The sequence below is a fragment of the Psychromonas sp. genome, from assembly GCF_047632995.1.
Lineage (GTDB): Bacteria > Pseudomonadota > Gammaproteobacteria > Enterobacterales > Psychromonadaceae > Psychromonas.
In genome coordinates this window covers 1-42,426 of record NZ_JBLIEK010000024.1, presented here as the reverse complement: position 1 = coordinate 42,426, position 42,426 = coordinate 1, and the positions used below count along the sequence as shown (strand labels likewise).

Genomic DNA, 42,426 nt, shown 5'->3' with positions numbered 1-42,426 from the left:
TGATGCTTCTGGCAACCCTGTCGTATTTCACGCCTCTACTTTCGACTTTCTTCTCAGCATTGATTTTGAATATTGAACTGACTGCAACGTTTTGGCAGGGTGTGGTGATGGTTACTATTGCCTCCTTACTTTGTTGGTGGTTTACCCGAGAAAAACCATCTCCTGCGATAGATATTGCCCAGTATATCAAGGTTGAATAATACAGTTCCCAGAATCCAGAGCGAATATCAGCTTTTCTGGATTTTTAGTGACGTAAACTCCCATAACCAAGATACTCTTGATTTCGAGTTTCGCAGCTATTGCGCGTTTTTAAGATTTGTTAGTACGGAGCGGAGGAGAATAATTTTCAATTTTACTGCTGGTATCATAGATTTTGTACTAGCTGCACGGTAGTTTATCAGGCTGCTCTTTTAAAAAGATGAACAAGAGTAAAGATAGGAAATTAAAGGGGCAGTTGCACTATTGCTGTCACGCTGAACGTGAACTGGCAACTGTTAATGCCCATACTATTAGTAGTATCTGTAAGTGTTAACTGGAACAGAAGATATAGAACGTGGAGAAGAAGCTTCGTAATTTAAAGATGCTTTAGTGTTACCGTAACCCGCTATTTTTTTGATCATTGAATACATATTGAACCTCATTGATTTAAAATCATTTGTTTTTATTATTAACAACCATGAAGAGGTAGATCCTCATCACATGCAGTACATTTTAATAACATAAAAACGTGATGTCAATCACATCTTTTAATATTATTGGAAATCATATAGATTCCACTGACTGACAAATTCAGATCAAAAATGACTGTATGACGCGGGACATTCATTTAAATCCTGGCATCGCAATATTACACCCCACCAAAAACAGGTAGCTCGTGTTCGAGTGTTATGATAAATACAGCAGCATAACCTTAACGAATCGTTAGGTTTTTATTGCAACCTGTTTGCACGAGTTAACTGAAATTCAAAGCGCACATTTACAACTTAAGTACTACGGATATGGGAAGGGAAAATATAAGACGTAAAGCAGAAGGGGCCGAATTAAGCACCTACACAAGTACGATTCTGGTAACGCTTAAACAAGATATAAAGACTATGCGCAACTATCGCTAAACCAACACCAATGGCCCAAGCACTGGTATAAAACGAAAACAACAACAATGAACCGGCTAAAAACAGAAATGGCTTAAACTCATAAATCTCTTCAGGCAAGATATAACCCCGACGAGAAAAATTTCGTTTTACAGGATGTCTAGAATGAAAACGCATCATCCACACCAAGGCACCCAAAGTATATAGACCCACACCAGCAACAATGCCAAGTGCGCTGTCAACAGATATAACACTCACTCCACCTACACTTAAACAAGCGTAAGGAACAAACTCATAAATTGGTTTAGACAGCATAACTTCCCCTCCAAATCATTTAAAAAAACGTCTTTAACTGATAGCTTATGACACCTCAAGCCATGCCATTGATAGCTGCGGTAATCCTTTAAGTATAGGAAGAATAAAAAACTTTTACCAAAATAATTTGAATTTAAACAGGATATTTTATCTTATGATCCTCTGATTGCGACAAGGCCTTAGCAGAGTTTGTTACATTTCAATACGTTATCTCTGTCACCCGATTGCGGGGTATCTAGCCTTGACTCTATCGTTCGCGTCCGACTTACAAAGGCATTCGTCAAACAAACTGAGTTAAGATAGAGTCCAATTTTCAGGCCAAAAATCTGGGGTTTTCTTGCATATGATAGAGGGTATATCGATAAAAACTGGCTCTTCAATACTGGCAATTACCTTGACCGCGCCAGTTCACTGCTTGCAAATTTCAATGTCAATATTAGCTGGTTTCATTACCTGCTGGAATATTAGTCCGCTTACAATCATAGCCAAGCCAATTAGGGTTGAGGGCGGAATGATTTCTCCAATGATATAGGCAAGCAGTAGCAGTGAAATAAAGGGGGATATGAAAATAAGATTGCTGATTCGCGCCGTATGGTCAGTGGCCTTAAGCGCAGATAACCATAATATAAAGGTTATCCCCATCTCAAATAAGCCAACGTAACTGACCGCTAACCAACCTTGCAAACTTTGCTCCCAGACAGCGCCTTCATAAATAGACAACGCAACAGCAAAGGGTAAGGCAATTAAGAATCCCAGAAGCACTCCGACGGCAGGATCGGCTCTGTTTTTTGTGTTTAAAATCCAATACCCAGCCCAAAGAAGTGTTGAAAGAAGTGCCAGAATAACACCCAGAAGACTGTCAAATTCTAAAGCAAACAGATCTCCTTTTGTTGCTATAACAACTACGCCAGCGTATCCCAGCGTACAGGCGATCCAGTCCTGCTTGCGAATTTTTTGCCCTAAAAACAGTGCCGCCATTAAGGTCAGAGTGATTGCCCAACTGTAGTTGAGAGACTGAGCCTGCGATGCAGGAAGTAAGTCATAAGCTTTAAAGAGGATCAAGTAATAGGCGAATGGGTTTATTAGTCCCAAAATCAGATAATCGAGTGGATTAGAAAAAAAAGTGACGCGCAACTGATGAAGTTTTCCCTGCACGCCGCAGATCACCGTTAACGCAATCGCAGAGACAAAACTCGCTACGGTCAACATTTGAATCGGAGTAAACTCCTGAAGTGTCAGCTTAAATGCTACAGCGACGGTTGACCAGAGCAGCACTGCTGCAAGTCCAAACCCTAATGCACGTTTTTCATTCTTCATTATTTCAGATTGTTCCTAATCAAGCAGATCAGTGCACAGAAGAGCTCAAGCGAACTCTGTAGGAAGAATAAAAGAGTATAAGAATAATAAAGGCTCAGTCAAGGTTGATTTGAACAGCTTGCTTTATCTCATTGCGCTCCGATCACAACAAAACTTATCAGAAGTTGTGCAACTGCCGCTGCTTGTTACCTCACGGGAGCGGGTTGCTAGGCCCATGATTCGATAGATCACCTAAAATCACCAACTCTGTAAACCATGCAGATCCGAGGCAAAAAACAGTTTAATATGGAAAATAGCCTAAAGCTTTTATTCTAGATCTAAAGCAGTTCAAGATGCATCTTAAGCTGGTTTAGATCTGTTTTACTGCCTTAATCCTCCAACGCCATCCCCTTCAGTACAATATTATTGTAACTCACTATGCCAATAATTTTACCATCTTCAATGACAGGAGCACGACTGACGCCAAATCGCTCAAATAAACGCGCACAGTATTTAACTTTCATATCAGGTGCGACAGACAGCGCTGGTTTGGTCATTATTTCATAGATATTAGTACGCTCAATAGAACGGTTCCATGCTAATACCTTTTTGGCAATATCATTCATCAAAACGATACCGTATTCATCGTCATCATGACGCTTACTCACGACTAACGCTTTTACGGCATGTTCCCGTGCCAATCGAATGCCCTCTTTCACGGTTGCAATACCATCGATCATTACATAGGCATCGACCATAACGTCTCTCACTCTGACAACCTTTTTCTGGTTCATAACTCGTCCTCTACAGCCTTAGTTAATGTATCTACCTGATGGGCAACGCCCACTGCATCTTCAATATCTATTTGAATAGCAATACCCTGCCCCGACTGCAGATCAAACTCACCGACCCGGTTAATTGTTTCTAATATTTCCCGCGATAAGTGCTCTTCGACCACAAATAACAAAACATCTTTTTGAACGTCTAACGTCAGGCCAAAAAAGGTGGTTTTTTGAACAACCCCTTCCCCCCGTGCGTTATTAATGACAGTTGCGCCTGTGGCCCCTGCTGAGCGTGCTGCATCTAAAACAGCATCTGTCTTTGTATCTTCTACAAAGGCAATTATTAGTTTAAAGCGCATTATCATTCTCCTTAGAAGATGCTCTTGAATTTAGCCATCGAGTAATTTGGGCATATGCCATTACTGAAATTATAGGAAATAGACTGGCAAATGCGACCAATCCAAAGCCATCAATAACAGGGTTTCTTCCCGGTACTTGGGAAGCTAACCCTAAACCTAATGCAGTGACCAATGGAACAGTCACCGTTGATGTGGTAACGCCACCAGAATCATAGGCTAGCGCTATTATCTGTTTTGGCGCAAAGTGCGTTTGTATAATAACCACAGCATATCCCCCCATAATGTAATAATGAATAGGATCGCCCACCACGATTCGGTAACTCCCTAACGAAATCCCAATCGCGACACCTAACGCCACGGCAATACGCAAACCATTCACGCTAATAGCGCCACCAGAAACCTGATTGGCTTTAATCGCAACGGCAATTAACGAAGGCTCTGCAATGGTAGTGCTAAATCCAATAGCAAAGGCGAACAGATAAACCCAATAATAATCAATCCAGCGCAGGGACTCTGTGATGTCGTCTTTAAAAGAGTAAAGAAACTCTGGTGCGGTTAGCTGCTTCGCCATGCTTTCACCCAATGGAAAAAGTGCTAACTCTAACCCCAATAAAAACAGAGAAAGCCCGACAATTACATAGAAAAAACCCAATATAACCCGATGCAAATTGGCTATCGGCTTTCTTAACACCGCAATTTGAAATCCAAAAATGATGGTAGCAATAGGAATAACGTCAACCACTGTGTCAATAAAGGTATTGATGAATTGCGCTAGGCTTATCATGATAAAACCATCCCATAAAGCATCACAAAGATCATGGGTAGCAGCGAAGCAAATGCAATCAAACCAAATCCATCTATCATAGGATTTCGGCCTTTAATGGATGACGCCAACCCGATGCCCAATGCAGTAACTAGGGGGACAGTAATAGTAGAAGTGGTGACTCCGCCGGAATCGTAAGCGATACCGATAATGGTTTCGGGAGCAAACCAGGTAAGTACGACGACAGCAATATAACCGCCAATAATCATAATATGGATAGGCCAGCCTTTCAGTATACGCACCACACCCACCACAATAGCTAACCCCACTGAAAGCGCCACCGTCACTCGGAGTCCATTGGCATAGCTATCCATTGCTTCAATCGTTTGCGGGATCACGCCACCTTCTGCGGCCACTTTGCCCGCTTCATTAGCCACAGCGGTTAATGCCGGCTCGGCAATAGTTGTTCCGAAACCTAAACAAAACGCAAATAAAATCAGCCAGAAGAGGCTGCCTTTTCTGGCGAAAGATTGCGCCATGCTTTCACCAATGGGAAATAGTCCCATGTTCAAGCCAAAAATGAAAAATGTCAGACCGAGAACGACAAAAAGCAGGCCAAGAAGAATGGATGATATATTTGGCAGGGGTTCTTGTAACACAATAAATTGAAAGAAAGCGATCACAAAGACAATAGGTAAAAGATCACGAAAGCTATCCAACATTGCTTTAAATAACGCAATAAATGCTTTCATGGCCTCCTCCCATTATAATATTTTCCCTACTCTTAGGTTGCTAAAATATTAAAGTCGCGTCCACTCTTATCTCTTTTTTTTTATAAAAATGAGATATTTAGCGCCATTGGTCCAAGGTAGAAGAGCAATACATTTGCTTCTTTTAAACCATTACGTTCAGAAATAAAAACCGAAGGCACTTATTATTTGAATCTAACCCTTGTTAGTGCGGTTAAATTGAAATTATCTTCTAAGCTGAGGTTATCTTTAATAAAAGCACAATATTAATAAAATATCTGTGTTTTGGGAAATTGCTTATGTGCTGGAGTGGCGAGGCATCAGCAACGCTTGCTGTGGCAGGTGTTACTGGAGCAATATACTTTTATAAAAAAGGTGAGCCCAAAGTGCTTTGCAGCGCACTGCTCTATTTTACCCTCATCGAAATATTGCAAGCCTATACCTATACAGTTATAGACCAGTGTCAAAATCCAGAAAACATATGGGCAACAACATTGTCCTATATCCATGTGTCGTTTCAGCCGTTTTTCTTTAATGCAATTGCTCTGCATTTTATCCCTGCTGATAGGCGTGAAAAAATTCAAAAGTATGTCTATGCAATCTGTACGTTGGCGACCATTGCTTTATTAATTCGAGTGCTTCCTCTTGATTGGGAATATTATTGTTATCAGATGAGCTCTTATATCCCCACTTCGTACAAGGTACCATTTTGTGGGCCAGAAACCTGCTCACAAACGGGAAGTTGGCATATAGAGTGGGCAATACGTGCCGGTTATAACTGGTATCTTGATAAGGCCTACTGGGTTTCTATATTTATTTTGCCACTACTTTACGGTTCCTGGAAGGTGACTGTTTACTGCATTATTACCGGGCCTATGATTGCTATTTTAACCTCCAGTAGTGCCAATGAGTTTGTTGCCGTATGGTGTATCTATTCGGCGGGGATCATTCTGTTATTGCTCAATCAGCCCATCAGAAAATATCTTTATGTGGATAGTTTTTATGGCTCAAAGCTGTTTGCCTATGGCAAAGAAAAATAGGCAGCTTAAACCGAACTGCAGTGGAAAGTTGCCTTAGAAAGGTAAACGCCGTAACATTCCGTTTATATAGATTTAGTACAGCAAGAGAGTATAAATATGAGCAACGAAGCAGAGATCATCACAAACCTAGAACAGTTAGAAACCTTTTTAACTGCAGTTGAAAGCGGTGGTTTGGGTTTAACAAATGTAGCGGGTGTGGCAATGGCAACAAGCAATAAAGATGGTCGTCGCTTTGTTGCTGCATTGGATGATAAGCACCAATTATTATTATCACGCTGGGTTACGGAAGAGGTTTTCCAAACAGGCCAAGATTTAGTACGCAATGGCACGAGCCGTACATCTCATTAGCATGAGAGTCAAAAAAGGTTCATACGATAGTCGGACGACTTAAATTGAATCAATTCAACAGATAAACAGCCAAAAACCTAATTCATTTAAAACACCCATTAGGGGTTGTTAACTAAATAAAAATGCACTTAAGGACCCCTTTAAGGGCTATTGACACTCCTATCTATTTGAGATGTTCACTATACTGTGTAATACTCCTTAAAGGGTTTTTATATAACCATTTATGACATTAATCATCTTTTAGGGGGTATTATGAAGTTCGAGTCAATCACTCCTCATGCGATAGCAACTGAATTAGGCGATAGGGTTAGGATTGCGCGGCTTAATGCAGATTTAACACAAAAAGAGTTAGCCAAAAAAGCAGGCATATCCGTTAAAGCAATCACCAATAGCGAAAAGGGAAAATCAACGCTTGAATCCTTCGTTGCGATTTTAGTGGCGCTTGAAATGACCGAACAACTCAACGCATTTATACCCAAACAAGAAATATCCCCCGTTCAGCTCGCTAAACTTCAAGGTAAAAAGCGTCAAAGAGCGACAGGCACTCATATCGCGACGAGTAAAAGCAAGGAGACGCCATCATGGTAACAGAAGTCGTCACAGTTAAATTCAAAGAGCATGAAGTCGGTGCGCTAAGCTATAATGCGCAAACACAAATTGGCTCCTTCGAATATTTCTCTAAATTTATAAAAACGGGCATTGAATTATCGCCAATTAAAATGCCTCTTTCAAAAAAAATATACACCTTTCCGCAGCTCGATCGTGAAACATTCAAAGGACTTCCCGGACTTATAGCGGATTCTCTGCCGGATGATTTTGGTAATGCGGTAATGAATGCATGGATAGCCAGTCAGGGTAAATCGACAAACGATATTACCCCTTTGCAGCGATTGCAATATACAGGGCAAAGAGGAATGGGAGCTCTAACCTATGCGCCCGCTGTTAGAAGGAAAAACCTTAACGCTTCACAGCCGATACAGATAGCCTCCCTCGTTTCTATCGCACAGGAGATATTAAATCTGCGGGCACAGTTTAATCTGAATCTAGGCAATAACGGGCAAGAAGATACAGAGGCGATGATGTCGCTATTGTCGGTGGGAATGAGTGCGGGGGGCGCAAGACCAAAAGCGGTTTTAGCATTCAATAAAGACTTTACCCAAGTCCGCTCCGGTCAAACAGATGCGCCGGATGGCTTTAGCCATTATCTGATGAAGTTTGATGGCGTGAGTGAGCACAATAAAAACCAAGAAACATTTGGCGACCCATTAGGCTATGGTGCAATGGAATATGTATACCATTTGATGGCTAAGGCGTGCGGCATCAATATGATGCCTTGCCATCTACTTAACGAAGGGCAACGCAGACACTTTTTGACTAAGCGATTTGATCGCAGTGGTAATGATAAAATACATGTACAGACGCTCAACGCGCTAGAGCATGTCAGTTACAAAAAGATAGGATCTTACTCTTACGCTGAATTACTGGGCACAGCAAGAAAGCTCAACCTAAGCCCGGATGATGCGATACAGTTATTTAAACGAATGGTCTTTAATGTGGTTGCGCGAAACCATGATGATCACGCTAAAAACTTCGGGTTTATGCTCGATAATGATAACAACTGGCAACTGGCACCGGCTTATGATCTGGCATACAGCTATAAGCCCGATAGCCATTGGGTAAGTAAACATTGGATGACGCTTAACGGTAAGCAGGATAACTTCACTCGGGCTGATTTTTACAGCTTTGAAAAATTAAGCCCCATCTTCAGTAAACGAAAAATAGATAATATTTTAGACAGCACCATTGAGGAAGTATCAAAGTGGCGCAAACTCGCTACAGAGCAAGCGGTCCCAAAATCGCTGATCAATGAAATAGAGAAAAACTTAAGGCTTTCTATTAAATGATCATTAGTTAACGCACTATTGATAAGAGGCTGGCTGCTATTAAATATCCAAGAATAAGGCTTCACTGCTTCGCCACCATTTTTCAAAAAACAGATGTAGTCGCTTTCATTGCATATACTGAGGCTACTTTTCTTATCTCATTTGGGCTTGATAGTTAAGCCTATTACTATTCGGATTTTTCATGCCTAAATTATTTAAAATTCTAGCCCCCGTTATCGTCATGGCCAGCATGCAAGCCTATGCGCTAACATTTGATAATATCTCAGCGCAATATATAACCGATGGTCAACTGTCAGATAAAGTCCAAGTTATTGATTGCCGTTCAAGCAATCAATACAACGGCTGGCCGGATGAAAATGCGACCCGCGGGGGACACTTTGCAGGCGCTGTTAATATTGATAGCCAATGGCTGACGCTACTCGATGATGCGCAAATGCAGCAATTAATCACCAGCAAGCAATTACAAAAAGACAAAGCAACGTTTCTCTATTGCGCGGATAACGACAGAAAATCTCTTAGTATCGCGTTGCAAAAACAAGGGTTTAAAAAACTTGATGCCATTGAACAACCCTTAAGCCAGGCAACGGAAAAGTTAGTTGCCTTGCCCAATTTTAAGCACTTGGTCTCAGCGCAATGGATTAATAATGTGATTAATGGCAAAAAACCATTATATGGGCCGGAAAAAGAGTACAAACTGATTGAAGTACAGTGGGGCCCTGCGCTTAAATATCTTGCCGCTCATATCCCCGGCGCACTTTATTTAAATACCAACGATATTGAAGCAGAGCCATGGTGGAATCGCGTCAGTGATGAAAAGATTGCCGAACTGCTGAAAAATTTAGGTATTCGTTATGATACAACGGTAATTTTATATGGCCGTAATAATATGGCGGCAGCGCGCGCGGCTAATATCATGATGTATGCAGGTGTTGATGACGTGCGTCTGCTTAACGGCGGCTGGCGAGCATGGGTTGATGCGGGATTAGCAACAGAGCCGTTTATGAATAGCAATACTGAGCAGGTTGAATTTGGTAAGAAAATCCCAGCAAATCCACACTATATTATTGATCTTCCGCAGGCGAAAGCACTCTTAGCCAAAGATCCCAATCAACACTCGCTGGTCAGTATTCGTTCATGGGATGAATATACAGGCAAAACCAGTGGTTATGATTATATTAAACCCAAGGGCCGAATTGCGGGTTCTAAATGGGGGCATGCAGGAACAGACTCAAATAATGTCGCCGATTTTTCAAATCCCGATGGCACCATGAAAAGCCCACGTGATATTAAACAGCTGTGGCAGAATTGGAATATAAACCAAGAGCAGGAAGTTGCATTCTATTGCGGCACAGGCTGGCGGGGATCTGAAGTTTTCTTTTATACTTACGTGATGGGCTGGAAAAACATCAGTGTCTTTGATGGCGGCTGGTTTGAATGGAGCGGAGATAAAAACAACCCAACTAAAACCGGTGAGATAACGGATTAAATATTGACGCCCCGTCATTCCCGACGAGTAGCCCCCCTCGTCATTCCCGAACGCCGCCACCGTCATTCCCGAATTGTCCCCCTTATCGTCATTCCCGAGTTGTTTTGTCGGGAATCTCAGGGCTAGAAGCACCCAAACTCATCCTCAACAGAACAATTTGAGGATGACGGTAACAAAACAATTTGAGGATGACGGTAACAAAACAATTTGAGGATGACGGAGTGGGATCATTAAGAATGACGGAGTAAAACCGCCCCCTTCGTCATTCCCGAATTCACGCCCCCCTCGTCATTCCCGAGTTGTCCTATCGGGAATCTCAGAGCCAGTAGCACCAAAAAAACAAACTACACTTATAAATACAATTCTTAATAAGCCAAAGTTATGCCAGAAAAACAACCTGCAATTTATATACTATCTAACAAAAAAGGTGGTGTACTGTACATAGGTGTAACCAGTAACCTAGCTAAACGAGTGTATCAACACCAAACACACCAAGACGATGGATTCAGTAAAAAATATAATTTAAATGATCTAGTCTATTTTGAAATGCATAGCGATATGCTCGATGCAATTTCACGAGAAAAACAGTTAAAACACTGGAATAGAGAATGGAAAATTAGGCTCATTGAAAAAGCAAACCCCGAATGGTTAGATTTGTCTAAAAGCATATTATGAAACGCAACGAGATCCTCAACAAAACACCTTGAGGATGACGGCATGGAGTCTTTGAAGATGAAAGAGTAGAATCCCCACATCCCGTCATTCCCGAGTTGTCCCCCTTACCGTCATTCCCGAATTGTCCTGTCGGGAAGTGACAAATTTGTCAGGAACAAATTTGAACGTTGGAGTTTACGACAACGACCTGAAAGGCGTAGGGCAGGACGCCCGGAGTAATTAACGACAGTTCAGTGTCATGAACGGGCTAAGCTCTGCGTGCCCTTACCCCAGAGCCAGTAGCACCATAAACGCAACGAGATCCTCAACAACACACCTTGAGGATGACGGAGTGGAATCTTTGAGGGCGACGAAATGGAGTCTTTGAGGACGACAAACTAATGCCCCACCGTCATTCCCGAGTTGTTTTGTCGGGAATCCCAGAGCCAGTAGCACCCAAACTCGACGAGATCCTCAACAAAACACTTTGAGGATGACGGAGTGGAACACCTTGAGGATGACGGTAATGGAATCCCGCCCCACCGTCATTCCCGAGTTGTTTTGTCGGGAATCCCAGAGCCAGAAGCACCGTCAGCAACATTGCCAAGACCAATAAACGTACCTAGCCTGAGCGTTGCTTAGTGATCACAGTTTTTTAAGCTGTCTCAACATCCCAGAAAATATGCTTTCTGATATATTTTTTGGAAAATCATCTGACATTTTAGCCCTAACTTCATTAATGACATCTACTGTTACAGCTTTTATATCACGCATAATTTCTTCTATTTGTAATTCATCAAAGCCCACTTTTTTCGCTGTTGCAATAAGGTGTCGTGGATAGATTTTATCAATATGGTACTTTTTACCCTTAGTTGCTTGTAAACCCATCGCTAATTTTACCTGACGAATATTTAATCCCTTTTTATTCACAACCGGGTAAACCGATAAAACATCATAGAAAGGCGTTAGTTGAAATTGTCCATCGGGTAAGATAAAAATTGAAAAATTCTTAGCATGGCCATCTGATGCGCCCATCAACCAAAACAGCACCTGTGCCTTCATAAAGTTGTATCTATCTTGCTGTGCCTTTTTCGAGCCCAACAAATGCGCCATAATCTGTTCAATGCCAGGCCCAGCCTGATTTTCATATTTCAATGCGGATGGCACATTGAGCACTTGGCAATAATCTTCTTGTGGTCTTCTCATTAACCACTGGCCGTCACTTGAATATTGGCGATCAAATCGCTCAACGGATAGCACCTTAATATCGCGCAATTGCAGCATTTCACAGCGAGCAACAGGTAACCCATAAGCGGCTAAAAGTAACATGCATAGATATTCATTCTCAACACTATCAGACATATCTAAGGTGTAAGAATGACTTTGTATTGCGCCAATAGGCAGTTTAATAATATGTGAAGTCGGTGTTGAGTTGAGTGGCAAGCACCAGTGATCATCAATATTTAACAATGCAGTTTTTTCTTGTGCCCCCGCAACAGATATTCGAAAATCTTGCTCATCTTCAATCATACCAAGTGGCATATTCGCTCGGTATCCTGTTACTATTTTATTTAATTGCTCATTGGAGAGGACTTTATAGTTAAGGGTTTTAACTGGGCCTGGCGTTATATCTTGCGGCATAAGCTGTAAGGCACCAACACAATCTCGACCTATTAGAGAAAGCAAATCAAAAGGCATCGAGCTACTTGCTTGATAACGCGCAGTGATGCGTTGCCTGATTTCAGCACTATCTGGCAGCAAGTTGTCAAAATAGTTATAAACAACATCCCCTTGATATTTTTGTTTAGAAAGCGGCATAGACAGGGAAATCGGACGTGCCCCTTTAAGCGCGAGCCACTCATTTTTATAAACAAAGGTATGAGCACCACTCGACTCTTTGGTAAACTCGCCCACCAAATAACCATTTAGATATACATTTAAAAGCGCCATTACCACTCCTCTTTCCAGTCCGAGGCATCATTTACATGCTCTGGATTACGCGGCGTAATTTCAATGTCCAAATCAAGTGCAGAAAGTAGTTTAAAAAATGTTTCCATTTTGGTGGCATCCGGTCTTAGTTCAAAGCTTGATACGGTATCTTGACGAATACCCACCTTCCTCGCCACATCGGTCTGAGATAAACCATCATCTAAACGTAGATCTTTCAGATAAGCACTAAGCTGTTTTGTATTGGTGATTTTCATTTTTACGCCTTACACGCTAAAGCAAGTAAACACAATATTACACCTTATAGCAGGTAAATCAACAATTACACGGTGAAGCAGGTATGGCAATAGGAAAGTATGACCTACTTTCTTATTCCCAAGCTGTCCCCTCATCATCATTCCCGAAACACCCGCCGCCGTCATTCCCGAGTAGAATCCCCCAGCGTCATTCCCGAGTTGTTTTGTCGGGAATCCCAGAGCTAGTAGCACCATAAACGCAACGAGATCCTCAACAACACACCTTGAGGATGACGGAGTGGAATCTTTGAGGACGACAAAATAACCCCCACCGTCATTCCCGAGTTGTCTTATCGGGAATCCCAGAGCCAGTAGCACCATAAATTAAGCGAGATCCTCAACAAACCAATTTAAGGATGACAAGTAGAATCTTCCCCGTCATTCCCGAGTTGTCCTATCGGGAATCCCCTAGCCAGTAGCGCCATAAACTAAGCGAGATCCTCAACAAAACACTTTGAGGATGACGGCGTAGAACAATTTGAGGATGACGGTAACAAAACACTTTGAGGGAGACGGTAACAAAACAATTTGAGGATGCTCTCCTTTTTCAGCTGATTTAAGCCGTCATTACCGCTTCAGCGATATGGTTTGCCCACTTCTCGGTCAGATCGAGCGACTCAGCTTCCACCATTACACGGATTAGCGGCTCAGTGCCCGATTTACGTAACAAAATCCGCCCTTTCGGCGTTTCTGTACTCACTTGCAGCGCTTTTTCGGCATTGTTAACAGCCGTTTTAACCAATTCAGATTCTAACGGCAAAGAGTCACCACTAAAGCGAACATTTACCAGAATTTGCGGCATCATAACCATATCGGCCAGCAACTCATCAAGCGTATTGCCGCTCTGGCGAACAACAGCCAATACTTGCAACGCAGCCACGATTGCATCACCCGTTGTTACCAGATTACGGCAAATCACATGACCTGAGTTTTCACCTCCCAGCCACCAATCTCGTTCCAGCAGTTGCTCCATTACATAGCGATCACCTACATTGGCACGTACAAACGGAATACCCAGTTTAGCCAGAGCAACTTCCAGCCCCATATTGGACATCAATGTACCGACAACGCCGCCTTTCAGCTGGCCATTAATCAATGCCTGCTTGGCCAGCAGATAAAGTATCTGATCACCATCAGCGACATTGCCTTGGCTATCTACCATCATAATTCGGTCGCTGTCGCCATCTAACGCAATACCCAAATCGGCTTTTTCTGCAACGACAGTCTTTTGCAGCAGGGCAGTGGATGTCGCGCCGCACTGGTCATTGATATTAAGACCGTTTGGCTGATTGCCAATGGCAACTACTTCGGCGCCTAATTCACTAAATACCGCAGGCGCAATATGATAGGCCGCGCCATTTGCACAATCGACCACCAATTTCAGACCAGACAATGACAAGGAGGATGGAAACGTGCCCTTACAGAACTCAATATAACGGTCTGCAGCGCCAACCATGCGCGAGGCTTTACCCAGCTGCTCAGAATCGACACAAACCATTGGTTTATCGAGTTCGGCTTCAATTGCCAGCTCAACATCATCGGGTAATTTTTCACCGGATGCAGAGAAAAACTTGATACCGTTATCGTAATAGGGATTATGGGATGCACTGATCACAATCCCCGCTTCCGCACGGAACGTTTTGGTCAAGTAAGCAACAGCGGGTGTCGGAAGCGGCCCCGTCAATACAGCATTGATTCCGGCTGCAGACAAACCCGCTTCCAGGGCAGATTCGAGCATATATCCAGAAATACGGGTATCTTTACCAATAATTACTTTTTTGGTGCCAAGGCGAGATAAAACACGTCCCGCTGCCCAGCCAAGCTTTAATGCAAAATCAGGAGTAATCGGGTACACACCCACCTTTCCGCGCACACCATCCGTGCCGAAGTATTTTCTAGTCATAGTTATTATCCGTTTTTAGTGGGAAATATTAAAAATAGTAGAGAAGGCGAAAAGCGAGTTTTAGGCGAACTGAAGCATAATTTGAGAATAAAAATCAGCAGAACCATAGCTCATCCTCAACAGAACAATTTGAGGATGACGGTAACAAAATACTTTAAGGATGACGGTAGTAGAATCCCCACCGTCATTCCCGAGTTGTCCCCCTTACCGTCATTCCCGAGTTGTTTTGTCGGGAATCCAATGGCCAGTAGCACCATAAACTAAGCGAGATCCTCAACAAAACACCTTGAGGATGACGGAGTAAAACCGCCACCGTCATTCCCGAGTTGTCCTGTCGGGAATCCAATGGCCAGTAGCACCATAAACTAAGCGAGATCCTCAACAAAACACCTTGAGGATGACGAACTAAAACCGCCCCCGTCATTCCCGAGTTGTTTTGTCGGGAATCCAATAGCCAGTAGCACCATAAACTAAGCGAGATCCTCAACAAAACACCTTGAGGATGACGGAGTGGGTCATTGAGAATGACGGAGTAACCCCCCGTCATTCCCGAGTTGTCCCCCTTACCGTCATTCCCGAGTTGTTTTGTCGGGAATCCCCTAGCCAGTAGCACCCAAACGGCACGAGATCCTCAACAAAACACTTTGAGGATGACGGCGTGGAGCCAATGACAGAATAAAGAAACTTTCTAAACTAGATTAACTGATCCATCATTGATGACAGCTGCTTACGCCAATGTACAGTATTCAAACCCGACACTTCTTCCGCACTGGATTTATCAATTACCGAGAAAACAGGCCGTTTAGCGGGTGTTGGATACGCAGTAGCGAGAATAGGAAGCACAGGAATAGTCTTGCTGAGCAAGCCCTTTTCTAGGCCAAGCTCTTGTATCGCAATAGCAAAATCATACCAAGAGGCAACACCGGCATCAGTCCAGTGATAAGTCCCCGTCACTTCAGGTTTGTCTGCAATAATCCACCACCATTGCGCTAACCCTCTCGCCCAGGTTGGCGTGCCAACTTGGTCATCTACATTACTCATCTCGTTAACAATATCTTGTTCGTAACCAAAAAATCTGGCGCAATAAACAAGATCCTTTTTCCTTTTAAATATTTCATCAGTGTCTCTTTTGCGAAATCTACAAAAGTCTACTTATAAAGCCCTTTAGACTTTAGCTCCAAAATAGACTTTTCATATAAATCTTCTTTCACTGATTGTTTAGCAACCCAGTCAGTGAACAGTTTCATACCCGCATCGAAGTCTATTTTGGCCGCAAAGCTGATTTTAGAATTAATGAGTGATAAATCAGCAAAGTTGTGCCTAATATCTCCAACTCTATAATTACCAGAAACAGAAATACTTGAATTAGACTTATAAATACTCTTTAACGTCGCAGCAACAGTCATTACATCAGTTGCGACACCCGAGCCGACATTGAATATTTGATAGTCAGCCTCTTTATTGAATAAAGACAAAACGATAGATTCAACAACATCGTCTATATATACAAAATCCCTACTTTCTAATCCATCTTCGAATATATTGATATCGTTGCCATTCAAAATTCTAGTTGAAAAAATAGACAATATACCTGTATATGGATTAGATAATGACTGGCCGGCACCATAGACATTTTGGAATCGAAGTGAGACGGTAGGAATACCAAGTGATTTACCGGTAATCATAAACATTTGCTCTTGCACTTGCTTGGTCACACCGTAAATTGATGAGGGATGAATTTTACTTTTCTCATCAGTCGCTAGCAGCTTAACATTTGACTGACAAATAGGGCATTTGACTTCAAAGTCCCCCTTTTCCAACATTTCATCATTACGCTCTACAGGGTATACTTCACCGTGCTCAAAACAGTGATACTTTCCTTCTCCATATATAGAGCGTGATGACGCTATGATCATTTTTGATACACCATGGGGATTATTAGCAAGAAAATCTAAAAATATTGAACTTCCACCGACATTAACATCACTGTAACGCTTGATCTGGTACATAGATTGACCAGTCCCCGTCTCAGCTGCTAGATGGATGACAGAATCCACACCCACAAGTGCCTTTTGCCAATCGGATTCATTCTCGACATCACCTTTAACAAAAGTAACCTTGTCTTTAATTGCCATATATAACGGCGAACTTTCTGGATCTGCACCATGAATTTGAGGTGATAAGTTATCTAAGACTGTCACGGAACATCCTAGATCTAATAAACGCAATACCAAGTTTGATCCTATAAAACCAGCACCGCCCGTAATTAAAACATTATTTTTCATTTAGCATAAACCCTCTTAAAATATTACATAAAATTTCCTAAGGAATCTGTTCGTTTCCAAACACCTTTATCAACCACCTTGTTAATGAAAAAGTACAGAACACAGCAGGCTAAAATGAGTTTATCCGCTCGTGACACTGAACTGCAGTAATTACTTCGGGGATAGTACGCCTTGAAGTTATCAATCAGCACCAAACAGATCCCTTGTGTAAACTTTATCTGCAACGTCAGCTAACTCTTGTGCCATACGGTTCGGCACAATCACATCAGAAGTTGCTTTAAATTCATCCAAGTCAGTTAACACTTTAGAATTGGAAAACTCAGTTTCTTTAAGCACAGACTCAAAAACAACCACTTCAATACATATGTCTTTCCGCACCTGTTTTTGCTGATTAAATTTTCGGCAAAAATAGGTGCGGAAAGACAGTTAAATTGATTTTGAGACTACTAACGAGAACACTAATAACTTAATTATTATCTTGCTTTTTTATAAGCAAGTTTAACTAAGCTAGAGGGCAATAAATGAAATAATATTCGAGAATAAATCAGTACAACATTTCTAAGAGAAAATTTTCCAAGAGCAAACATATTACTTGTTCGAATGCGCACTTCACTCAAAGCTTTATCTATTCCTTTCCGGCGTTCAATCGTATTTTCGTTAAGGCGGTAATCGAGAAGAACTTCATTAATATTACCAAATCTATAGCCTTTTTTTAGAAGATTAAACCAAAGCGCCATATCCTCAGTAAATGCAGTATCTGTCGGGTAACGATTACCATCCGTAAAGACCGATGAACGAAACATTACCGATGGATGGATGAATGGACAGCGTGTTACACTAAAGTCCAATAACTCCTCATGAGTTTTTGGTAGATGCTTTTCATCAAGCGCGTATGTTGCACCAAACTCTCTACATGATGTTCCACACACATCTATATCTTGGTTATTTACAAAAAAATCAACTTGTTTTATAAGCCGCTCAGGTCTTGAAATGTCATCACTATCCATTCTTGCAACATAACTAAAAGAACCATCAAGAACAACAGTATCAATAAGTTTATTTAGTGCATTCGCTAATCCCGAATTTTGTTCAGAAATTAAAAGTATGACATTTCCATTCTTAGATCTAATACAAGACAAATACTCATCAATTTCTATTGGCACCGCTCCATCCCGATAGATAAATAGAGTTAACTTATTGAATGTTTGCGTCAATATGCTATTAATAGCATCTTTAAGATATTCGAGTGAATCAGAACGATACACACTCATGATTACAGCGACTTTATACATTTAATCCTCAAAATATTTTTAATGGGTTTATCCCCAAAACTTTGTATGCCTATAGCATGAAAATAAATTTGTTACCGAAAGGCTAATAGAGGTAATAACCCCTGCACCGATACGGCCATATATTGGAACAAAAAATGCATCTAAAAACGCACTTATTATAGCGGAAAATGACGTTATTGTGTAACTCGCGTTGCAACGTCGTCATCTTTCTAATTGCCCATATCCAGCACGCATATTTACTAGCGGCTATTGAATATTATGAAAAATAGCGCCATTTTTCAGCATTATTACCTAAAGGTAATAGTCTTCAAACCACATTATTTTTTGGTAACTATCAGCGACTAGAACGGCACTCTTTTTATACATCACGGCAGGATGGTTTGAAGGTTTTTTCTATTTCACAAAACGATTACTTTCATGATGATTTTCAGGAATTTTCCGATATAAAAGCACATTGTCTTTATCCCATTAAATTCGCTTACCCGAGAGCCGCAAATATCAACATCGCCATTCTCAAAGACTGCCAATTACTTTTCAAATCTTTCTAGACTAGCAATACCATCAGTATCCATTCGAGTTATGAATTCATTAGAACAATGCATTAAACCTAAATTTAACGCATCACCTAAACTCACGCTAACCTTTATGTCAAAGATCTTTGAAATACCAGCTAATTTCATTGCATAAAAATCACACCAAAAAAGCTACTTTAAATTTACATTTTATTATTTATTATTTATTATTTATTCTTTATTCTAAGATATAAAGCCAAATGTTTTTCACACATCGAATGTAAAGAAAAGTATTTCAAATACAAACCATATGATTTTTCCTGATAATAATCAGGATTATGCATAATCTCTTGTATGGCCTTCGATAATTGTTGAATATTATCAGGTTCAAATAATTTGACATCTTCAGGTACAAAGTATTCTTTATAGATCGGGAGATTTGAGCAAACTAAAGGTAGACTTTGGCTTAAAGCTTCAAGCATAGCTAAACCAAACCCCTCCGAATATGAACACATAATAAAAACATCGAAATACTTATAATAATCGATGGAGTTGGTTTTAAATCCGAGAAGTATAAATCGTTCTTCTAAGCTAAAATCACTTATCAACTTTTCTAGCTCCTTCCTTTCCTCACCTTCCCCAATTAGAATTACAGCGTAATCATCATTATCTTTTAAAAAACGAGCTAATTGTGCATATCCCTTCCTTTTAATTAATAAACCACAACTCCCTATTACCTTGTATTTATCTTTTAGATTTAGAAGCACCTCTGATTCAGAAACATTTTGTATTTCTCTTTTTTTTATTCCGTATGGAATAATTTCAAATTTAGCAGAGTGATGAAAAAGGTTTTGGTAATAATTTTTCATATCGAGAGAAGACACGATAAAATTTCTATTACCAACTAAAGAAAAATACCATAATTTAGCATAAATAAATGCCCTTAGTTTTGGATAAAGAAATCTAAGATCTATAGGGAAATAGTTATGCATAGACACAACTAGTTTACCACCCAAACGCTTTCTATTAAAAAAAGCAAATAGATCTGGTTTTAACATAGTTGTATGAACAATATCAAAATGAGAAAAATCGACTTTATCAAAAAAGCCAATCTTCCTTACAGGGGCATCAAAATCAAGAATACCAAGACTTGATTTCGTGTCGTTAAAATAGAATATTTCAACACTATCGACAATATCAATTAAGCCTTCAACTAGATACTTAGTAAATACACCTGGCCCTTTATTTTCTAACGATGGGATAATAAGAGCAATTTTCATCCTTTTCACCTTCTAGTTTTTATTTTATATGTTGCTTAAATCAATAAACGACAAAAAGCACATTTGCTAATAGGGTATTCTAGTCAAAATTATTTCCATCTAATAACAACATCGCAGATTGTAGTCCTCAGATAAATATTTAATTTTTCAATTGACCAATTGTCAAATAGAGCTTTTAAGCCTATATAAACATCGGTTAAATAAATATTGCGCATTATAGGGAGAAATAAAAGCGGACATAAAAGCAAAACAAAACTTAACCAAAAACAGGTCACTTGTAACAGCTTTAGATAGAAAAAACTGGGATAACTTATGTATTTTTTCCATTAGAGGTGAACTTTTCATAGCTATCTCGAAAGATTTATCCGTATAAGTATCATGACCATCTTGTTGTTTTCTTTCTTTATATAATTTTTTCACATAATTAATTGCTTTGGCTTGCTTAAGTCCTTGAGTCGATCTCGTATTTCCCCCTCTAACTCGCACTTTGTAAAGAAATTCAGGGTGATTGCTAAACAAATATCCTTTTGTCATAAGCCTAAGAAGAAAATCATAATCTTCAACCGTATCTGCCCTATAACCATTCAATTCATCATAAACTTCTTTTTTGGCAAGCCAAATATGCAAAACAGGGCTTGTTAATAAAATAGTCTTGCGTATTTTTTCGAAATCAGAGGGCATTGCTGTTCTGCTAAATTCTTTCCCTTCTTCATTAATTCCAATATGTGAAGAACCGACAAGCGAGTATTCAGGATTTGTCTCTAAGAATAAAACCAGTTTTTCAATACGGTCTCGAATGCTAACATCATCACCGTCCATTCTGGCCACATAAAAACCAGTTGCCTTAGTTAAAGCAAAATTTAAGGTTTTAACTATTCGAGAATTTTTCTCGTTCTTAAATAGCTTAATTCGCTGATCGAATAGAGCCCAGGCCTCTAGTTTTTTATATGTTCCATCAATCGAAGCATCATCGACAATAATGATTTCTATATTTTTATACGACTGATTAACAATACTCTCTATTGCTTCATCAATATAGTTCTCAACATTATATGTTGGAATCAACACCGAAACTTTTTTAGTTTCCATCAATTCTACTTTTCCTTTCTATTAGAATTATAACTGCAAAAACAGCATATAAATAAGGGATGGCATGGGGGGCCAAAGACATTCCAGTTAAGATAAATGGAAACATAATAAATGAGGTTTGCTTATAGGATGAAAAAAAACAGTCAATCCAAAAAAGGCTTAGCAAAGTAAAGCCGATCAAACCACTTTCAACGACATGTGTGATTATAAAATTGTGCGCCCCCATTCCAAATAGCAGCTTTGTATTACCGTAGCCGACCCCAAATAACAGGCTAGAGAGATTGCTTTCAGTCAAAAATGTTACAAATAAATCAATCAAATGAAATTTAGATTGAAAACTACCATCAGAAGCTATATACGATAATCCAATAATAAAGGATGCTATTACAACCAAATAAAACAACATTTTTAATACTTTACTTTTCTTATTAAAAATGTAAAAAATAACAATGAAAAGCAAAACACTTAAAATGGCAGCCCTAGATATAGAAAGTAAAATTACAATAAAAAGTAATGAAGATTCCAATTTAAGCTTTTCTTTAAATCGGCGCTTTAAATAAAAGGCCAAAAAAAACAAAACAAGAGCAAAAGTTGCAACGAAGTTTGAATCTTGGTACATCACGCTGTTGAGTTTGAATGGATAAAAAAACTGATCTTCAACACTTCGATAATCGAACCCACTTTCGAGAATATAGATAGGATGGGTTAATCGATAATAAGCTTCAAATAAAAGCAAAGGAATTGAAATTTGCACAAGTCTTTTTAACAATATCACCAATTTCTGATACTGAAAATCATGCGCAAGCAATAACACAAGAATGAAGTACCCGATTGACATCAATACATTGATCACTGAGCTAATATCAGCATCTAAAATGGTTTGAGAGATCAAAAGATAAATAAAATAGACTAGAGGTATTGCTGTAATTCGACCTATGTATAATTCTTTTGTCAGCACTAAATGAGAAGCATATAGAACAAAAGCAATTATCATTGTAAAATAGATAGGGCTTAATGGTAGTTTGGTAATATACAATCCACTTGAAACAACCAAAACATATGTAGCCAGATGCTTTATATCAACCGCTAAATAATTCATTAACCCAACTTTTTACTGTATGATTTTGAATGGAACTAGACGCAGTAGGCGATGGAAAATCTTCGAGGGTATTTAACTCATCTAGAAAAAATACATTATTGGCATCGTAGAATTTTTCTTTTTTAATGTTTTTATTGTTAGTTATTAGTTTCTTCCCTGCGCCAAGCGCCTCGAATGTCCTTATTGTCAATCCACTTTGCTGTTTATGTGCAATATCGACAACAAATCTACTTTTATGCAGAAGTTCAGCAACTTCCAAAATACTTACACCTTTAAATATCACATCAGATAATGTAACTCCGGCAAAGTCGTTGTCAAATAATTTGCATTTTAAATAATTAAATAAACTAATATAAAGTTTGAAGTAACAAGTCATGTTGTTTTCTTTTGCGTACTCTTTTATTTTACTCAATTCTTTATGCCGATCGCCATGAAAAACCCCGATAAAAAAGAAATCGAATTCAATAGTCGTATTTGCTTTTCTTTCAAATAGGTCAATATAAAACAATGGATGGTAAATAAACCCATACTTATTTGCATCATCTCGATCAAAGGTAAAAACAGAATCAAAGTATTGCTGGATTACTAATGTGTTAGGGTTATTTAACACTGAATCCCATTGATATAAAACTTTATTTTTAATGCGGATTTTATTAAGTAAACACTCAAAGAATTTCGTATTTAAAAATTCACCTTTAATGATAAGCAAAATATCATAGTCTTGCTCTACACTTTCAATCAAAGCCTGCAGGTGCCTTTTATGTAGATATACACAGACTGCTGGGGCAACAAGCTGCAATAAACTTAGGAATCGCGATTTGTTTTTTTCAGGGTAAAAATCTACAATACCTCCTTGCTCTTCGATCGCTGACTTAATATGTTTTTCATAGCCATTAAACAATGGCGCAATAAATAATATTTTTTGGTTTTTTAAATTCAACTAAGTATATCCAATAGGGTTGTGTTAATTCTTGATTTAATTGTTCACGAAAATTTGTTGTCATTCGATAATTTTATTTTAAGACAGATTAGAAATCTCAATTCAAAAAGAGTCCGGCACTATCCGTACGACGCCATTCTTTAAGACTCTCATCATACCTTTTTATAATTCTTGCAGGTATGCCAACTATTACACAATAATCAGGAAAGACGCCCCGCACTACCGCATTGGTACCAACCACACAATGCTTGCCTAAAATGGTACCTGCTTGTATCTTTGCTCCACTGCCGATAAAGCAGTTATTGCCAATTTTTGTTTTTTTTACAATCAGAGGTTGCTCTCCGATAGGCATCTCTAAATTTTGATATCCATGATCGGTATCTTGAATCATAACATCAAAAGAAATGAGTGTATTATCACCGACAGTCAATTCACCTGCAGCCGTTATGTGGCAGCGCTGCTGAATAGAAACACCATTACCGAGAATAATAGAGGGGTTAAAGTTCTGTTCGCCATAATTATGTACAGCTTCGATTCGCGCAGCATCCCAAATAATGACTCCAGCCCCGAGACTGATAAATTCAGGGGTTAAAAACAATGGTTTTCTAATAACACATTTACGCCCCAGCTTCCTAAACATATATTTATAAATAGTTAATGTTTTCAATCTAAAATACAAATTTTCGACATACTGAATTTTTCTTGAAAGAGGCCATGAATAAAAACGTTTAGCTTTAGTTAGTATTTTGTAAACAAGCATATTTATTGACCCCGTAACCCAATATATAATTTAATCTTTTTTCAATGTTATTCCAAAGCTCTTGACTCTCTTTACTTTTACTAACTAATTGCATTTTTACTAGCAACTCTTCGATAGTGCTAAAACCATCATCTAAGACATCAACGGCATTATCTGCATCTTTATCTTTATATCTTAAGGATACACAGTTATTAATATAGCTGTCATAATAGGCAGTCGAATTATACGAAATCGAACAATCATAGCACCCAGTATTTAATAACTCCTGGATTGTTCCCGAAGGTGCCATATTGAAACCATGCTCACTAGCCAGTATTGCATATTTGTCCACAGATAATGAAGGATGAGGTTTAAAGTCGATTTCTACATCTAATGGCATTTTTGCTAGTAACGAGATCAAAGCAAGGTTATTTGTATCAAAAAGTGCTCTAGCGAATAAAACTAAAATCCGAATTTTACTATTATTGTTAATTAGTACAGTTAAAGGGCTTATTTTTTTGGGATAACCAGCAACAACAAGCCTACTTTCATCTATACCATATTTAATAAATTCATCTTTCGTGTACTGTCCCCAGCAAAGTAACTTATCTGCAATCAAATTATCATAGGTTATTGCATCAATGGGCGGTGTATCAAAAACAAAATACAGACCATGCTGAAGCGTGTAGGTTGGTATGTTTTGCTTTTGGAAATAATAATCAAGGATTGCTTCATCATTTAAATTGCTGCAAAAGGAACAAAATGATCTAATACTCGAGCTATTTTGTTTTTCCAAATAATCAATAACATTAAAGCAATATATCATTGTTGTCATTAGCGAGACTTTGGAAGAGAAGTCTAATTCAACATTATTAAAAAAAACCAAACGACAAGCTATAACTATATTTTTAAAAGAAATTGTGCGACTTCTTTTTATAGATGACAAATCTAATAAAGCGCTTTTTATATTCGTCCTGACATATTTCAAAAGTTCATAATAATCCGCGCGATTATAATTACCAATAGAGAACAGTATTTTATCTTCTTGGGCAATATCAATTTTTCTTGTTGAAAACAGGTTAATTAACTGTCTTACATTAAAAGACTTTTTTTTATAAACCAATGCGATAATATCAACGGCTAAAACATTCTGTATCGGATAACCTTTATAATCAAAAGCCAATGATGCTTTGACTTTTTTATGTTTTTCAAATAATGAAATCAAATTAATTCCTTGAGTTTTTGAACGGAAAAACCGTTATAAAACAGCTTCATTTGTATTACTAAAATTACGATATAAAAAACCATAGAAACAAAAATAATGCCTATGATTGAATCAGTTATACCAATTAACAGGTATTTCAGCGATAGACTTATTAATAGCGACAAAACTAACGATGTAAAATATATTCTGAGCGGAAAGTAACTAAAGAATGCACGCTTTAAGCGTTTATTGATATCCTTTATTAATAGCAGTGCACCGAAATAATTTAAAAAAGTCGTGGTAATTGCGGCACCCAAAATCCCAAATTTTAAAATCATTACATAATTTAACACAACATTTAGAACTGTAATAACTACGGTATTTTTAAACAGCTCTTTTTCTAATCCAATAGCGCCCATTACCCCGCCAAATATAACAACAGCCCGGAGCCACTGGAACATGTATATCTGAAAGACAATAATTGCAGGACTATATTTTATTCCAAAAAAATCAATAATAATTTCTTCTGCAAATACCAAACAAAAAATAACAATTGGAACCAATAAAATTGTTGCTTTTTCTATTGATAACTTCCAAGTTTCTATAATTTCTTCAAGCTGATTTTCTCTAAATAATTTAGAAATAATTGGGATCATTACAGTTAAAAGTGAGCCCGTTACCACACTAATAAAGGGAATTTGAAATGCGCCGATTTTCAGACTGGCATATTCTGTGGCAGACAACATAATTGAAACCATTAATTGGTCAACATAGCCATTTAAAACACCTATCAAAGCGACAGAAGCCATTGCCACTACATACTTAAGTTCCACCCGATACATAAACTGGTATTTTATTGTAACTAAAAAATATTTTAAATTTTTCTTAACAAGTAACAGAAATAAAACAGAATTAAATATAACGGTTGTTAATAATATATATGCAATATTGGGGTTTATGATCACAACAAGAACACTGCATATCACGCTAACAAGCTGTATTGTGGTCGTCAGGTATAAGTATGATTTTAATTGGTTTGTTACGGTGCTTAAATTCTTAAAGAACTCAATCGACGAATTACTGACAAATAATATAACAATCAAATAACTGAGGTTATTTATATACTCATTACCTAATTTAATAGACAGTTGATTATCAAAAAACAACAGTAAGCAAGAGCCTACAAAAAGCAATAACAACTGAAAAATAAAAAATCGCTTAAACACCGAGATTTTTTGAGTATATGCTTTTGATTGCCCATAAAAATAACTGACAGCAACTGGAATACCCGCACTAAAAACCATTGTTAATAATCCAGCAACTAAAATTAACTGCTGATACTGTCCGAATTCATCTGCAGATAAATACCTGGCTAAGACCACGAAAAAAACCATTGAAAATGCTTTTTTTAGTGCATCCTGAATCATTAAATATTTTGTTTTATGCACAACTCACTCTCAACCGAATTTTTATTTTAGTTAAATAATTATTATTACAAGTTCACTTGATGAATACAGTTTTATTGGGAGCAATCAATGAACAGATTAAATTTTATTTCATACTTGATTTGATAAACTTTTTTTAAATTCATTAATCATTAATCTCAGATCATTCAAGACATTTTTTGGCTGATATTTTATTTCTCGTTGGATAGCTGAAATGTCATTCTTAGGAAACGCTTCATCTACACTCCCTAAATGCCAATCGATATTACAGCCAGTTTCCTGGCTTAATATATCAGCAATTTCACCTGCAGATGTATTCATTCCAGAGGCAACATTAAATATCTTTTGACTCAACTTAGCTTTTGCCGCTAACTGGCATGCGGCATCGGCCACATCAACAACCGAAACATAATCTTTTTCATATTCAGGTGTTACATACATATCAACTTGTTTATTATTAATGGCATTACGTGTAATGGCCGGAAGAAATAACGGACTATTTAAAGCTAATCCATAAACATTTGACAGGCGAATAATAACAACGTCTTTATCACTCAATAAACACAACTCTTCGGATACCAGCTTAGTCAGATTAAATAAACGGCGTTTATCAGCACTTAATACACTAAGATCATCATTTTCAGAAGCTTTTTCCTGTCCCATATAAAGACGCGTTGACGATATATACAGCAACTTTTCAAAATCGGACTTTTCTAAGATCTCTGCCAGCAATAGTGAATTTGACTTAAATACCTGTAGAGGATCGTTTTGACAATCACCGTAACCGGCACAATCAATAACAATACCTAAACTTTGTGTAAATAAACGTTCATCATTTATTTCCGGAACAAAAACAGAATGCCCGCCCATTTCTAACTGTTTAACTATTTCGCTACCAATAAAACCCTGCCCGCCTACAACTGTATAATTAGCCATTTTATTTCCATCCGTTCTTTATTTTGTCTTCAATTTCGAACAACCTTGGTTGTTTTATATCTTTATCAGATAACAGAGGATCACTGTTTGGCCAGTCAATTGATAAATCAGGATCATTCCACAACAGTCCAGATTCATCGGACGGATCATAATAATCCGTACATTTATACTGAAAGTCAGCACTTTCGCTAATCACACAAAAACCATGTGCAAAGCCGGGTGGCACCCAAAACTGTAGTTTATTTTCACTTGATAAAAGTATACTTTCCCAACAACCGAAGGTTTCTGAATCAGGACGTAAATCAACCGCAACATCAAACACTTCTCCTTGCGTCACGGATACAAGTTTTCCTTGAGGTTTATATTTCTGAAAATGCAGACCGCGCAGTACATTCTGCTCAGAGCGAGAACGATTATCCTGCACAAATTTCTGCGTTATACCAGCAAGCTGTGCATAACGTTCTTCCTGAAATGTTTCCATAAAGAAACCACGATCATCACCAAAAATCGTTGGCTCAATAATCACGCATCCTTTTAACTTAGTTTCTATTACTTTCATTAAACATCCTGTGCAATGTTTTTTAGATACTGACCATATCCTGTTTTAGACAACTTGGCAGCCTGCTCTAATAATTTCGCTTTAGTTAACCAGTTTTGGTTGAAAGCTATCTCCTCTAAACAAGCCACTTTTAAACCTTGACGATGTTCAATCGTTTGTACAAATTGACCAGCTTCAAGCAGTGAATCATGTGTGCCAGTATCAAGCCATGCAAAGCCACGACCTAATAACTCCACTTTCAAATCGCCACGTTTCAGATAGGCAATATTAATATCAGTAATTTCTAGTTCACCTCTGTCGGATGGCTTAATGGATTTGGCAATCTCAACCACATCATTATCATAAAAGTATAACCCTGTTACCGCATAATTTGATTTGGCTTTTTTAGGTTTTTCTTCAAGGCTTAATGCATTACCATTTGTATCAAATTCAACCACGCCAAAACGTTCAGGATCACGCACTGGATAACCAAATACTGTCGCTCCACTTGTACGCTTGGTAGCGGCTAACAATTTATCAGAGAAATGCTGACCGTAAAAAAGATTATCACCTAACACTAAAGCAACACTGCCATCACCGATAAACTCTTCACCGATAATAAATGCTTGCGCTAACCCATCTGGAGAAGGTTGTTCGGCATAACTTAAATCAATACCAAATTGGCTGCCATCCCCTAACATTCGCTTAAAACTAGGCATATCGTCAGTTGTTGATATGATTAATATTTCTCTTATGCCCGATAACATCAACACAGACAGAGGATAAAATATCATTGGCTTATCGTAAATTGGCAGTAACTGTTTAGATACCCCCAATGTAATGGGGTGTAAACGGCTACCTGAACCGCCCGCAAGTACTATACCTTTCATTATATTATGCTCCCAAACGTTCGCGTTGATAAGAACCATCCTGCACGCGTTTACACCAATTGTTATTCGCTAAATACCAGTCAACAGTTTTTCTTAGCCCAGTTGCAAAAGTTTCGGTTGGTTTCCAGCCAAGTTCACGTTCTATTTTGCCTGCATCAATCGCATAACGAAGATCATGACCGGGTCTATCCGTTACAAAAGTAATTTGCTCTTTGTAATCGGTTTGTTGTGGTACCAATTCATTTAATATTTCACAAATAGTTTGAACCACTTCGATATTTTGTTTTTCATTATGACCACCGATATTATAGGTTTCACCGATCACGCCTTCACTAACCACTTTATATAATGCACGTGCATGATCTTCTACATATAGCCAATCGCGAATTTGATCGCCTTTGCCATATATCGGCAGAGGCTTGCCTTCAAGGGCATTTAAAATAACCAGCGGGATTAATTTTTCTGGGAAGTGGTACGGGCCGTAGTTGTTTGAGCAATTCGTAATAATGGTTGGTAAACCATAAGTACGTAACCAAGCTCTTACTAGGTGGTCGCTTGATGCTTTAGAAGCAGAATAAGGGCTACTTGGCTCATAAGAGGTGGTTTCGGTGAATAGGTCTGTTGTTCCTTCTAAATCACCATACACTTCATCTGTCGATATGTGATGAAAACGAAAACTTAGTTTTTGTTGTTCATCTAACCCTGACCAATACTGCCGAGTCGCTTCAAGCAGGGTGTAGGTACCGACAATATTTGTTTCGATAAAGGCAGCTGGACCATCTATTGAACGATCAACATGAGACTCCGCAGCTAGGTGCATAACAGCATCTGGTTTGTGCTCCGCAAAAACACGATCTAATTCTGCGCGGTCACAAATATCAACTTGTTCAAAAGCATATTTAGGATAATCAGAAACGAGTAATAATGACTCAAGGTTTCCAGCGTAAGTCAGCTTATCAAGATTAACCACTGAATCAGTTGTATTTTCGAGGATATTTCTTATAACGGCAGAACCAATAAATCCGGCACCACCTGTAACTAATATTTTCATTTTTTACCTATCAATTTATTATAAATAATAATATTTTGGGTTGTTAATTCTCTCTGAATATCTGCTGATATATCATCAGATATGGACTCAATGTCAAGCAGATTAGCAAATACATAAATTCGTGTTCTTAAAAATAATTCAATACTTTTATGCTAAAGAACTTTATTTACCCATCCAGGTACCACCAACACAAAGCACACTAGGTAAAGATAAATAATCTTTATAATCAGCTTCAGTTACGCCACCTGTCGGCATAAACTTCATTGTATGATAAGGACCAGACATAGCTTTTATAAACTCAACACCGCCAACTATTTTTGCGGGGAATACTTTTACAAGAGATACACCTAAGCTCATCGCCTGCTCAACTTCACTTGCTGTAGCTATTCCGGGTATAAAAGGGAATTGCATTGCTTTAGCTTTATTTACTATTTCAGGATTCAAACCAGGAGCAACACCAAAATCAGCTCCAATTTCGATACATTTTTCTAGTTGTTCAATGGTTAAGATTGTACCCGCTCCGACCTTAACATTCGGATAAGTTTTTTTAGCAAGCTGAATGGCTTGAAATGCACACTCAGTCCTTAATGTAATTTCTAAAACGTCAAACCCATCACTAAGCAGTTTTTCAATTTTACTTGGTAGAGCTGTAATATCATCAACAACCAATACTGCGATGACTTTTTTATAAAGATATTCCATAAATTCCTCTACAGTGTTTCCTTGATGATATTAATGACATCTTGTTTATTATCTTGAAATTCAGATGGTGATACATATCCCCATTTTGCTTGAACTAACTTAATATTTTTTATCCACTTGCATGCATCTAAATGCTTTCTCGAATCATCAATAAATATGGCATTCTTTATATTTTTACTGGTTATTATTTTATCAATCAAATAGGACTTACATCCATATTCTTCATAATCTTTGGTATCATAAATTTCAACATTTCTAGAGACACCATTAAATTTTAATAAGGCATCGACTGTTGCCTTATCTTTTGTGGTAACGATACATGTGTTTTCATTCTCATCCAAAATGCTCAACATCTCATCAACACCATCATATTTATGGTTAAAACTAAGCCAGTTATTCCAATCGTTTGTTCTTAACTCAGCTCTTACATCAAAAAATTTCTGCATAAACGCCATTGCATTTTGGCTAGGCTGGCCTGGTAAATAATTATTAAATTGCTCGTGAATACCTTTATCTATTGCATCAAGCAGGTAATAATAATTCCACGCAGGCCCTATTAAATATCGTTGAGACATGAATTTACTAGCGTGTTTCGACTCTAAATCAATATCATTAAGGTTTTTTGCCTTTCCGGATGTGATCATCGAAACAGCATATGCCTCATTTGCAGAATCAAACATTACGCCATCAAAATCAAAAAACACATACCCGGTATTATCTTCTTTTTTCTCTAACAAGTTGTTTTTGTTTATTTTTAACGTTTCGTACAGTTTCTCTGCTAAATAAAAATCTAATTCAGTATCAATATCGACACTTTCAATTTCATCAAGTACAAAGAAAATAGGTTTTTCTCCGATTATATTCTTCTTTTTATGCATTACTTCTCTTGGAAGTATTGATATTGCAAAATTAAGAGCCACAATATCAGGAAGATCCTGTGATCTTGGTTGATTTTTTGTGTCGTAATTTATTGCTTCTCCATCTTTCCAAAGAAACTCTTTAATTGGATGGCATGAGGCTAGAGAGTCATTGGTCTCAAGGCTAGAAAAATATTTACTGATTGCTTCTTCATAATTTTCAGCTTCAGCCAATGGATTTGTAACATTCGCATACATAATATGAGCCGAATCTGTTACTTCCGCAAAATGTTGGTATACCTCACTCATACCAACTTCACTACTTGCATATTTTTCTTCTCTTTTTATAGCTGTAACGCCATTCTTTCTTGCTATTTCAAGCATTTTATCGCAATCTGAATTTACGATAATTTCATCTAATTGTTTTACTTTCTTCAATTGATTTATTTTAATTTCTAGTAAATTGGAATCTGCAAATGGTCTTATATTCTTGTTTTTTACCCGCTGAGAACCGGCCCTTACAGCGATTAATGCAACCAAGTTTTTCATAAAAATTCTATCCTTTGTTAAAATCACAAAAAAGTAAAACGGGTTCAAAGTTATCTATATATTTTAGGCTTAACACAGTGCCATTCGGATCACCCATTAGTTAGTTCAGGTCGAGCAGATATGTAAGTTTCCTTGGCTTTTTTTTACAAGTAACGGGATCAGGTCTTTCATTTTGAATCCCCCTCAAGGCTAAATCATGAAGCATCTAACCCTGTATGGACTTGATTAATATGCTTTGTACTTCTATTCGCCCGTTTTTATTTTCTTTTAATACTGCTTTAAATTGTTTATCTGCATTTAATAAGTTGAGCGTATTATGCCGTACTATTGCATAGTTTTCAGCAGAATTTATCCTCGACAAAATAATTCGAGGATGACGGAGGGACGAACCTCGAGGATGACGTTGGGCAAAAGTCGAGGACGACGCGGGTAAATATTTACAGCCCTATTACAACGTCTTGCACAAATGGCGTTAGCTTTTTGGCCAGCGCTTGTTTCGCCTCATTATCACCGTGCACAAGAATCACTTTTTCCGGTTTATGGCGAATGCGTTTTATAAAGTTCACTAAATTGCTTTGGTCTGCATGGGCGGAGTAGCCTGAAATAGTATGTACTTGCGCATTTATCGCTACCTTTTGGCCATCGATATAAACATAGCCGCCTTCTTTATCGGCGTAATGCTGAATGTCTCGCCCTGTTGTGCCTGCCGCTTGATAACCTACAAATAAAATATCTGTTGTTGCTTCATCTAAAAATCGTTTTAAGTAATTGACGACACGACCGCCTGTGCACATGCCACTTGCGGCAATCACAATGGCGGCTTTATCGCGTTTAGCCAGGTAGTCAATGACCTGCAGATGCTCTTGATGCGTATCAATGGTATATAAGCTGTCAAAGTTTAACGGTTGGCGCCCTTGGCTGACCCGTTTTTTGGCTTCGTCATCCCAGAGGTTTTGAAAGTGCCGATAATGTTTGGTAAATTTTGCGGCCATGGGTGAGTCAACTATCACCTCGATATTGGCTATTTTTTTGTTTTTCGAACGCGCGATTATCTGCTCAAGTTCATATAATAATTCTTGTGTGCGTCCGATGCTAAACGCGGGAATAATGATAATGCCATTGTCTGCAACCGCTTTAATTAATACTTTTTCTAAGCTTTGGCTGCGCGCTTTACGCCCTTGATGTTCTTTATCACCATAGGTGCTTTCAATAACGACTATATCTGCTTTATAAGGGCTTTTAGGTGCCGCCAGTAAGGGTGAATAGGTTGCGCCGAGATCCCCCGAAAAGACTATACGTTTGGATTGTTTCTCTGCTGTTTTTACATCTATTTCGATATATGCAGAGCCCAATATATGGCCTGCGGGCTGAAACTTAACTTTGGCACTTGTCTGCCCTGCTAATTTAACTTTATGCCATTTTTTGTAAGGCACTGCGACAAGCTGTTGCTGCAATAGATTTAAACAGGCTTTAATAATTGATTCATTGCGCGTGACACCCACTTTAAGAGCATCTTCAATAACCATAGGTAATAGAGCGGCGGTTGCTTCTGTAGCAATAATCGGCCCTTGAAAACCTGCGGCTAGCAGATAGGGAATACGTCCGACATGGTCTATATGACAATGTGTGACTAATAACGCCTGCACTGTGCTGATATCAAATTCTATATTGAGATGACTCTCACCGTCACTGCTTTCCGAAATTTCCGCACCTTGAAACAAGCCGCAATCAATTAACAGGCTATTGTCTTTTTCAATCAGTAATTGATGACAAGATCCTGTTACACCTGAAACTGCACCGTGATGGATGATTTTCATTGTTATCCTTAACCAGCGTTTGATTTTTTGTATGCGGATTTTCGAAATTACTTTTCAGGTGCAGATAGTTCTCTTCTTCAGGCACGCTACCGCCCCTAGGTTCAACGCTCCTAAAGGCATATGGTTTATCTATTACTAAGTTTTGGCTAGCTTATAACGCTATAAAGTAAATATTTCTGCGTTATTTGTAAAACTGATAGTTCTGCTAAGTGTGAGCTGCGTCATTATAATTAAATGCTTTCAAAATGCCATATTTTTCACATGAGATTTCACTTCGTCATTCTCGAGGTGTTACTGGCTCTGAGATTCCCGATAGGACAACTCGGGAATGACGGTGGAGAGATTCTACTCGTCATCCTCAATGACCCTACTCCGTCATCCTCAAAGTGTTCTACTCCGTCATCCTCAAGGTGGTTTGTTGAGGAGCTCATTGAGTTTATGGTGCTACTAGGTCTGGGAACTGAGGGAGAAGAGTAAGGGGTGATGGGTAATGGGTAATGAGTAAGGAGTAATATTGCAAGATGTGGAGCATACGGGGCGCGGGGTTTAGCCCGCTTGCTAATGGTAAAGTACAAAAGAGTGAAGGGTGAAGAGTAAGGCGTGATGGGTAATATTGCTAGATGTGGGGGCATACGGGGCGCGGGGTTTAGCCCGCTTGTTAATGGCAAAGTGCAAAAAGGTGAAGGGTGAAGAGTAAGGCGTGATGGGTAATATTGCTAGATGTGGGAAATACGGGGCGCGGGGTTTAGCCCGCTTGTGCAAAACATGGCAGGCTAAAGCCTGCGCCCCAAAGACCAATCAAAACAATGCGGACTAAAGTCCGCGCCCCAGGACCAAGCAATAGCGCGGAGGTAAACTCGGGCTGCGGCTTTAACCCGCTTGTTAAAAAGGCTTCGAAAAACGTCAAATAATGAAGTTCACTACATTTCTATTTTGGTCGCTAGCAATTTATGAATATCATTGGCTATCATTTTAAATTCAGGGTGCTGTTCACTTAGTTCATGCAATATAGGTAAACAAGTGGACTTTGCGCTTTCCACTTCATGAACTATTTTTTCAATTTTATTTCTTGATAGTCCACAATGTTGTGTTGCAAATCGGTATAACACTTTCCATTTTGGCCAACGCTTTGAACCTGTTAAACTTAATGCCATCGTATCATTGGGTAAATAAGGCGTTGTGCTGACTATATCAAAAACGGGGGAAAAAGAGATTTTACACTGAGGGAGGCTGCCAAGTGTGTAACCTTGTAAGTTATCATATAGCACACCGTAATTTTTTAAATGGGCATCACCATTTCGAATACAGACATTAATCAAGGTCAGTTTAAAAAAGTCATATAAGACTTTTTGACGGTTTTCAACAGAGATAAATTGATTAATTGTATTAGCACAAGACTCCAAGCTTGCATCATATTTTTGCCTTGTGCTTTTTCCTTGCAACACGCAAAAATCTTCAAAACCAATCGGGTTCGAATTAGCATCAAGATCAAAGCGTCTGGTAACCAATAATTTACCATTATCACTCAGGTAAAACGGTGATGTTTCTAACCCAGCTTCTTTTGCTAAGGTTAAGCAGATAAACTCATTGCAGGCGAGTTCTGGGTACTCACCTCCCCAACTTTTAACAATATATGCTCCGAGTGGATAGGTTACTTTTTCATGTGAATTCTCTCTGTTTTTGAGATCCATTAACACTTTAGGCTGTACGCCCGCAACACCTGAGCGCATGGAAAATCGTTCTAACAATTGAGAAAACAAGCTGACGTCATTACTCGATAATATATCTTCTAATTCTAATGGCTGAGCATCATCTGGCCGCAATGGCTTACCTTCAAGGGCATAACGTACTGAGCCTATCTGAGTATTTCCGAGTAAAGCCAACACGGTTAGATCATCACTGCCAAATTGCTTTGCTGTTGCTTTTTCAATGGCGTTTCGTAAAAGCCCTTCTGGCATATTCATTTGAAAGAAAGGGTGCAAACTTTCATATTCATAGTTTTCTAAGCGAATGGGCATGGTTAAAGAGACCGCATAATTAGCATCTAAGGAATATGAATATAGGTGCTTACTCTTTATTTTTTGTATACGGCCAATTTTCTCAGCCCCACTATACACATCGATATTAGCCATCTAAATCCTTGTTATTTTGTGCGCCAAGCTGATCTAATGTAGGTAACCCGTTATCTTTTACCGCTAATGATTTATTAAATAAACCAAGGATCCTTTCAATTTTACGAATGCCAACATCGGAATAATCATCCCGCTCGATACTGCCAATAGTTGTTCTATTCAATCCTGCATATTCTGCAAGCTGTTGCTGACTCCATTTTTTTTTCTTTCTTTCCGAGCGAATTATTTTTGATATAGAAGATAAATTATACAAAATGCCTCCTCAGCAAGCGATTAGCACAACAGTAATGATGAGTATAATCACCAAAAAGTATAATAACAATGTTTTTGATGGATATAACCACCGAAAAGACAAGAAGTTAGCCCGCTTGCAAGGTGCAAAAGAGTGAAGGGTAAGGCGTGATGGGTGATGGCTAATGAGTAAGGAGTAATGAGTCATATTGATAGATGTGGGGCATACGGAGCGCGGGGTTTAGCCCGCTTGTTAATGGCAAAGAGCAAAATAGTGAAGGGTAAGGCGTGATGGGTAATGAGTAAGGAGTATTACAAAATGTGGTGAACACGGGCTACGGGCTTTAGGCCGCTTGTGCAAAACATGGCAGGCTAAAGCCTGCGCCCCAAGGGCCAACCAATACTAGAGGCATAGAATAAAGATAAACACGGGCGCGGGGTTTAGCCCGCTTGTTGGTATTATAATAAAAACAAGGCTTAATATTATTATTCTTTGCTTTTGTTCTAAACTTTACTGTCTCGCATCAATAATCAATTAGTTTCGGGAAACACTAATTATGATTTGTAAAAGCTTGTTTCATATTGATCAAATAAACACCATTCAGTTTGTAACATTCCGCACACAAGAAAGCATCGCCGACTACCTTCAAAAAAATATAACGGGTATAGAAAGAAGCACCTCAGAACTACAATTAAAACAAGATGATTTTTTAGATAATTCCAGCGCAGGTGCGTTGTTGAATGGTGAACTTATCACACAACTTCTAGCGTTTTTTAAATCTAAAAATACAATATATTATCACTTAATCGCAGTTTCTATTATGCCAAATCATGTGCATCTACTTTTTAAGCAGATCTTACCTCTCGTTAATATTATGCAAAAAACAAAAGGGGCCAGTGCTTTTTTAGTAAATAAGTACTGTCAGAGGAAAGGTATTCTTTGGGATCGCGGCTATTTCGACAAAGTAGTCCGAACAGAGAGGCAGTTTCAAATTACTTATCAATATATTAAAAATAATGCACTTAAGGCTGGATTAAAAGATGCTAAGCAGCGTTTTTATGGAATCTATGAGGATCAGTGAGTATAAAACAATGCTGGCTGAAGCCAGCGCCCCAAGGGTAACCAATGTGAGAGTCAAACTAAGGGGCGCGGGGTTTAGCCCGCTTGCTAATGACAAAGTGCAAAAAGGTGAAGGGAGAAGAGTAAGGGGTGATGGGTGATGAGTAATATTGATAGATGTGGGAAATACGGGGCGCGGGGTTTAGCCCGCTTGTTAATGGCAAAGTGCAAAAGAGTGAAGGGTGATGAGTGATATTGATAGATGTGGGAAATACGGGGCGCGGGGTTTAGCCCGCTTGTTAATGGCAAAGTGCAAAACAATGCTGGCTGAAGCCAGCGTCGCTAATAACAAAGAACAAAAAAATGCGGACTAAAGTCCGCGCCCCAAGGGCCAGTCAATAACAATGCTGGCTGAAGCCTGCGCCCCAGAAACAGTGAACGGACAGCTTATTTATAACTGTAGTTATAATATCCGTAACCATAAGCATTGCTGGCTTTTTTCTCGACGGCATTGAGGATAAAGCCTTTCACTTCAATACCCGCCATTTCAAAACGGTTTTTCGCTACTTCAATCTCTTTAACACTATTCAGACCGAAGCGCCCTACCATTAAGGTGGTTCCGGCCAGCGCGCCAACGATACTCGGGTCGGTTACTGCTAATACGGGCGGGGTATCGATTAATACTAAATCATATTCGCTTGATGCCCACTCTACAAACGCAGCAAAACGCGGATGCATTAACAGTTCAGAAGGGTTAGGCGGTATTTGCCCACGGGTGATTAGATCCAGATTTTCCACACCGGATTTTTTAATCACAGCTTTTGTCTCTAATTTACCGGAGAGCAGCTCCGACAAACCATTTTCCCATTCTAATCCGAAATAACGCTGCATATAACCTTTACGCATATCAGCATCGACCACTAATACTTTCTGGCCAGTTTTCGCCAGTACAGTGGCAAAGTTAACCGATATAAATGATTTACCTATGCTGGGTGACGGGCCAGAAATCATCACGACATTGTTTTTTGCTTCCATCATAGCGAAATGCAGACTGGTACGCAGACCTCGCAACGCTTCAATAGAAAGATCCGCCGGATTAGCTTCCGCCAGCAGTACATCATGTAGAGGAATATTCTTATGATGCTTGTGTTTCTTAAGTTTACTGTCCAATCCCATTTGCCACTCTGATTTTGGGATACTGGCATAAACAGGCAGGCCTAACGCTTCAATCTCATCCGGTGTTTCCACCCCTTTATGAAAAGCCGCGCGCAGTAATACAACTGCAACGGATAACATACCGCCGAGCAAGGTTGCCAACACCACAATTAGCGGTTTTTTCGGCTTAATGGGTCTGCCATAGGACTGTGCTTTATCTAAAATACGCACATTACCCACAGTGCCCGCTTTAAGTACACTCAGCTCCTGCACTTTGTTGAGCAGCTGAATATAGATCTGCTGATTCACTTCAACATCGCGCGTCATGCGCAATATTTCACGCTGGGTTTGCGGCAGGGCTTGTATCTGCTTATTTAAGCGCGCTTTTTCACCTAGCAGGACCTGGCGTTTATCGAGCAATGATTTATATGCGGGATGATCTTTGGTAAAGCGCTGACTTACTTCGCTCTCTTTAAAGGTCAGTTCATTTAACTGTGCTTCCAGTTCAACCATCACCTGCAGCGTTGATTTCGCTTCTAATCCTAAATCAATTGAATCATTGGCTTGACGGAAATTATTTAATATATCCTCAGCCGCAGTTAATTTCATCTTAATACTGGGCAGATGATCCTGCAAAAATTGCAGGCTTTGTTCTGCTTCTGCTGAATTACGCTGTACATTCTGTAGAAAATAGGTCTGACTGAGATTATTAAGAATATCTTCTATCAGCTGTTTATCTTCACCACTGAAAGAAAGAGAGAGGATACCGCTTTGCTTGCCGCGTTCACTCACCGCCAAATTTTGCTGTAACCAGGTGATCGCCTCTAATGACGTGCGCTTGCTGATAGAAAATTCACTGCCAGTGGCGGCGTCAATACGCTGCACAAATAAACGGTAATCGTCATGCTTCGCCAAAACACCGGCAACGCCGGAGAGCAGTTTGCGCTCTTGGCTATCGTAAAGTGAATAACTGCCCGCCTGGTTATCATCAACAACTAATGTAAATGCACTTGATTCTACATAGGCAGGTAGTTCAAAGCGGCTTACCTCAGCAATCAAATTTTGACCCAGCAGTCTCGCCAGTCCTTTACCGACAAAAGGTAACGTCTTTGCCTGCACTTGCGTGGTTAAGTTAAATTTATCAACCGTTTTACCTAAGATCATGCGTGATTTTATAATCTCAATTTCTGTTGTAGCGGAAGATTCACCGCCAAACATATCCCCCATATCACCCACTAAGGATGACATACCACTGCTTTTTTGTTCAACCTGCAGCAATGCATCGGCTTTATAGATAGGGGTTGATAATAACGCATAGGCGATACCCAATATCGCAAAAATAGTGGTAACACTGATAATCAGCCAGCGACTGTCAATTAACAGCCCCAGCAGTTTACCCAGATCTATCACATCATTTTGCGAGTTATTTGTTGTCGAGCTGGTTTTATTCAATGCGTTATTACTCATAATTATTCATTATATTCCAGTTGAAATTGTTATATTTATTGCACGATTCGCTAAATTATTTTCTTTGCCCAAGCGGCGGCTGATTGTTCTATCAGCTGATAAGCATGTTCAAACGCCTCTTTGCTTTGGCGATAGGGATCGGGTATCTCTTGCTTACCTAACCAATGACCCAATAACATGGTTTTACCATGCACGGCCGGAGCGATATCGGTTACCGCGCTAATATGGCCCTGTTCCATCACTAAAATAAGATCAAAATCGCGACATAACTCTGCCGTTAATTGCCGAGCCTGATGACCCGCTAAACTTAGATCGTGGTCCTGCGCCACTGTGCAAGCCATTTTATCAGCAGGTTTGCCAACCAGTGCACTGACTCCTGCCGATGCGATCTCTTTATTGGGCAGTAAGTTTTTCAGCAGATATTCAGCCGTGGGCGAGCGGCAGATATTACCGACACAGACCACCAATATTTTATCAAACATAGTTAATTCCAGTTATGTATGCGCAGCGCACCTTCAGATAATACGTTAAAGGCAGAAATAGTGGGCATGATTTGTCTGATCAGACGGTTGTAACGTTCAATTGGCGCAGAGGTGACATAGACAATATCATAGGGCTCAAGTTTGAATTCAGTGCCGATAACTAAAGCCGATGCCTCGCTGATATCTAACTGGTAAATATTGGCGACCACACTTGGCGACTGTTCAGCTGCATTTGCAGCGCGGTTTTTGTCACGAACGGTTTGCAGATAAGGACCATTTTTAGCATCGCGCGCACTGCTGCGAACAACAAACACGCCGGTTGCATCGGCAGACAGTTCATTAATCCCGCCGACACTGCTTAATGCTTCTGTCAAGGTCATACCGGAGCGATCAATTTTCAGCATTTCCGGATTTTTAACATCCCCTAAAACAAACACTTTTTGTGAATCATTGCGCGGCACATGGATAATATCACCCTGCTGCATTAAGCGGTTTTGTGTAAGATCCCCTTTTTGCATAAGCTGGTATAAAGAGATATTTTCAGCATCACCCTTTCGGGTCAGTGTGACATGTCGCCAATCTGCATCTGCGCTTAATCCACCCGCATTATTAATTGCATCAAGCAGGGTCAATGGAATATTGGTAATAGGCTGCTGACCCGGATTTTTTATTTCACCTGTGACATAACTTTTTTGCGAACGAAACGCCGCAATATTGACATCCACTTGCGGATTTTCAATATATTTACTTAACAGCACGGTCAATTTTTCGCGGATCTCTACGACGGTTTGATCTGCCACCTGAACGAAACCAATATAGGGATAAAATATTTTCCCGTCAGAGTGCACCCAATTACCTGATGATTCGGCGCTACGGTAAGAGCCTGCCGGTATAGTTAATTCGGGGTGATCCCAGATGGTAATATTTAATACATCGCCGGGGCCTACTCTATATTCGTATAAAGCCATCTCACTATCCAGCGCATCATTGGGCTGCGCTTTTTCCATCGCATAATGAGAGCGAAAGCCTGCAACAAAAGAGTGGGATAATGCATAGACATTAATCTGTTCCACTTGAGTCAGCTGTTGCTCATTCGCGTTGACAACATTTTTCTCCTCTAAAGAGAGGTTAGAGCCAGGTAAGGTGCAGCCTGTGATCAAAATTACTGAAGCAAACGGTAATATAAGTTTATGTAAAAGAGACATATGAGATTCTTTTTATGTGAATGACAAATTAAATTTTTCAGGATTTTAGCACTTCTAATACAACTCTTGTATCGAAACATCTCAAATAAGTAAGCTGATTACGTTATTTTTTCATCAATGGGAACCCACACAAAGAGTTAGTTTTTTTATCTGGCTTCTTATGCGTAGCTGGAATGCTCCTGTGGTTTAAATAAGTGTCATATTCATATCAAATGTAGAACAACAGACTACACCACTCGGGTGTTTAGTTTTACTGACGCGCAAGAAAACAGGTCGCGCATTATACAGGTAGTTAAAAATAACAGCTAAAACATAAAGTGACAGTGAACTTTCCAAGCAAATAACCATTAAAGAAAAGATCTTGTATATGACCGGCGCTTCACCCGTGCCCGATAAAGTAAAAAAGACAGTCTGTTTTAGCGATAAAGGGGTTGGTTGTCGTCATAAAGACTTTAATTGGGTGACGGGAGAACAGTTTCCCTTCACGAGTCTCAAAAAATTCATCGAGACGTTCATTTCCCAAGTGATCGATGGCC

The 42,426-nt window shown here is 39.1% G+C and carries 39 protein-coding genes and 3 pseudogenes; 10 read left to right on the top strand and 32 right to left on the bottom strand.

Annotation, left to right across the window (positions count from 1 at the left end; genetic code table 11):
* Nucleotides 1-200, top strand: a pseudogene (locus tag ACJAT7_RS06420) (EamA family transporter); the annotation flags it as partial.
* An 840-nt stretch (nt 201-1,040) separates the two neighbouring features.
* Here the strand turns inward: ACJAT7_RS06420 and ACJAT7_RS06415 are convergent.
* The 6 genes from ACJAT7_RS06415 to ACJAT7_RS06390 all read right to left on the bottom strand — a co-directional run bounded on the left by ACJAT7_RS06415 (nt 1,041) and on the right by ACJAT7_RS06390 (nt 5,358).
* Complete coding sequence (locus tag ACJAT7_RS06415; protein ID WP_415225978.1) at nt 1,041-1,406, bottom strand: hypothetical protein; 366 nt, start codon at nt 1,404-1,406, stop codon at nt 1,041-1,043.
* A gap of 408 nt (nt 1,407-1,814) precedes the next feature.
* Nucleotides 1,815-2,723 carry a DMT family transporter gene (locus ACJAT7_RS06410; protein ID WP_415225977.1) on the bottom strand — a complete coding sequence of 303 codons (909 nt, stop codon included), beginning with the start codon at nt 2,721-2,723 and terminating at the stop codon, nt 1,815-1,817.
* A 368-nt stretch (nt 2,724-3,091) separates the two neighbouring features.
* On the bottom strand, nt 3,092-3,496 hold the full coding sequence (locus tag ACJAT7_RS06405; RefSeq protein ID WP_415225976.1) for a CBS domain-containing protein: 405 nt from the start codon (nt 3,494-3,496) through the stop codon (nt 3,092-3,094).
* The gene (locus ACJAT7_RS06400) at nt 3,493-3,843 is read right to left on the bottom strand and encodes a P-II family nitrogen regulator (protein ID WP_415225975.1); all 351 of its coding nucleotides are present in this window, start codon (nt 3,841-3,843) and stop codon (nt 3,493-3,495) included. Before ACJAT7_RS06400 ends, ACJAT7_RS06405 begins: the two co-directional genes overlap by 4 nt.
* On the bottom strand, nt 3,833-4,627 hold the full coding sequence (locus ACJAT7_RS06395) for a DUF1538 domain-containing protein (protein ID WP_415225974.1): 795 nt from the start codon (nt 4,625-4,627) through the stop codon (nt 3,833-3,835). The genes ACJAT7_RS06400 and ACJAT7_RS06395 overlap by 11 nt, the downstream gene beginning before the upstream one ends.
* Nucleotides 4,624-5,358 (bottom strand): DUF1538 family protein, encoded by a 735-nt coding sequence (locus ACJAT7_RS06390; protein WP_415225973.1) that lies wholly within the window; start codon nt 5,356-5,358, stop codon nt 4,624-4,626. The genes ACJAT7_RS06395 and ACJAT7_RS06390 overlap by 4 nt, the downstream gene beginning before the upstream one ends.
* 296 nt (nt 5,359-5,654) lie before the next feature.
* Here ACJAT7_RS06390 and ACJAT7_RS06385 point away from each other — a divergent pair, with 296 nt between their 5' ends.
* From ACJAT7_RS06385 to ACJAT7_RS06355, 7 genes are all read left to right on the top strand, one after another.
* Complete coding sequence (locus ACJAT7_RS06385) at nt 5,655-6,395, top strand: DUF5765 domain-containing protein (RefSeq protein WP_415225972.1); 741 nt, start codon at nt 5,655-5,657, stop codon at nt 6,393-6,395.
* A gap of 96 nt (nt 6,396-6,491) precedes the next feature.
* Nucleotides 6,492-6,743: a hypothetical protein gene (locus tag ACJAT7_RS06380; protein WP_415225971.1), complete on the top strand. Its 252-nt coding sequence runs from the start codon at nt 6,492-6,494 to the stop codon at nt 6,741-6,743.
* Between the two features lie 252 nt (nt 6,744-6,995).
* Entirely contained in the window at nt 6,996-7,331 is a 336-nt protein-coding gene (locus tag ACJAT7_RS06375) for a helix-turn-helix domain-containing protein (protein ID WP_415225970.1), read from the top strand.
* Nucleotides 7,325-8,647, top strand: coding sequence for a type II toxin-antitoxin system HipA family toxin (locus ACJAT7_RS06370; RefSeq protein WP_415225969.1), 1,323 nt, complete (start codon nt 7,325-7,327; stop codon nt 8,645-8,647). Before ACJAT7_RS06375 ends, ACJAT7_RS06370 begins: the two co-directional genes overlap by 7 nt.
* A gap of 181 nt (nt 8,648-8,828) precedes the next feature.
* Entirely contained in the window at nt 8,829-10,133 is a 1,305-nt protein-coding gene (locus ACJAT7_RS06365) for a rhodanese-like domain-containing protein (protein ID WP_415225968.1), read from the top strand.
* Nucleotides 10,134-10,514: 381 nt separating this feature from the next.
* On the top strand, nt 10,515-10,808 hold the full coding sequence (locus ACJAT7_RS06360) for a GIY-YIG nuclease family protein (protein ID WP_415225967.1): 294 nt from the start codon (nt 10,515-10,517) through the stop codon (nt 10,806-10,808).
* Between the two features lie 480 nt (nt 10,809-11,288).
* The gene (locus ACJAT7_RS06355; protein ID WP_415225966.1) at nt 11,289-11,429 is read left to right on the top strand and encodes a hypothetical protein; all 141 of its coding nucleotides are present in this window, start codon (nt 11,289-11,291) and stop codon (nt 11,427-11,429) included.
* A 3-nt stretch (nt 11,430-11,432) separates the two neighbouring features.
* Here ACJAT7_RS06355 and ACJAT7_RS06350 read toward each other — a convergent pair whose 3' ends face one another.
* From ACJAT7_RS06350 to ACJAT7_RS06240, 23 genes and pseudogenes are all read right to left on the bottom strand, one after another.
* The gene (locus ACJAT7_RS06350) at nt 11,433-12,737 is read right to left on the bottom strand and encodes a type II toxin-antitoxin system HipA family toxin (RefSeq protein WP_415225965.1); all 1,305 of its coding nucleotides are present in this window, start codon (nt 12,735-12,737) and stop codon (nt 11,433-11,435) included.
* Nucleotides 12,737-12,991 (bottom strand): helix-turn-helix domain-containing protein, encoded by a 255-nt coding sequence (locus ACJAT7_RS06345; RefSeq protein ID WP_415225964.1) that lies wholly within the window; start codon nt 12,989-12,991, stop codon nt 12,737-12,739. Before ACJAT7_RS06345 ends, ACJAT7_RS06350 begins: the two co-directional genes overlap by 1 nt.
* A 595-nt stretch (nt 12,992-13,586) precedes the next feature.
* Complete coding sequence (gene glmM / locus ACJAT7_RS06340) at nt 13,587-14,933, bottom strand: phosphoglucosamine mutase (RefSeq protein WP_415225963.1); 1,347 nt, start codon at nt 14,931-14,933, stop codon at nt 13,587-13,589.
* Between the two features lie 693 nt (nt 14,934-15,626).
* Nucleotides 15,627-15,977 (bottom strand): annotated as a pseudogene (locus ACJAT7_RS06335) (sugar nucleotide-binding protein); the annotation flags it as partial.
* Nucleotides 15,978-16,081: 104 nt separating this feature from the next.
* Nucleotides 16,082-17,218 (bottom strand): NAD-dependent epimerase/dehydratase family protein, encoded by a 1,137-nt coding sequence (locus ACJAT7_RS06330; RefSeq protein WP_415225962.1) that lies wholly within the window; start codon nt 17,216-17,218, stop codon nt 16,082-16,084.
* 180 nt (nt 17,219-17,398) lie between these two features.
* Nucleotides 17,399-17,578: pseudogene (locus ACJAT7_RS06325) on the bottom strand (UDP-glucose 6-dehydrogenase); the annotation flags it as partial.
* A 113-nt stretch (nt 17,579-17,691) separates the two neighbouring features.
* Entirely contained in the window at nt 17,692-18,510 is an 819-nt protein-coding gene (locus tag ACJAT7_RS06320; RefSeq protein ID WP_415225961.1) for a glycosyltransferase, read from the bottom strand.
* Between the two features lie 739 nt (nt 18,511-19,249).
* Nucleotides 19,250-20,302 (bottom strand): glycosyltransferase family 4 protein, encoded by a 1,053-nt coding sequence (locus ACJAT7_RS06315; RefSeq protein ID WP_415225960.1) that lies wholly within the window; start codon nt 20,300-20,302, stop codon nt 19,250-19,252.
* A 162-nt stretch (nt 20,303-20,464) separates the two neighbouring features.
* Entirely contained in the window at nt 20,465-21,391 is a 927-nt protein-coding gene (locus tag ACJAT7_RS06310) for a glycosyltransferase family 2 protein (protein ID WP_415225959.1), read from the bottom strand.
* Nucleotides 21,381-22,490 (bottom strand): hypothetical protein, encoded by a 1,110-nt coding sequence (locus tag ACJAT7_RS06305; protein WP_415225958.1) that lies wholly within the window; start codon nt 22,488-22,490, stop codon nt 21,381-21,383. The genes ACJAT7_RS06310 and ACJAT7_RS06305 overlap by 11 nt, the downstream gene beginning before the upstream one ends.
* Entirely contained in the window at nt 22,471-23,430 is a 960-nt protein-coding gene (locus tag ACJAT7_RS06300; protein ID WP_415225957.1) for a hypothetical protein, read from the bottom strand. The genes ACJAT7_RS06305 and ACJAT7_RS06300 overlap by 20 nt, the downstream gene beginning before the upstream one ends.
* A gap of 97 nt (nt 23,431-23,527) precedes the next feature.
* Nucleotides 23,528-24,190, bottom strand: coding sequence for an acyltransferase (locus tag ACJAT7_RS06295; RefSeq protein WP_415225956.1), 663 nt, complete (start codon nt 24,188-24,190; stop codon nt 23,528-23,530).
* Nucleotides 24,165-25,394 (bottom strand): hypothetical protein, encoded by a 1,230-nt coding sequence (locus ACJAT7_RS06290; protein WP_415225955.1) that lies wholly within the window; start codon nt 25,392-25,394, stop codon nt 24,165-24,167. The genes ACJAT7_RS06295 and ACJAT7_RS06290 overlap by 26 nt, the downstream gene beginning before the upstream one ends.
* Nucleotides 25,391-26,821 (bottom strand): oligosaccharide flippase family protein, encoded by a 1,431-nt coding sequence (locus ACJAT7_RS06285; protein ID WP_415225954.1) that lies wholly within the window; start codon nt 26,819-26,821, stop codon nt 25,391-25,393. Before ACJAT7_RS06285 ends, ACJAT7_RS06290 begins: the two co-directional genes overlap by 4 nt.
* Nucleotides 26,822-26,929: 108 nt before the next feature.
* A complete protein-coding gene (locus ACJAT7_RS06280; RefSeq protein ID WP_415225953.1) occupies nt 26,930-27,754 on the bottom strand; it encodes an NAD-dependent epimerase/dehydratase family protein in 825 nt (274 codons plus the stop codon).
* Between the two features lies 1 nt (nt 27,755).
* Entirely contained in the window at nt 27,756-28,313 is a 558-nt protein-coding gene (rfbC, locus tag ACJAT7_RS06275; RefSeq protein ID WP_415225952.1) for a dTDP-4-dehydrorhamnose 3,5-epimerase, read from the bottom strand.
* The gene (gene rfbA, locus ACJAT7_RS06270) at nt 28,313-29,182 is read right to left on the bottom strand and encodes a glucose-1-phosphate thymidylyltransferase RfbA (protein ID WP_415225951.1); all 870 of its coding nucleotides are present in this window, start codon (nt 29,180-29,182) and stop codon (nt 28,313-28,315) included. Before rfbA ends, rfbC begins: the two co-directional genes overlap by 1 nt.
* 4 nt (nt 29,183-29,186) lie before the next feature.
* Complete coding sequence (gene rfbB / locus ACJAT7_RS06265) at nt 29,187-30,233, bottom strand: dTDP-glucose 4,6-dehydratase (RefSeq protein WP_415225950.1); 1,047 nt, start codon at nt 30,231-30,233, stop codon at nt 29,187-29,189.
* A gap of 162 nt (nt 30,234-30,395) precedes the next feature.
* Nucleotides 30,396-30,935, bottom strand: a complete 540-nt coding sequence (eda, locus tag ACJAT7_RS06260; protein WP_415225949.1) for a bifunctional 4-hydroxy-2-oxoglutarate aldolase/2-dehydro-3-deoxy-phosphogluconate aldolase — start codon at nt 30,933-30,935, stop codon at nt 30,396-30,398.
* Between the two features lie 8 nt (nt 30,936-30,943).
* Nucleotides 30,944-32,341 carry a cytidylyltransferase domain-containing protein gene (locus ACJAT7_RS06255; RefSeq protein WP_415225948.1) on the bottom strand — a complete coding sequence of 466 codons (1,398 nt, stop codon included), beginning with the start codon at nt 32,339-32,341 and terminating at the stop codon, nt 30,944-30,946.
* A gap of 437 nt (nt 32,342-32,778) precedes the next feature.
* Complete coding sequence (locus ACJAT7_RS06250; RefSeq protein ID WP_415225947.1) at nt 32,779-34,158, bottom strand: MBL fold metallo-hydrolase RNA specificity domain-containing protein; 1,380 nt, start codon at nt 34,156-34,158, stop codon at nt 32,779-32,781.
* Nucleotides 34,159-35,078: 920 nt separating this feature from the next.
* On the bottom strand, nt 35,079-36,290 hold the full coding sequence (locus tag ACJAT7_RS06245) for a type II toxin-antitoxin system HipA family toxin (RefSeq protein ID WP_415225946.1): 1,212 nt from the start codon (nt 36,288-36,290) through the stop codon (nt 35,079-35,081).
* On the bottom strand, nt 36,283-36,543 hold the full coding sequence (locus tag ACJAT7_RS06240) for a helix-turn-helix domain-containing protein (protein WP_415225945.1): 261 nt from the start codon (nt 36,541-36,543) through the stop codon (nt 36,283-36,285). Before ACJAT7_RS06240 ends, ACJAT7_RS06245 begins: the two co-directional genes overlap by 8 nt.
* A 535-nt stretch (nt 36,544-37,078) precedes the next feature.
* On the opposite strand from ACJAT7_RS06240, the gene ACJAT7_RS06235 reads away from it, so the two are divergent.
* Nucleotides 37,079-37,603, top strand: a complete 525-nt coding sequence (locus tag ACJAT7_RS06235; protein WP_415225944.1) for a transposase — start codon at nt 37,079-37,081, stop codon at nt 37,601-37,603.
* A 223-nt stretch (nt 37,604-37,826) separates the two neighbouring features.
* Nucleotides 37,827-37,955, top strand: a complete 129-nt coding sequence (locus tag ACJAT7_RS06230) for a hypothetical protein (protein ID WP_415225943.1) — start codon at nt 37,827-37,829, stop codon at nt 37,953-37,955.
* A gap of 73 nt (nt 37,956-38,028) precedes the next feature.
* Here ACJAT7_RS06230 and ACJAT7_RS06225 read toward each other — a convergent pair whose 3' ends face one another.
* The 3 genes from ACJAT7_RS06225 to ACJAT7_RS06215 are packed head-to-tail and all read right to left on the bottom strand — an operon-like array spanning nt 38,029 to nt 41,890.
* Nucleotides 38,029-40,203, bottom strand: a complete 2,175-nt coding sequence (locus ACJAT7_RS06225; RefSeq protein WP_415225942.1) for a polysaccharide biosynthesis tyrosine autokinase — start codon at nt 40,201-40,203, stop codon at nt 38,029-38,031.
* Nucleotides 40,204-40,253: 50 nt separating this feature from the next.
* Entirely contained in the window at nt 40,254-40,685 is a 432-nt protein-coding gene (locus tag ACJAT7_RS06220; protein WP_415225941.1) for a protein tyrosine phosphatase, read from the bottom strand.
* Nucleotides 40,686-40,687: 2 nt separating this feature from the next.
* Entirely contained in the window at nt 40,688-41,890 is a 1,203-nt protein-coding gene (locus ACJAT7_RS06215) for a polysaccharide export protein (protein ID WP_415225940.1), read from the bottom strand.
* Nucleotides 41,891-42,426 lie beyond the last annotated feature (536 nt).

What these genes read in the sequence shown, in the direction of transcription:
- ACJAT7_RS06415 (WP_415225978.1), bottom strand. Translation starts at nt 1,406, where the DNA reads ATGCTGTCTAAACCAATTTATGAGTTTGTTCCTTACGCTTGTTTAAGT.
- ACJAT7_RS06410 (WP_415225977.1), bottom strand. Translation starts at nt 2,723, where the DNA reads ATGAAGAATGAAAAACGTGCATTAGGGTTTGGACTTGCAGCAGTGCTG.
- ACJAT7_RS06405 (WP_415225976.1), bottom strand. Translation starts at nt 3,496, where the DNA reads ATGAACCAGAAAAAGGTTGTCAGAGTGAGAGACGTTATGGTCGATGCC.
- ACJAT7_RS06400 (WP_415225975.1), bottom strand. Translation starts at nt 3,843, where the DNA reads ATGCGCTTTAAACTAATAATTGCCTTTGTAGAAGATACAAAGACAGAT.
- ACJAT7_RS06395 (WP_415225974.1), bottom strand. Translation starts at nt 4,627, where the DNA reads ATGATAAGCCTAGCGCAATTCATCAATACCTTTATTGACACAGTGGTT.
- ACJAT7_RS06390 (WP_415225973.1), bottom strand. Translation starts at nt 5,358, where the DNA reads ATGAAAGCATTTATTGCGTTATTTAAAGCAATGTTGGATAGCTTTCGT.
- ACJAT7_RS06385 (WP_415225972.1), top strand. Translation starts at nt 5,655, where the DNA reads ATGTGCTGGAGTGGCGAGGCATCAGCAACGCTTGCTGTGGCAGGTGTT.
- ACJAT7_RS06380 (WP_415225971.1), top strand. Translation starts at nt 6,492, where the DNA reads ATGAGCAACGAAGCAGAGATCATCACAAACCTAGAACAGTTAGAAACC.
- ACJAT7_RS06375 (WP_415225970.1), top strand. Translation starts at nt 6,996, where the DNA reads ATGAAGTTCGAGTCAATCACTCCTCATGCGATAGCAACTGAATTAGGC.
- ACJAT7_RS06370 (WP_415225969.1), top strand. Translation starts at nt 7,325, where the DNA reads ATGGTAACAGAAGTCGTCACAGTTAAATTCAAAGAGCATGAAGTCGGT.
- ACJAT7_RS06365 (WP_415225968.1), top strand. Translation starts at nt 8,829, where the DNA reads ATGCCTAAATTATTTAAAATTCTAGCCCCCGTTATCGTCATGGCCAGC.
- ACJAT7_RS06360 (WP_415225967.1), top strand. Translation starts at nt 10,515, where the DNA reads ATGCCAGAAAAACAACCTGCAATTTATATACTATCTAACAAAAAAGGT.
- ACJAT7_RS06350 (WP_415225965.1), bottom strand. Translation starts at nt 12,737, where the DNA reads ATGGCGCTTTTAAATGTATATCTAAATGGTTATTTGGTGGGCGAGTTT.
- ACJAT7_RS06345 (WP_415225964.1), bottom strand. Translation starts at nt 12,991, where the DNA reads ATGAAAATCACCAATACAAAACAGCTTAGTGCTTATCTGAAAGATCTA.
- glmM (WP_415225963.1), bottom strand. Translation starts at nt 14,933, where the DNA reads ATGACTAGAAAATACTTCGGCACGGATGGTGTGCGCGGAAAGGTGGGT.
- ACJAT7_RS06330 (WP_415225962.1), bottom strand. Translation starts at nt 17,218, where the DNA reads ATGAAAAATAATGTTTTAATTACGGGCGGTGCTGGTTTTATAGGATCA.
- ACJAT7_RS06320 (WP_415225961.1), bottom strand. Translation starts at nt 18,510, where the DNA reads ATGTATAAAGTCGCTGTAATCATGAGTGTGTATCGTTCTGATTCACTC.
- ACJAT7_RS06315 (WP_415225960.1), bottom strand. Translation starts at nt 20,302, where the DNA reads ATGAAAATTGCTCTTATTATCCCATCGTTAGAAAATAAAGGGCCAGGT.
- ACJAT7_RS06310 (WP_415225959.1), bottom strand. Translation starts at nt 21,391, where the DNA reads ATGGAAACTAAAAAAGTTTCGGTGTTGATTCCAACATATAATGTTGAG.
- ACJAT7_RS06305 (WP_415225958.1), bottom strand. Translation starts at nt 22,490, where the DNA reads ATGAATTATTTAGCGGTTGATATAAAGCATCTGGCTACATATGTTTTG.
- ACJAT7_RS06295 (WP_415225956.1), bottom strand. Translation starts at nt 24,190, where the DNA reads ATGCTTGTTTACAAAATACTAACTAAAGCTAAACGTTTTTATTCATGG.
- ACJAT7_RS06280 (WP_415225953.1), bottom strand. Translation starts at nt 27,754, where the DNA reads ATGGCTAATTATACAGTTGTAGGCGGGCAGGGTTTTATTGGTAGCGAA.
- rfbC (WP_415225952.1), bottom strand. Translation starts at nt 28,313, where the DNA reads ATGAAAGTAATAGAAACTAAGTTAAAAGGATGCGTGATTATTGAGCCA.
- rfbA (WP_415225951.1), bottom strand. Translation starts at nt 29,182, where the DNA reads ATGAAAGGTATAGTACTTGCGGGCGGTTCAGGTAGCCGTTTACACCCC.
- rfbB (WP_415225950.1), bottom strand. Translation starts at nt 30,233, where the DNA reads ATGAAAATATTAGTTACAGGTGGTGCCGGATTTATTGGTTCTGCCGTT.
- eda (WP_415225949.1), bottom strand. Translation starts at nt 30,935, where the DNA reads ATGGAATATCTTTATAAAAAAGTCATCGCAGTATTGGTTGTTGATGAT.
- ACJAT7_RS06255 (WP_415225948.1), bottom strand. Translation starts at nt 32,341, where the DNA reads ATGAAAAACTTGGTTGCATTAATCGCTGTAAGGGCCGGTTCTCAGCGG.
- ACJAT7_RS06250 (WP_415225947.1), bottom strand. Translation starts at nt 34,158, where the DNA reads ATGAAAATCATCCATCACGGTGCAGTTTCAGGTGTAACAGGATCTTGT.
- ACJAT7_RS06245 (WP_415225946.1), bottom strand. Translation starts at nt 36,290, where the DNA reads ATGGCTAATATCGATGTGTATAGTGGGGCTGAGAAAATTGGCCGTATA.
- ACJAT7_RS06235 (WP_415225944.1), top strand. Translation starts at nt 37,079, where the DNA reads ATGATTTGTAAAAGCTTGTTTCATATTGATCAAATAAACACCATTCAG.
- ACJAT7_RS06230 (WP_415225943.1), top strand. Translation starts at nt 37,827, where the DNA reads ATGAGTGATATTGATAGATGTGGGAAATACGGGGCGCGGGGTTTAGCC.
- ACJAT7_RS06225 (WP_415225942.1), bottom strand. Translation starts at nt 40,203, where the DNA reads ATGAGTAATAACGCATTGAATAAAACCAGCTCGACAACAAATAACTCG.
- ACJAT7_RS06220 (WP_415225941.1), bottom strand. Translation starts at nt 40,685, where the DNA reads ATGTTTGATAAAATATTGGTGGTCTGTGTCGGTAATATCTGCCGCTCG.
- ACJAT7_RS06215 (WP_415225940.1), bottom strand. Translation starts at nt 41,890, where the DNA reads ATGTCTCTTTTACATAAACTTATATTACCGTTTGCTTCAGTAATTTTG.